Source organism: Allostigmatella hybrida (genome assembly GCF_020103775.1).
Classification (GTDB): domain Bacteria; phylum Myxococcota; class Myxococcia; order Myxococcales; family Myxococcaceae; genus Hyalangium; species Hyalangium aurantiaca.
This window is the reverse complement of sequence record NZ_JAHXBH010000040.1, coordinates 1-57,028: the sequence shown is the minus strand read 5'-3', so window position 1 is coordinate 57,028 and position 57,028 is coordinate 1. Positions and strand designations below refer to the sequence as shown.

46 protein-coding genes, 1 other RNA gene and 1 pseudogene (1 of these 48 cut by a window edge) are annotated in these 57,028 nt (G+C 68.9%); 24 read left to right on the top strand and 24 right to left on the bottom strand.

Translation table 11 applies throughout. The annotated features are described in order from the left end of the window. Nucleotides 1-141 carry the 5' portion of a hypothetical protein gene (locus KY661_RS34370; protein ID WP_225414209.1) on the bottom strand. 147 nt of this gene lie to the left of the window's left edge, so the window shows 141 of its 288 coding nt (coding positions 1-141); the start codon lies at nt 139-141; its stop codon lies off the left edge, out of view. Nucleotides 142-195: 54 nt separating this feature from the next. Next, nucleotides 196-618, bottom strand: coding sequence for a hypothetical protein (locus KY661_RS34365; protein ID WP_075010821.1), 423 nt, complete (start codon nt 616-618; stop codon nt 196-198). A 79-nt stretch (nt 619-697) separates the two neighbouring features. Between KY661_RS34365 and KY661_RS34360 the strand changes: the two genes are divergently transcribed. Continuing rightward, nucleotides 698-1,336 (top strand): RlmE family RNA methyltransferase, encoded by a 639-nt coding sequence (locus KY661_RS34360; protein ID WP_225414208.1) that lies wholly within the window; start codon nt 698-700, stop codon nt 1,334-1,336. A gap of 7 nt (nt 1,337-1,343) precedes the next feature. On the opposite strand, the gene KY661_RS34355 is transcribed toward KY661_RS34360, so the two are convergent. The 5 genes from KY661_RS34355 to ssrS form a co-directional block, all read right to left on the bottom strand. Then, nucleotides 1,344-2,858: a 2OG-Fe(II) oxygenase gene (locus KY661_RS34355; RefSeq protein ID WP_225414207.1), complete on the bottom strand. Its 1,515-nt coding sequence runs from the start codon at nt 2,856-2,858 to the stop codon at nt 1,344-1,346. A 57-nt stretch (nt 2,859-2,915) separates the two neighbouring features. Then, the gene (locus KY661_RS34350) at nt 2,916-3,983 is read right to left on the bottom strand and encodes an EndoU domain-containing protein (protein ID WP_225414206.1); all 1,068 of its coding nucleotides are present in this window, start codon (nt 3,981-3,983) and stop codon (nt 2,916-2,918) included. A gap of 86 nt (nt 3,984-4,069) precedes the next feature. Further along, nucleotides 4,070-5,332 (bottom strand): tyrosine--tRNA ligase, encoded by a 1,263-nt coding sequence (gene tyrS / locus KY661_RS34345; protein ID WP_225414205.1) that lies wholly within the window; start codon nt 5,330-5,332, stop codon nt 4,070-4,072. A 114-nt stretch (nt 5,333-5,446) separates the two neighbouring features. Further along, entirely contained in the window at nt 5,447-6,070 is a 624-nt protein-coding gene (locus tag KY661_RS34340) for a 5-formyltetrahydrofolate cyclo-ligase (protein ID WP_075010806.1), read from the bottom strand. A gap of 20 nt (nt 6,071-6,090) precedes the next feature. After that, nucleotides 6,091-6,287: non-coding RNA, 6S RNA (ssrS, locus tag KY661_RS37930), on the bottom strand. Between the two features lie 167 nt (nt 6,288-6,454). On the opposite strand from ssrS, the gene KY661_RS34335 reads away from it, so the two are divergent. Together KY661_RS34335 and KY661_RS34330 are read left to right on the top strand one after the other, a co-directional pair. Then, nucleotides 6,455-7,387, top strand: a complete 933-nt coding sequence (locus KY661_RS34335; RefSeq protein WP_225414204.1) for a tetratricopeptide repeat protein — start codon at nt 6,455-6,457, stop codon at nt 7,385-7,387. Further along, nucleotides 7,384-8,319 carry a serine/threonine-protein kinase gene (locus KY661_RS34330; protein WP_225414203.1) on the top strand — a complete coding sequence of 312 codons (936 nt, stop codon included), beginning with the start codon at nt 7,384-7,386 and terminating at the stop codon, nt 8,317-8,319. The genes KY661_RS34335 and KY661_RS34330 overlap by 4 nt, the downstream gene beginning before the upstream one ends. Before the next feature lie 15 nt (nt 8,320-8,334). On the opposite strand, the gene KY661_RS34325 is transcribed toward KY661_RS34330, so the two are convergent. The 7 genes from KY661_RS34325 to KY661_RS34295 form a co-directional block, all read right to left on the bottom strand. Next, nucleotides 8,335-9,492 (bottom strand): cysteine desulfurase family protein, encoded by a 1,158-nt coding sequence (locus KY661_RS34325; RefSeq protein WP_225414202.1) that lies wholly within the window; start codon nt 9,490-9,492, stop codon nt 8,335-8,337. Next, nucleotides 9,489-10,604, bottom strand: coding sequence for a DHH family phosphoesterase (locus tag KY661_RS34320; RefSeq protein WP_225414201.1), 1,116 nt, complete (start codon nt 10,602-10,604; stop codon nt 9,489-9,491). Before KY661_RS34320 ends, KY661_RS34325 begins: the two co-directional genes overlap by 4 nt. Nucleotides 10,605-10,616: 12 nt before the next feature. After that, nucleotides 10,617-11,450: a deoxyribonuclease IV gene (locus KY661_RS34315; protein WP_075010801.1), complete on the bottom strand. Its 834-nt coding sequence runs from the start codon at nt 11,448-11,450 to the stop codon at nt 10,617-10,619. A gap of 9 nt (nt 11,451-11,459) precedes the next feature. After that, nucleotides 11,460-12,293, bottom strand: a complete 834-nt coding sequence (locus KY661_RS34310; protein WP_075010800.1) for a Fic family protein — start codon at nt 12,291-12,293, stop codon at nt 11,460-11,462. Nucleotides 12,294-12,415: 122 nt separating this feature from the next. Beyond that, entirely contained in the window at nt 12,416-13,750 is a 1,335-nt protein-coding gene (locus tag KY661_RS34305; RefSeq protein ID WP_225414200.1) for an AAA family ATPase, read from the bottom strand. A gap of 52 nt (nt 13,751-13,802) precedes the next feature. Next, a complete protein-coding gene (locus tag KY661_RS34300; RefSeq protein WP_225414199.1) occupies nt 13,803-14,750 on the bottom strand; it encodes a branched-chain amino acid transaminase in 948 nt (315 codons plus the stop codon). An 84-nt stretch (nt 14,751-14,834) separates the two neighbouring features. Then, a complete protein-coding gene (locus tag KY661_RS34295) occupies nt 14,835-15,776 on the bottom strand; it encodes an AAA family ATPase (RefSeq protein ID WP_225414198.1) in 942 nt (313 codons plus the stop codon). Nucleotides 15,777-15,981: 205 nt separating this feature from the next. Between KY661_RS34295 and KY661_RS34290 the strand changes: the two genes are divergently transcribed. Next, complete coding sequence (locus tag KY661_RS34290; RefSeq protein WP_225414197.1) at nt 15,982-16,194, top strand: hypothetical protein; 213 nt, start codon at nt 15,982-15,984, stop codon at nt 16,192-16,194. Nucleotides 16,195-16,254: 60 nt separating this feature from the next. Here KY661_RS34290 and KY661_RS34285 read toward each other — a convergent pair whose 3' ends face one another. Both KY661_RS34285 and KY661_RS34280 read right to left on the bottom strand, forming a co-directional pair. Further along, a complete protein-coding gene (locus KY661_RS34285) occupies nt 16,255-20,547 on the bottom strand; it encodes a response regulator (protein ID WP_225414196.1) in 4,293 nt (1,430 codons plus the stop codon). A gap of 108 nt (nt 20,548-20,655) precedes the next feature. Further along, nucleotides 20,656-22,971, bottom strand: a complete 2,316-nt coding sequence (locus KY661_RS34280) for a glycosyltransferase (protein WP_450097586.1) — start codon at nt 22,969-22,971, stop codon at nt 20,656-20,658. 223 nt (nt 22,972-23,194) lie between these two features. Here KY661_RS34280 and KY661_RS34275 point away from each other — a divergent pair, with 223 nt between their 5' ends. From KY661_RS34275 to KY661_RS34260, 4 genes are all read left to right on the top strand, one after another. Next, entirely contained in the window at nt 23,195-24,928 is a 1,734-nt protein-coding gene (locus tag KY661_RS34275) for a DUF4912 domain-containing protein (RefSeq protein WP_225414194.1), read from the top strand. A 10-nt stretch (nt 24,929-24,938) separates the two neighbouring features. Then, nucleotides 24,939-26,528, top strand: coding sequence for a glycoside hydrolase family 57 protein (locus KY661_RS34270; protein ID WP_225414193.1), 1,590 nt, complete (start codon nt 24,939-24,941; stop codon nt 26,526-26,528). A 100-nt stretch (nt 26,529-26,628) separates the two neighbouring features. Continuing rightward, nucleotides 26,629-28,080, top strand: coding sequence for a Do family serine endopeptidase (locus KY661_RS34265; protein ID WP_225414192.1), 1,452 nt, complete (start codon nt 26,629-26,631; stop codon nt 28,078-28,080). 10 nt (nt 28,081-28,090) lie between these two features. Next, entirely contained in the window at nt 28,091-28,687 is a 597-nt protein-coding gene (locus KY661_RS34260) for an SGNH/GDSL hydrolase family protein (RefSeq protein ID WP_225414191.1), read from the top strand. A 16-nt stretch (nt 28,688-28,703) separates the two neighbouring features. Here the strand turns inward: KY661_RS34260 and KY661_RS34255 are convergent, their stop codons facing one another. After that, nucleotides 28,704-30,617 carry a GGDEF domain-containing protein gene (locus KY661_RS34255; protein WP_225414190.1) on the bottom strand — a complete coding sequence of 638 codons (1,914 nt, stop codon included), beginning with the start codon at nt 30,615-30,617 and terminating at the stop codon, nt 28,704-28,706. A 168-nt stretch (nt 30,618-30,785) separates the two neighbouring features. Here KY661_RS34255 and pgeF point away from each other — a divergent pair, with 168 nt between their 5' ends. From pgeF to KY661_RS34215, 8 genes are all read left to right on the top strand, one after another. Then, nucleotides 30,786-31,547, top strand: a complete 762-nt coding sequence (pgeF, locus tag KY661_RS34250; protein ID WP_225414189.1) for a peptidoglycan editing factor PgeF — start codon at nt 30,786-30,788, stop codon at nt 31,545-31,547. A 60-nt stretch (nt 31,548-31,607) separates the two neighbouring features. After that, nucleotides 31,608-32,411, top strand: coding sequence for a tetratricopeptide repeat protein (locus KY661_RS34245; RefSeq protein WP_225414188.1), 804 nt, complete (start codon nt 31,608-31,610; stop codon nt 32,409-32,411). Between the two features lie 25 nt (nt 32,412-32,436). Beyond that, nucleotides 32,437-33,630 carry a LysM peptidoglycan-binding domain-containing protein gene (locus tag KY661_RS34240; protein ID WP_225414187.1) on the top strand — a complete coding sequence of 398 codons (1,194 nt, stop codon included), beginning with the start codon at nt 32,437-32,439 and terminating at the stop codon, nt 33,628-33,630. A 114-nt stretch (nt 33,631-33,744) separates the two neighbouring features. Next, complete coding sequence (locus KY661_RS34235; protein ID WP_225414186.1) at nt 33,745-34,866, top strand: DNA-processing protein DprA; 1,122 nt, start codon at nt 33,745-33,747, stop codon at nt 34,864-34,866. Between the two features lie 9 nt (nt 34,867-34,875). Continuing rightward, on the top strand, nt 34,876-37,410 hold the full coding sequence (gene topA / locus KY661_RS34230) for a type I DNA topoisomerase (RefSeq protein WP_225414185.1): 2,535 nt from the start codon (nt 34,876-34,878) through the stop codon (nt 37,408-37,410). A gap of 155 nt (nt 37,411-37,565) precedes the next feature. Beyond that, on the top strand, nt 37,566-38,300 hold the full coding sequence (locus KY661_RS34225; RefSeq protein WP_225414184.1) for a MotA/TolQ/ExbB proton channel family protein: 735 nt from the start codon (nt 37,566-37,568) through the stop codon (nt 38,298-38,300). 17 nt (nt 38,301-38,317) lie between these two features. Then, entirely contained in the window at nt 38,318-38,836 is a 519-nt protein-coding gene (locus KY661_RS34220) for an ExbD/TolR family protein (RefSeq protein ID WP_225414183.1), read from the top strand. Nucleotides 38,837-38,838: 2 nt separating this feature from the next. Continuing rightward, a complete protein-coding gene (locus KY661_RS34215) occupies nt 38,839-39,426 on the top strand; it encodes an ExbD/TolR family protein (RefSeq protein WP_225414182.1) in 588 nt (195 codons plus the stop codon). 45 nt (nt 39,427-39,471) lie between these two features. On the opposite strand, the gene KY661_RS34210 is transcribed toward KY661_RS34215, so the two are convergent. Then, entirely contained in the window at nt 39,472-39,858 is a 387-nt protein-coding gene (locus KY661_RS34210) for a TraR/DksA family transcriptional regulator (protein ID WP_075010781.1), read from the bottom strand. Between the two features lie 264 nt (nt 39,859-40,122). Between KY661_RS34210 and trmFO the strand changes: the two genes are divergently transcribed. From trmFO to KY661_RS34185, 5 genes are all read left to right on the top strand, one after another. Continuing rightward, nucleotides 40,123-41,478 (top strand): methylenetetrahydrofolate--tRNA-(uracil(54)-C(5))-methyltransferase (FADH(2)-oxidizing) TrmFO, encoded by a 1,356-nt coding sequence (trmFO, locus tag KY661_RS34205; protein WP_225414181.1) that lies wholly within the window; start codon nt 40,123-40,125, stop codon nt 41,476-41,478. Continuing rightward, nucleotides 41,478-43,085, top strand: coding sequence for a gliding motility protein (locus KY661_RS34200; RefSeq protein WP_225414180.1), 1,608 nt, complete (start codon nt 41,478-41,480; stop codon nt 43,083-43,085). The genes trmFO and KY661_RS34200 overlap by 1 nt, the downstream gene beginning before the upstream one ends. 132 nt (nt 43,086-43,217) lie before the next feature. Next, complete coding sequence (locus KY661_RS34195; RefSeq protein ID WP_225414179.1) at nt 43,218-43,724, top strand: DUF1795 domain-containing protein; 507 nt, start codon at nt 43,218-43,220, stop codon at nt 43,722-43,724. A gap of 43 nt (nt 43,725-43,767) precedes the next feature. Then, nucleotides 43,768-44,670, top strand: coding sequence for a tyrosine recombinase XerC (locus tag KY661_RS34190; RefSeq protein WP_225414178.1), 903 nt, complete (start codon nt 43,768-43,770; stop codon nt 44,668-44,670). A gap of 51 nt (nt 44,671-44,721) precedes the next feature. Then, a complete protein-coding gene (locus tag KY661_RS34185; protein ID WP_225414177.1) occupies nt 44,722-45,003 on the top strand; it encodes a hypothetical protein in 282 nt (93 codons plus the stop codon). Nucleotides 45,004-45,107: 104 nt separating this feature from the next. Here KY661_RS34185 and KY661_RS34180 read toward each other — a convergent pair whose 3' ends face one another. Further along, nucleotides 45,108-45,590 carry an MOSC domain-containing protein gene (locus tag KY661_RS34180; protein WP_225414176.1) on the bottom strand — a complete coding sequence of 161 codons (483 nt, stop codon included), beginning with the start codon at nt 45,588-45,590 and terminating at the stop codon, nt 45,108-45,110. A 61-nt stretch (nt 45,591-45,651) separates the two neighbouring features. After that, entirely contained in the window at nt 45,652-45,822 is a 171-nt protein-coding gene (locus KY661_RS34175) for a hypothetical protein (protein WP_225414175.1), read from the bottom strand. 225 nt (nt 45,823-46,047) lie between these two features. Between KY661_RS34175 and KY661_RS34170 the strand changes: the two genes are divergently transcribed. After that, nucleotides 46,048-47,118 (top strand): ADYC domain-containing protein, encoded by a 1,071-nt coding sequence (locus tag KY661_RS34170; protein WP_225414174.1) that lies wholly within the window; start codon nt 46,048-46,050, stop codon nt 47,116-47,118. On the opposite strand, the gene KY661_RS34165 is transcribed toward KY661_RS34170, so the two are convergent. Next, nucleotides 47,094-48,038 carry a sigma-70 family RNA polymerase sigma factor gene (locus KY661_RS34165; RefSeq protein ID WP_225414173.1) on the bottom strand — a complete coding sequence of 315 codons (945 nt, stop codon included), beginning with the start codon at nt 48,036-48,038 and terminating at the stop codon, nt 47,094-47,096. The genes KY661_RS34170 and KY661_RS34165 overlap by 25 nt on opposite strands. Nucleotides 48,039-48,135: 97 nt before the next feature. Between KY661_RS34165 and KY661_RS34160 the strand changes: the two genes are divergently transcribed. Both KY661_RS34160 and KY661_RS34155 read left to right on the top strand, forming a co-directional pair. Continuing rightward, nucleotides 48,136-52,053 (top strand): bifunctional serine/threonine-protein kinase/formylglycine-generating enzyme family protein, encoded by a 3,918-nt coding sequence (locus KY661_RS34160; RefSeq protein ID WP_225414172.1) that lies wholly within the window; start codon nt 48,136-48,138, stop codon nt 52,051-52,053. 104 nt (nt 52,054-52,157) lie between these two features. After that, the gene (locus KY661_RS34155; RefSeq protein ID WP_225414171.1) at nt 52,158-53,549 is read left to right on the top strand and encodes a serine/threonine protein kinase; all 1,392 of its coding nucleotides are present in this window, start codon (nt 52,158-52,160) and stop codon (nt 53,547-53,549) included. A 54-nt stretch (nt 53,550-53,603) separates the two neighbouring features. Here KY661_RS34155 and KY661_RS34150 read toward each other — a convergent pair. From KY661_RS34150 to KY661_RS34140, 3 genes and pseudogenes are all read right to left on the bottom strand, one after another. After that, nucleotides 53,604-54,802, bottom strand: a protein-coding gene (locus KY661_RS34150; protein WP_225414212.1) for an ISAzo13 family transposase whose coding sequence is annotated in 2 segments (ribosomal slippage) — nt 53,604-53,968 and nt 53,968-54,802 — 1,200 coding nt in all. Because the reading frame shifts where the segments join, the coding sequence is not laid out codon by codon here. Between the two features lie 245 nt (nt 54,803-55,047). Further along, nucleotides 55,048-55,956: a hypothetical protein gene (locus tag KY661_RS34145; protein WP_225414170.1), complete on the bottom strand. Its 909-nt coding sequence runs from the start codon at nt 55,954-55,956 to the stop codon at nt 55,048-55,050. A gap of 362 nt (nt 55,957-56,318) precedes the next feature. Continuing rightward, nucleotides 56,319-56,813 (bottom strand): annotated as a pseudogene (locus tag KY661_RS34140) (transposase); the annotation flags it as partial. Between the last annotated feature and the right edge of the window lie 215 nt (nt 56,814-57,028).

Genomic DNA, 57,028 nt, shown 5'->3' with positions numbered 1-57,028 from the left:
CTGCTTGGAGGCCGACGGCTCGAAGTGGCGGCAGTTGCGGCACGCGCGCACCTCCTCGCCGCAGTGGGGGCAGGTGTCACGCCGCCCTACCTGGTTTCCAATGATGTCGAGCGGACGTCCGCAGTGGCCGCAGCCGGGCATGGCACCTCCGAGGGGGCACCATCTTGCCAGCGCGGGGCAGGCCCCGGCGAGGGGTCAGCGGTGCGCGCTGGGGACGAACGCCGGGGTGGAGTTCGAGGGAGGAGGCGGGCTGGGCGGCAGGGGCGTCTGGAAGTCGTCACCCGTGGCGTCATCCAACTGCGAGTCCAGGCGCCGCAGCAGGAAGAGCATGTAGGCGGCCAGCAGCGAGAGCGCCGCGCCCATCACCCCGAGCATCTGTCCGCGCTGCCACACGTGCGCCCGCTCCATCACCGAGCGCCGCGAGGAGAACGTCTTCAGCTGCTCGTCGGCCACGGTGCTGTCCAGGCGCTGGGCGTACTCGATGGCCTGGGCATTGCCGCGCTCCAGCAGCCAGCGGGCCTCGGAGTGGAGGGCCTCGGCGCGGCTGTAGCAGTAGACCGCGGCTCCGGCGGACAACAGGGCGACGCTGACTGCCACCACCACGCTACGCGTACCCATGGCCGTCCCTCCCAGCGCGCTGAAGACGTGGGTTCCGAACACCCACCACCGCCTCCATCTTTCCGGGAGACAGTGCCCGATGGTAGGGACCCCTCCAGCCATGGGCAAGCCCTACCGACCGAAGGACCACTATTTCCAGAAAGCCAAGCAAGAAGGGCTCCGCGCCAGGTCTGCCTTCAAGGTGGACGAAATTTTAAGGCGCTTCCCGGTCGTGAAGAAAGGGGGGGTGGTGCTGGACTTGGGCGCTGCCCCCGGCGGGTTCCTGCAGATTCTGGCCGACACGGTGGGCCTGTCCGGCCGGGTGATTGGCGTGGACATCGTCGCCATCCGCCCGTTCACGCAGAAGAACGTGACGACGGCGGTGCTGGACGTGCTGGCGGACGACTTCGATGCGCGGCTGCGGGCGCTGTACGACGGGCCGCTCGACGCGGTCATCTCGGACATGGCGCCCAAGACGAGCGGTATCAAGGCCACGGACGAGGCGCGCAGCCTGCGGCTCGCGGGCAAGGCGCTGGAGGTGGCGGTGACGCGGGGCCGGCCCGGCTCGAGCTTCGTGGCCAAGCTCTTCATGGGCGGCGACTTCGAGGAGTTCCGCGAGCAGGTGCGCGCCAGCTACGGCGAGGTGAAGGTGGTGCGCCCCGAGGCCACGCGCGGGGCCAGCATGGAGGTGTACCTCGTCGGCCTGCGCCTGAAGGCGCCCGCGCCCGCCGCGCCCTGAGCCGCCGCTAAGCGGGGAGGCCCCCAGGGCCTTCGACGGGCCACAGCCGCACGGTGGTGTCATAGGAGGCGCTCACGAGCAGGTCCCCGGGCAGCACGGCCAGGCCCCGGACGAAGTCCTTGTGGGCGTGGCGGGAGAGGAGGGCGAAGTCCGGCAGGCGGGTGAGGTGGATGCCGTCATCCTCGCCGCCGCTGGCCAGCCGCCCGCCGCTCACGGGGGCCAGGGCGCACACCGTCCCCGTGTGGACGCGCTGGGTGTGCAGGGCCTGAAGGGTGGGGTGGGGGGAGAAGGAGGGCTGCCAGAGGGTCAGCTCCCCCGTGGCCTGGCCTGAGACAAGCCTCCCGTCCGGCAGCACGGCGAGGGCCCGGACGGGCGCTCCGGCCGAGACGGAGGAAGGGGCCTCGTGGGGCCGGGAGGTCCGCCACAGGCGCACCGTCCCATCCTCGGAGGCCGAGGCCAGCCACCCGCCCGGCAGGGCCGCCAGGGCCCAGACCCAGCCCGTATGCCCCTGGAGGACGTCTGGGGCACTTCCGTCCGAGGACCACAGCTGGATGCGCCCATCGGCCCCGCCGCTGGCCACGCGCCCGTCGTCCAGGGCGGCCAGGCTCAGCACGGCCCCCTCATGGCGGCCCACGACGTGGGCGGTGCCGGTCTCCCAGCGGCGGACCGTCCGGTCCCGCGAGGCGCTCCAGAGCCGGCCCTGGGTGTCCTCCGCCAGGGCGACGGCCGAGGCGGTGTGGCCCGTTAGCACGGCATCGCAGTCCCAGCGGCCCGCCGAGGCGCGCCACAGCCGCACGGTGCCGTCGCGCGAAGCGGTGGCCAGGCGTCCATCCCGGCGCGCCAGCACGCTCCAGACGTAGCCCTGGTGGCCCGTGAGCACGCCGTCCAGGTCCGTGTGCGCGGGGGCCTCGCGCTCATAGAGGACATCGGTCCGCAGGACATACTTGGTGCCCGCGGAGACCGCTTCGCCGTCGTGCCAGAGCGCGTGGTCGAAGACGATCAGCGTGCCCGCCTCGGGACGGACGGCGCCCAGCAGCTCGGCCTCCTCGGAGCGATCGGCGTAGTAGCGGGTGGCCCCGCCCGAGAACTCCTGGGCATCATTGAGGTAGAGCATGCACGTCAGGTGAGAGCGCACCCGGGGGCTCGGTGCATAGGCGCCATCCCGGTGGATGGAGAAGCGCTGGCCTCCCCGGTAGCGGCAGAAGCGGAAGCGCGGGTTGAGGCCCCGGAGGTGCCACGTGGCCCCGGCGGCATCCACGAGCCGCTCGGGCAGAAACGGCTTCAAGCGCGCGAAGACCGTGTCCGCGAGCGCCGCGTCGTCGTGCACCTGACGGTCGTTGTCCCGGTAGGACGGGGGGTAGTCCCGGCCCGTGGCCTGGAAGCCCACGCGCTCCGCCTCCTGGATGAGGCCCAGGCACTCGCTCCGGGAAAACACCCCCCGGAGCAGGAAGCAGGGCAGGGGCGTCCGGACGTCCGCCGCCTCCCGGACGATGTCAGCGGCACCCGGGTAAATTGGTCGCATGACCAAATTATGGCGCTGGCGAGGGCCCAAGGCAAGCCCATCGGTGTTGAGCGGGGTTTAGCGGGAGGCCTGCGGCTGGGCGCAGGTGGGGCTTTCGCTGGTGGGATAGAGCGAGGAGATGCCGTAGGTGCCGTTGCGTGTGCCGCAGCGGATCTTCCAGGTGGCGCCGTCCAGCTCGGGCACCGCGTAGACGCCGCCCTCGGTCTTGGCCCCATCGCGTGCGCAGCAGTTCGCGAAGGCCTGCGCGCCAATGGCCGCGATGCTCAGCGCGCCTTGCGAGCGGGAGAACCCGCCCAGCTTCTTCTCCCCACAGGACCAGGGCGCCACGCCGCGGAACTGGATGAGGTAGTTGTCGCCCTTCAACGCCTCCTCACCGCGGGCGGGGCCGGTGAAGCAGATCTTCCCCTCGGCCTCGAGCTGCGCGTAGCGAGGCAGGAAGTGGAGCCCGCCGATGAGCCCCCGCGTCCAGTCATCTCCACAGAAGACATAGGTGAAGGCGTTGCGCGGGCCGGTGCCCGTCCAGAGGCCCGTGAGCCACGCGAGGTTGGCCTGCCGGGCCTCGGCGCCCTCCAACGTCCGGCCCGCCGCGGCCAGCGCCTGCTGGATCGCCTTGGCCTCATAGTGCTTGGCGAAGAACTGCTGAATGGCCTCCGCGCTCACCGAGCCATCGGGCCGCGAGGGGCACAGGGCGAGCACCTCCCGGTCCACCTCCGACACGGCGGGAGGCTCCGGGAAGAGGCGGGCCTGCTCACACGTCGCCGCGCAGCCGGAGGCCTCGGGGGCCGCCGTGGAGAGAACGCCCAGCTCTGGGGTCTTGTCCGCCTCGGCGAGCGCGACCGCGCCGGGCGCCGCGGCGACCGCGGTCTCCTCGGCCGCATCGCAGAGCACCCAACCCTCGGCCGTGGCGCCGCGCAGCTTGCACCACTTGCGCCCGGGCCCGCCCTTCTTGAGCAGGGGGTAGGAGGTGTCCGGCTCGACCGTGAAGAGGGCCTGGGCCGACTCCGGCTCGGCCACCGCCTCCACGCGGACCGAGGTGATGAAGGCTCCGGGCCCCCCGGCCAGGACGGCGGAGGGGAGAGACACCAGCAGCAGGACGAAGAAGCGGGGCATGGCGCTCGGCAGCATACCTGGGACATCCCTTGCCCCTCACCTGTCCGGGGGGCTTGCCAGCTTGGACCGCTCGCCTGCTGGCTTATTCATCCCACCCCCGGTCAGCTCAGCTTGAGCCGGGCCGCCTTCAGCTTGCCCACCTGGACGAGGTATTCGCCGGCCCCCAGCTCCGCCTTCGGATCCGTCACCTTCTCGCCCGCGATGCGCACCCCGCCCTGGGCCATCAGCTTGCGGGCCTCGGTGGCGGAGGCCACGAGCTTCGTCTCCGGAAGAACCTTGGTCACCAGCACCTTGGTGGCCCCCTCCAGGGAGACCTCCACGAGCGGGAGGCTGTCGGTGTCCAGCTGCTTGTTCTTGAAGCGCGCCTCGAAGTCCTCCGCGGCGCGGCGGCCCGCCTCATCGCCCTGGAACCGGGAGGCGATCTCCTGCGCGAACGCCACCTTCGCGGCCTTCGGGTGGGACTGGCCCGACTCCACGGAGGCCTTCAGCGCCTGGATCTCCTTGAGCGACCGGGACGAGAGCAGCTCGTAGTAGCGCCACATCAGGTCGTCCGTGATGCTCATCAGCTTGCCGAAGATCTGCTCCGCCGGCTCGTCGATGCCCACGTAGTTGTCCAGGCTCTTGGACATCTTGTCGCCGGTGATCTTCCCGTCCACCAGCTTCGCGTCCAGACCCTCCAGGATGGGGCCGGTCATGATGACCTGAGGCTCCAGCCCCTGGTCCTTCATGAGCTGGCGGCCCACGAGCAGGTTGAAGAGCTGGTCTGTCGCGCCCAGCTCCACATCCGCCTTCAGCTCCACCGAGTCGTAGCCCTGCAGCAGCGGGTACAGGAACTCGTGCAGCGCGATGGAGCGGTTGTCGCGGAAGCGCTTCTTGAAGTCGTCCCGCTCCAGCATGCGCTGGACGGAGTAGGCCGAGGCCAGGCGGATCATCCCCTCGGTGCCCAGGGCGTTGATCCACTCGGAGTTGAAGCGCACCACCGTGCGCTGTGCGTCCAGCACCTTGAAGACCTGCTGCTTGTACGTCTCCGCGTTCGCCTTGACTTCGTCGCGCGACAGGGGAGGACGCGTGGAGTTCTTGCCGGACGGGTCTCCAATCAGCGCCGTGAAGTCGCCGATGAGGAACACCACCGTGTGGCCGAACTCCTGGAAGCGCCGCATGCGCGTGAGCAGCAGCGAGTGCCCCAGGTGAAGGTCCGGCCGCGTCGGGTCGAAGCCCACCTTGATGGTGAGCGGCTTGCCCTCGCGGTACGAGCGCTCGAGCTTCTTCTTGAGCTCCTCGGGCACCTGGATGTCCACGGTGCCACGGGTCACTTCCTCGAACTGCTCTTCTGGGGTCGCCTTGCGCAGCAGATCCTGGGTCATCGCGCGCGGGACCTTAGCCGAAACGGCCCCCGCAACGAGACCCTTCTCTTCCGGAGGGAGGAGGGGACGTGGCCGGAAGCCCCGCCATCCCTCCTCCTCGTGTCCCTGACTGCGCTACGTGTCCAGGAAGTCCCAGTCGCGGTAGAGCCCGCGCAGCGACTCGCTCTCGGTGACGATGAGGTCCATGTCCACATCGTCGCCGTTCACGGGCAGCCACGAGACGACCTGGTCATTGAAGCCCAGGCCCACCCGGCGGCTGCGCGCGGAAGCCGCCCGGAGCGTGGCGTCATAGTAGCCACCGCCCCGGCCGAGCCGCTTGCCATCCCGGGTGAACCCCAGGCCCGGAACCACGAACAAGTCGATCTGGTCCACTGGAATCAGATCCGAGGAGTTGGTGGGCTCGCGCACCCCCAACCGTCCCGGTTCCAGCTCGCTTTCCGACTTGATGGCCCGGAAGGAGAGAATGCGCCCATGCACGTGGGACAGCGGGTAGCAGACGATCTTCTCGTCTTGCAACGCCGCGATCAGAATGTCCCGCGTCGGCACCTCTCCTCGGATCGGCGCGTACAACGCCACCGTCCTGGCCTTTTGATAGTACGGCGATGCCAGGAACCGAGACTGCACCTTCAACCCACGCCCGTCGATGAGGTCTGGCGTCATCGCCTTGCGCCGTGCCGTCAACTCCTCGCGCAAGGACTGCTTCTTCGCCGCCTCTTCTGCCGCCACCGTCTCGCTCACCGCCTGCCGCTCCGCAGAAAAAGTCCCCCGCCGTATGGCCGTGTGCCCAGCGTCCATTGAACCCTCTAGAAGCCAGGTGGGGTCCGAAGTCATGGCTCCGTAGGCTTCCCTCATCCCCCGTGAGGAGGGAGGGCTTGCTCATGGAACCCGAAACGGCCCCCGTGATGGACGTATCGGTTCGAATTTCTGCTGGGCATCACGCGCCCCGCAGGGGACAGTCTTGGTACAACCCTGGAAATAGGTCTCTTAAGCCCTCGAAATTGCTGGAGTTTCCTCGAAAGGTCCGAACAAATGATAAGGACGGCACCCGGCCAGGTCAAGGTGTCCCGCGTCCGTTTACAACGCTGTTTCGCCCCCCCTATGATGCCCCGGTCCGCCCTCTCCATGGCCCCCGTGTCTTCTATAACCGGCCTCGCCGTGGCCTTCTTGTTGCTGGTGCCTGGGCTGGCCGCGGCCGCCCCCTTGGCCTCGGGCCTCTTCCGGGCAGACCCCTATGGCCAGTTCGAGCTGGTGGCCGAGGGGGAGCACGTCTCGGGGGTGCAGACGCAGAGTGGTGGCACCTGCTCCCAGGTGGGCAAGGGCCCCGTGCTGGAGGGCACCTTCCAGGACCGGGTGCTCGTGGGGTGGCTCAAGGTCTGTCAGACGGGCAACGGATGTGCGCCCGAGCAGGCCTACCCCATCCTGGCCTTCTATAATGAGCAGGACCAGACCCTGGTGGCCCACGTGCGGCTGCGCAGCGGGTGCGAGTCGCCCGTGCTCAAGGACAAGCGCTTCATCCTTCAAGCCATTCCCCCGGAGCGGGGGGCCCTGGGAGGGGCCGGCTCGACGCTCGCCGCCGAGCTGGCAGGCAAGCGAGGCTCCCCGAAGTTCGAGCAGGCCCGGGCCGAGCGGGAGAAGGGGGAGCGGCTCTACCTGAACAAGCAATATAAGGAGGCGGCCGAGGCCTTCCGGCGCAGCGTGGAGAGCGAGCCGAGCTGGCCTGCGTACCTGGGGCTGGGCTCCAGCCAGTTCAAGCAGGGGCAGATGCCCGCGGCGCTCAAGTCCCTGGAGCGGGCGCTCCAGCTTCAGCCGAAGAACCCGGATGTCCTCTACATGCTGGGCTGTGTCCACGCCCAGATGGGCAACAAGAAGCGGGCGCTGGGCCTGCTGCGGCAGACGGTCGACCTGGGCTACGCGCTGCACACCGTCATCGAGGGGGATCCCGACCTGCTCTCGCAGCTGGGCGGGGACCGGGAGTTCCAGGAGCTGGTGAAGCGGTCGAGTGAGAAGGCCGCGTCCTCCCGCACAACGTCTGGCCCCGGAACGCCCAACCCGTGACTCCTCCCGCCACGCCCCGCCCGGCCCAGGTGTTCGGCAACTTCGAGCTGCTCGCGCAGCTCGGCAAGGGGGGCATGGCCGAGGTGTACCGGGCGAAGGTGCTCTCCGGCCGCTACGAGGGGTGGCAGGTGGCCCTCAAGCGGCTGCTCCCGTCGCTCGTGAAGGATCCCGCCTCGGTCGAGCTCTTCATCCGCGAGGCGGACCTGTCCACGCAGCTGGACCACCCCAACATCGTCAAGGTGCTGGATGTGGGGATCGCCGAGAACACCTATTACATCGTGATGGAGCTGGTGGACGGCAGGGACCTGGGCCAGGTGCTGCGCCGCTGCAAGCACCGGGGCATTCCCCTGCCGGTGGACTTCGCGGTGTACCTGGGCAAGGTGCTGCTGGATGCGCTCGCGTACGCGCACACCGCCACCGGCCCCCGGGGGGATGCGCTGGGCATCGTCCACTGTGATGTCTCCCCGTCCAACCTGTTCATCTCCCGGGTGGGGGAGATCAAGCTGGGGGACTTCGGCGTGGCCCGGGTGTTCGTCGACGGCTCCCGCGATGGCGAGGAAGTCCTCGGCAAGCCCTATTACCTGTCGCCCGAGTCGCTGCAGGGCCACGTCACGCCGGAGGCGGACCTGTGGGCCGCCACCGTGGTGCTCTACGAGCTGCTGACCCTGGAGCGCCCCTTCACGGGCAACACCCCCGAAGAGGTCTTCTTCAACATCCGCCACCGGCGCTACCGGCCCCTGCACACGCTGCGGCCCGAGATTCCCGAGTCCCTGGAGGAGGTCATCTCCCGGGGGTTCGCCGAGCGCGCCGAGGACCGCTTCCCCACGGCGGAGGCGTACGCGCAGGCCCTCACGCCCCACTATGACGAGCGCGTGGGCACGCCCCTGGCCATCGCCGCGCTCGTCCGCGGCCTGTTCGGCACCAGCGACTGAGGCCCTCCGGGAAGGTCAGGCCAGGTCCCGGGCGGCGATGTCGCGCGCCCGGGGCACGTGCGTTTCGAGCGCCTTCACGACCCGCTGCACGTCCTCCTGGGTGGTGCCCGGGCCCAGGGAGAAGCGCAGGCTGCCGTGGGCCTGCGCGGGCGTGAGCCCCATGGCGAGCAGGACGTGGGAAGGGGAGAGGGTCCCCGACGCACAGGCCGAGCCCGAGGAGGCGCAGATGCCCTCCAGGTCCAGCGCGATGAGCAGGGCCTCGCCGTCCGCGCCGTGGAAGAACAGGTTGCTGGTGTTGGGCACGCGCGGCGCGCCGCCGCCGTTGATGGTGACGCCGGGCAGGCGGGCCTGGACTTCGCGCTCGAAGAAGTCCCTCAGCGCGCCGACCTGGGCGCTGGAAGCCTCCTGCCGGGCCTGGGACAGCTCCAGCGCCAGGGCCAGGGCCTCCGCGTAGGGCACGTTCTGCGTGCCGCCCCGGTGGCTTCCTTCCTGGTGCCCGGGAACGAGCGCCTGAAGGTCCACGTCCTTGCGCACCACCAGCACCCCTGCGCCGACGGGGCCGCCGAACTTGTGGGCGGAGAGCGCGAGCAGGTCCGCGTCCACCTCGCGCAGGCTCACCGGGAGCTTGCCCGCGGCCTGGACCGCGTCCGTGTGGAAGACGATGCCGCGCTGGCGGCAGGCGAGGGCGGCCTCCCGCACGGGCTGCACCACGCCCGTCTCGTTGTTGGCCCACATCAAGGAGCACAGCGCCGTCTGGGGCGTGAGTGCCTCCAGCAGCGCCCCGGCCGGGACACGGCCGTCCGCGCCCGGCCGCAGCCGCACCACCTCCGCGCCCTGCTTCTCCAGCTGCGTCAGCGCGGCGAGCACCGCCGGGTGCTCGATGGCGGAGGTGACGATGCGGCGGCGCAGCGGCTCCTTCCGCGACACGAAGGCGCCCTTGAGCGCCAGCGCGTCCGCCTCCGAGCCCGAGCCCGTGAAGCAGACCTCCTTGGGCTCGCACCCCAGCACCTTCGCCACCCGGGCCCGCGCGCCATCCAGCCGCCGCCGGGCGTCGCGGCCCGCCTGGTGAATGCTGGAGGCGTTGCCGGAGCCCCCCTCCAGGAAGGCCCGGGCGAGCGCCTGGGACACCTCGGGGAGCAGCGGCGTGGCCGCGTTGTGGTCCCAGTAGATCAAGCGTCCTGGGCGGCCAGCAGCGACACGGGCCGCTGCTCGGCGACACCGAAGGCCTTGAGGAACCGGTTCACCAGCTCGCGCTTGAGCGCCTTGCGCTGGCTCGCCTTGCCCGACAGGGGCAGGCGCGCGCCCGCCATGCTGCCGTGGCCTCCCGAGGAGCCGCCGAAGCTCTCACAGGCCTCGCGGATGAGCCGCCCCGCGTTCATGCGCCGGTCCTTCACCCGCAGGGAGACGAAGAGCTGGTTGCGGAAGGTGCCGTACGCCAGCGACCACTTCATGCCGTCCAGGAACATCATCCGCTCGGCGATCTCGGCCACCATGTCCGGGGAGTAGACTTCCTCCAGGTCCGTGATGATGGCGGTGCCGTACACCTTCGCCCGCTCGATGGAGGTGTGGAAGAGCTGGAAGTACCGCGCCGGCAGCTCGGGGTGTTCGATCTGCCCCAGCAGGTGCTTGTCGCAGCGCGGGAAGAGCCACAGGTAGCTGTCGATGTCCGTCTGGGTCGTCTCGCGGCCCAAATCCCGCGTGTCCGCCTTGATTCCGTAGAAGAGCGCGGTGGCCACGTCCACCGAGGGCTCCAGGCGGGCCGCGCGCAGGTACTCCACCAGCATCGTCGCGGTGGCGCCGAAGTCGCCGCCCACGTCCGCGAAGGGCGCCTGCAGGCTCTCGTCCCGGAGCGGGTGGTGGTCAATCACCACGTCCGCGCGCAGCCGGGCGGGCAGCGAGTGGTTGCCCACGGGCGGCTGCGTGTCCACCAGGCCAAAGAAGTCGTAGGCGTCGAAGTCGAGCTGCGAGACGTGCGAGACGGGCAGCCGCAGCACCCGCACGAAGGCCACGTTCTCCGCGCGGCCGATGATGCCCCCGTAGCCGACGCGGGCCTCCATGCCTGCCCGGCGCTCCAGGATGTGGGCGAGCGTGACGGCGGCCGCCAGCGAGTCGGGGTCCGGGTTGTCGTGGGTGAGGATGAGGGCCTTCTTCTTCCCTCGGGCCACTTTCAGCAGCCGTTCCAGCTTGTCCCGGGCGGGCAGGTGGGCGAGCCGTGGGGGCAGGGGGTCTTCCGGCTCTGCTGTGACCGCGGTTCGGCGGGGGTGGACGGACGGTGTCGCAGGCATGGGTTCTCTTCTTTACTGCCTTCGGCGGAGGGATTCGAGAAGCCGGATGGCTTCCGGGTACCGTTCCGGGAAGGGGGTCTCCAAGACCCCAATGGTGTTGACGAACCGGGAATCATTCACGAGGCAGCGGAAAGCCGTCCGCCCGATCGTTCCCTTGCCCACCTCTTCGTGCCGGTCGACCCGGCACCCCAGCGGCTTCTTGCTGTCGTTGAGGTGGAAGCAGCGGACGCGGTCCAGGCCGACGGCGGCATCGCACTCGGCCATCACTGTGTCGTAACCCTCCTCGGAGGACAGATCATACCCTGCGGCGAACAGGTGGCAGGTGTCCAGGCAGATGCCCAGGCGGTCCTCCCGCGCCACGCGCGAGAGAATCTCCGTGAGGTGCCAGAAGCGCCAGCCGAGGCAGTGGCCCTGGCCGGCGGTGATTTCCAGGCACACGCGGGAGCGGAAGCGGGGGGTGCGCCGGTGGACTTCGTCCAGCCCCTCGGCCACCAGCGCCAGGCCGCGCTTCTCGTCCGGGTGGGTGCCCGGGTGGATGACGAGGCAGGAGATGCCCAGCTGCTCGCAGCGCGTCAGCTCCTCCGTCACGCACGCGATGGACTTTTCGCGGAGCACGGGGTCCTCCGTGCCCAGGTTCACCAGGTAGCTGCCGTGGGCGATGGCGGGCAGCCCGCTGCGGCGGGCCTCGGCGCGGAAGGCGCGGCGCTCCTCCTGCGTGAGCGGGGGGGCGTTCCAGCCGCGCGCGTTCTTCGTGAAAATCTGGAGGCTGCGCGCGCCGTGTTCCTCGGCCCGCGCGAACGCCTGGCTCACGCCTCCTGCGATGGACTCGTGAGCGCCGAGGAGCACGGGGCGGGCCTAGTTGATGGCCTTGTACCGGCGGTTGAGGTCCTTGAAGTACTTGATGCCGTTGTCGAGCGAGTTCTCGATGGCATCCATCAGCAGCGTGCGGAAGCCGGCCACGTTGCCGCGGAACGACTCGTAGTACTTCTGCCGGTCGATGGAGTGGATGATGACCGGCATGTAGTTGTTGCGCAGCATCAAGAGGTTCGTGCACATCCGGCCCACCTTCCCGCTGTGCTCGGTGAAGGGGAAGATCTGCAGGAACATGTGCTGCACCGTGGCCGCCTGCTTGATGGGGTGGAACTCCCGGAACTCGGCGCTCGCGGTGTAGTCCACCAGCTTCTCCAGCGCGGGCTGGATCTTCGCGGGCTGGGCGATGTCGTGGAAGTACGTGCGGTGCAGCGGCATGTCCTTGCGCAGGCCCGCCCGCTCGCGCTCCTTGGACAGCTCCTTCTCGGTGCGCTCCCGCCGCTCGGTCGCCGCGCGCGCCGCCATCGCCTCGGGCGTGTTGCCGATGAGCAGGTCGTGCATGCGCTTGATCTGAGTGAGGGTGATCTGAGCGGTCTTCTTGCTCGTGGCGGCCTCCTCGCGGATGTAGTCGCACACGGCCTTGTGGTTGCGCACCTCCAGCACCACCGGCATCAGCGAGGCCTCGGCGGCCACCTTTCCGGGGAACAGCGCCGCGAGCAGCTCCTGCTGCGTGTACACGACGCCTTCGAGCGCCGCGTCGTGGTAGATCCACGACATCTCGAACTTCTCGAGAAAGTCGCGGGACTTGTCCTTGAAGATGTCGAGGTAGTCGCGCAGCGTCTCGTTCTTCTCATCGATCTCTTGGTAGCGTTCCTTCACGGACCTGCGGCTCCTTCGTGCCCGCTTCCCGTCACGTCAGCTGGACCGAGCGGTCGACCGGGAATTGAAACCAGAGGCTGATTCTAGAAATTCCGCGTGGTTAGGACAAATAAAAGGCGATTTCAGAGATCGACCAGGAAAACTTCACACGCCTGGTCGAGCAAATCCTTCGAAAGTGCGGGGGGGATTTGCCGGTATCTCGCGGCGTCCTTGATCAAGGACACCAGGTCCCTGGGGTGGCAGGCACGCATCTGCATGTTGCGCGGCTTGTAGTAGGCCTCGATGAGGTAGGTGACGGCCTGGTCCACGTAGGGGATGCCCACGGCCTCGCACACCCGCTGGAAGATGTCCCGGAAGGTCTCCTCGTCCGGGTTCTTCACCTCGATTTTGTACTTGATGCGGCGCAGGAACGCCTCGTCCACCAGCTCCTTGGGGTCCAGGTTGGTGGAGAAGACGAGCAGCTGCTCGAAGGGAATCTCGAACTTCTTGCCCGTGTGCAGGGTGAGGAAGTCGATGCGCTTCTCCAGCGGGACGATCCACCGGTTGAGCAGGTCCGTGGGGTGGACCTTCTGCCGGCCGAAGTCGTCGATGAGGAGCATGCCGCCGTTGGCCTTCACCTGGAAGGGCGCCTCGTAGAAGCGCGCCGTCTCCGAGTAGATGAGGTCCAACGTCTCCAGCGTCAGCTCGCCGCCCACCACCACCGCCGGGCGGCGGCACAGCTGCCAGCGGTGGTCCATCTCGAAGGTCTGCCGCCTGCCCGCGCCATCCCGGCCCACCTCCAGCGGGACGGGGGAGTGGTTGAGGCTGTCGAAGACCTTGATGATCTGGTTGTCGATCTCCAGGCAGTAGGGGACGAAGGCCTCGCCGCCGAACATGCGGGAGATGGCCTCGGCGAGGCTCGTCTTGCCGTTGCCCGGGGGCCCGTAGAGAAACAGCGAGCGGCTGGAGTTGACCGCGGGGCCCAGCTTGTCGAGCAGCTCCTCGGTGACGGTGAGGTGGGAGAGCCCCATCAGCAGGTCCTCCCGGCTGACGACGGGGTTCTCCTCGGTCTGGCTGGTGATGAGCGCGTTGTACTGCTCGATGGGGACCGGGGCGGGCCCCACATAGGTGGTGCGCGTGAGCGCGTCGCGCGCGTACTCGCGCCCCTTCTCGGTGAGGACGAACTCCACCGAGGCGCGGCCGAAGCCCTTGCCACCCCGCAGGTCCACGAGCTTCTCGGTGGCCACGAAGTCCACCACGCGCTCGATGACGCCGGGCCAGGGCAGGCACAGCTCCTCGGCGATGGCCATGCCGGTGCCAGTGCCGGAGTAGTAGAGGAACTTCAGGGCGATGTCGGACAGCAGCCCCATCTTCAAGCCGGTCTCCTCCAGAGACTTCGGCTCGGGAGGAGCAATGTCGAGAATCGAGGGATTCTCGAGGTTGAAGGGGTTGTCGTCCGAGTGGCCAGCCGGAGGCATGGTGGGGTGTTTTAGCCCAACCCGGGGCCCGCCGGCAGGCCGGTGATGCGGGTCAGATGTAGGTCAACCAGTCGGCGTAGCGGGGTTCCTGGCCGCGGACGACCCGGAAGTAGGTGTCCTGGACGAACTGGACGAGGGGGCCGGGCTTGCCGTCACCCACCATGCGGTTGTCCACCTCGCGCACCGGCGTAATCTCCGCGGCCGTGCCGGTGAAGAAGATCTCGTTGCAGATGTAGAGCGCATCGCGCGTGAAGGTGACTTCCTCCACCGTGCGGCCGCTGTCGCGGATGAGCTTGAGCACCGTGTCGCGGGTGATGCCGTCGAGGATGGGCGAGGAGAGGGGCGGGGTCTTGATGATGCCCTTCTTGTTCACCATGAAGATGTTCTCGCCGGAGGCCTCGGCCACGAAGCCGCTGATGTCCAGCAGGATCGCCTCGTCATAGCCCCCGAGCACCGCCTCGCGCTTGGCGAGGATGGAGTTGACGTACTGGCCGGAGATCTTGCCGCGCACCATGTTCACGTTCACGTGCATGCGGGTGAAGGAGCTGACCTTGGCGCGGATGCCCTCGCGGATGCCCTTCTCGCCCAGGTATGCGCCCCAGTCCCAAGCGGTGACGACGACGCGGGTGGGGTTGACCGCGCCCAGGCCCATGGCGCCATCGCCCATGAAGGCGATGGGGCGCAGGTAGGCACCGTTGGCGAACAGGTCCTTCTGCTTGCGCAGCAGCTCCACGCACGCCTCCATGATCTCATCGATCGTGAAGGGCATCTGCAGCATGCAGATGTGCGCCGAATCCATCAGCCGCTGGATGTGCTCGCGCAGGCGGAACACGGCCAGGCGCCCGTCGTGCGTGCGGTAGGCGCGGATGCCCTCGAAGACGCCCAGGCCGTAATGCAGCGCGTGCGTCATCACGTGCATGTGGCCCTCGTCCCATTTCACGAATTTGCCGTCGATCCAGATTTGATCCGCGCGCAGGACGGAGGAGGACGTAGAACTCATCAAGCGATCCTTGGGTAGGAGAGGGCCGTCTGGCCTTGTTTCACATGCCATCCGGCCCGTCAAAGCCGGAATGTGTGCCGCGCTTCAGGCCTGGGCAATCTGCGACAGGTGGGCCTTGGCCTTCTCGATATCGCCCTCGTACTTGAGGACGAGGTTGAGCGTGGAGACCACCACATCCGCGCTGAGCGCCTCGGCGTTCAGCAGCGCCAGGCTCTGGGCCCAGTCCAGCGTCTCGCTGATCGACGGGGCCTTCTTCAGGTCCAGCGTGCGCAGGGCCGCCACCGCCTCCACCACCTGCTCGGCGAGCGCCTGGGCCACCTCGGGCAGCCGGGCCCGGACGATGCGCAGCTCGCGCTCCCGGTCCGGGAAGTCGATGTGCAGGTGCAGGCACCGGCGCTTGAGCGCATCCGACAGCTCGCGCGCGTTGTTGGAGGTGAGGATGACGCGCGGAATGTGCTTGGCCCGGAAGGTGCCCAGCTCCGGAATCGTCACCGCGTTGTCCGAGAGCACCTCCAGGAGGAACGCCTCGAACTCCGGATCCGCCTTGTCGATTTCATCCACCAGCAGCAGGGCGGGGCGCTCGGACAGCAGCGCCTGGAGCACCGGCCGCGGCAGCAGGAAGCGCTCGGAGAAGAAGACCGCGTCGCTGGAGGCCAGCCGGTCCGCTGCCTCCGCCAGCGTGGCGGTGCCCGCCACCGTCTCGCCGATCTTGTCCTTCAACAGCTGCGTGTAGAGCAGCTGCTTGGCGTACTCCCACTCGTAGAGCGCCTTGGCCTCGTCCAGCCCCTCGTAGCACTGGAGCCGGAGGAACCCGCGGCCCAGCGCCTGGGCGAGCGCCTTGGACAGCTCCGTCTTGCCCACCCCCGCGGGGCCCTCGACGAGGATGGGCTTGCCCATCCGGTCCGCGAGAAAACAGGCGGTGGCGATCTCGGGGGAGGTCAGGTACCCCACTTGCTCCAGGGAGGCTGCCGCGTCCTCCACGCTGGAGAAGAAGCGGACCGGGGAGGGCGTCGAGGGAGGGCTCACGGCAGGGGGCTCACGGTGGAGAATTTATCCAAGGGGGGGAGGGGCACTGTGGCAAAAATGCCAGGGTTTTGAAGGGCCCTTCGTGGGGCCTTCACCGCACCTCACCTACAACCCCTTGGAACGACTCACGGAAATTTTTTGCGCAACGTGGGCACGAAGCGTGCATCCAAACGGGCGTATTCCGGCTTTTCCGAGGTGCGGTGTCATGTGGGTGTGGCTGCGGATGGTGTTGGCGGTGGTGGTGGCGCTCCTGCCGGGCGGGTTTCCCCTGCTGCTCGCCTATGTGACGAGCCGGACCCTGTGGTCGCGGTGGCGGATGGCCCAGGAGCAGGCGCAGGGCCGCGAGGTGACCCTGCGGGACGTGGTGGCCACGCTGCACTTCAAGGATCTGGTGCGCGAGGCCCGCGCCGCCCTGTAGTCCGACCGCCGTCGAGCGCGCCCCCCTTGAGAAGGGCGCGCTCCGGGGTTCCCACTCCCCTTACGACTTGTCCAGATCGTCCACGATGGACGACCAGTCTTCGTCCTCGCTCTTCATCGAGGCCAGCGGCACCATGACGGTGCGGTCCCCCGAGCCGAAGTCCTCCGGCAGGCCGTCCGTCTCCGGAGCCGTGGCCGCCGCGGGCTTCTTGGCGGCCGGGGCTCCGGCAGGGCGGGCCGCGGGGGCCGCGGCCTTGGCAGCCGGACGGGCCGGGGCGGCGGCGGCGGCGCCATCGTCCTCGGCGGGCTTTGCCCCCGGCTTGGCGGCGGCAGGAGCCCCCGCGGGCGCAGGGGACTTGCTCTTGTAGCGGGCCAGCTCCAGCTCGGCGACCTTGAGCGCCTTGCTCTTCTCCTGCACGGACTGCTGCAGGCGGGCGACTTCCTGGGTCTTGATGGCGTCGCGGCGCTCCAGCTCCGCCTTCTGCTTGGCGTTGAGGTCCTCGAGCTCCTTGAGCTGCTTGGCCTCGAGCTCCTTGCGCTCGCGCTGCAGGGTGGCGAGCTTGGCGGACGCCTCGTTGGCCTTGGCCTCGGCGGCGGTGGCCTTGGTGGTGAGCTCTTTCTCCAGGCGGGCCTTGGTGCTGACGGAGTTCTCCACCGCCAGCTCCAGCTCCTGGATCTTCCGGGCGCGGGTGGTGAGCTGCGTCTGCGCCTCCTTGAGCTTGGTGTCCGCCTCGGCGGCGCGCTGCTGGCCCTCCTGGGTGAGCTGGGCGACGCGGGCCTCGGCGGCGGCGAGCTTCCGGGCGAGCTCGTCCGTGGCCCGCTTGGCCTCGGCGCGCTCGTTGGCCTGCGCCTGGTTCTGCTGCTGGAGCCGGCCCTCGGACTGCTGCAGCTGGCCGGCCAGGGTGTCACGCTCGGAGGTGAGCTTCGTCTGGGCGTTGCCCGCCTGGCGCAGCTGCTCGGCGCTCTCCTTGCGGACCCCGTCCAGCTCGCCGCTGAGCTGGGCCACCTGCTGCTGGAGCGCGTCCGCCTGGCGCTTGGCCTCGGCGGTCTGCTGCTCCAGCTTGGCGTCGAGCTGTTTGAGCTGCTCGGTCTTGGCCGTCACCTCGCGGGTGAGAACCTCGGTCTGGCGCTGCTTCTCCTGGGTGACGGAGGACAGCTTGCGCAGCGTGTCCGACAGCTCCTGGCTCTTGCCGGTGAGGTCGTTCTGCAGCATCTCCTCGCGGCGCTGCGACTCCTCGGTGAGCGTGTGCAGCCGCGTCTCGAGGTCGTGCCGCGCGTCCTCGGAGTGCGCGAGCTGGGAGGTGAGCTGCGTCACCTCGGCCACGCGCGTGCCGAGCTCCTGCTTCGTGTGGGCGAGGTGGGACTCCAGCTCCTGGCCGTGGTCCTTCGCGTCGGCGAGCTGCGACTCCAGGTCCGCCTGCACCTGGGCCGCGCGCTTCTGGGTGGCCTCGTGTGCCGTCTGCTCGTCGTCGAGCGTGTCCCGCGTCTGGGCGAGCTGATCCTGGGTGGAGGACAGCGTCTCCTGGGTGGTGCTGAGCTGCTGGCTCAGCCCCTCCCGCTCGGAGGTGAGCGCCTGGATCTGCGCCGTGGTCTCCTCGGCGAGCTTCTGGTGCGCGGAGCGCTCGGCCTCGTAGTTGCCCTGCGTCTCGGACAGCTCGGCGCGCAGCTGGCCAATCTGGCCGGTGAGGTCCTCCTCCAGGGCTGCCTTGGCCTGCTCGGTGGCGCTGAGCACGCCGCTGAGCCGGTCGATCTCCCCGCGCGCCGTCTTCAGCTCGCCATCGCGGGCGAAGAGTGACTGGGAGGTGAGGGCCAGCTCGTTGCGCGTGTACTCCAGCGTGGAGCGGGTGTCGTCCAGCTCGACGGACAGCTCGTCCCGGACGGTGGTGGTCTGCGCCAGCTCCGCGAGCGTCTGCTGCAGGGTGGCCTGGGTCTCCGTGAGCGTCTGGGAGGTGGCCTCCAGCTCGCCGCGCGTGCTGGAGAGGGTCTCCTCCGTGGAGGCCAGGGTGGTCTGCGTCTCGGAGAGCGTCTGAGAGGTGGCCTCCAGCTCGCCGCGCGTGGTGGAAAGCGTCTCCTCCGTGGTGGCCAGCGTGGCCTGGGTCTTCGCCAGCGTCTCGGAGGTGGCCTCCAGCTCGCCGCGCGTGCTGGTGAGGGTCTCCTCGGTCCGGGCCAGGGTGGCCTGGGTCTCCGTGAGCGTCTGGGAGGTGGCCTCCAGCTCGCCGCGCGTGCTGGAGAGGGTCTCCTCCGTGGAGGCCAGGGTGGTCTGCGTCTCGGAGAGCGTCTGGGAGGTGGCCTCCAGCTCGCCGCGGGTGGAAGAGAGCGTCTCCTCGGTCCGGGTGAGGGTGGTCTGCGTCTCGGAGAGCGTCTGGGAGGTGGCCTCCAGCTCGCCGCGGGTGGCGGAGAGCGTCTCCTCCGTGGTGGCCAGGGTGGCCTGGGTCTCCGTGAGCGTCTGGGAGGTGGCCTCCAGGTTGCCCGTCAGGTCCGCGATCTTCGCGTCGCGGTCGGAGACGTCCGTCTGCAGCCCTTCGATGGTGGTGTCGCGCTGGGCGACCGTCTCGTCCAGGGAGACGATGCGCGCCTGGAGCTGCTCGCCGGTGCGCTGCGAGGCCTCGAGCTGGCCCGTGAGGTCCGCTTCCAGCGCGTTCTTGGCCTGAGTCAGGGCCTCCAACTCGCCGGTCAGCTCGGCTTCGCGGTCGGCCAGGTGGGCCTTGAGCGCTTCGACTTCGCCCTCCAGCTCACCGATGCGCTCCAGGTGCTGCTGGATGGTGGAGTTGAGCTCCGCCTCGTGGTGCTCGTTGCGGGCGATGGTGTCGGCCAGCTCGCGCTCGAGCGTGGCGAGCTTCGCGTCGCGCTCGTTGAGCTGCTGGGTGAGCTCTTCTTCCTGCGCGTCCTTGTCGAGCTTGAGCTGATCCCGTTCCCCGGTGGTGCGGGCGATGTCGGCTTCCAGCTCGGAGATCTGCTGGTTGAGCCGGGCCTCCAGCGCGGCGCGCTCGGCCTTGAGCCGTTCGATCTCCGCGTCGGACTGGGCGCCATGGTCCTCGGCGGACAGGGCGCGCTGCTCCAGGGCGCGCACGGTGGTGTCGCGCTCCTGCTCGGTCTGCTGCAGCCGCTCCTGGAGCGCCTGGATTTCACCTTCCAGCTCGGCGTAGCGCTGGTCGCGCTCGCTGACGGTCTGGGCGAGGGTGCTGTCCAGCTCCTCGCCGCGCTTGCGCAGCTGGGCGATGTCCGCCTCGTGGCCGCGGAGGGTCTCGTCGAGCTTCTGCTCGCGGACCTCGAACTCCAGCGTGGCCACCCCGTACTGCTTCTCCAGCTTGTCGTACTCGGCGCGCGCGGTGTCCAGCTCCGTGGCGCGGCGCGACAGCTCCTCGTCGCGGTTGTTGACCTCGCGCTTGAGGACGTTGATGTCCTTTTCCTTGGACGCGACGACCTCGATGAGGTCCTTCTCGGCCGAGAACTTCTGCAGGAGCAGGTCATCCACGGTGGCGCCGTGCTCACGCTCCTTCTGGAGCATGGCCGACTGCGCCTCGTTGAAGCGGCGCAGCAGGTCGTCCACCTGCATCTTCAGGCCCTGCAGCTCCACGTCCTTCTCGTGGAGGCGGTCCTCGACGGAGACCAGCTCGCGCTCGCGCACGCTCCAGATCTCCGACAGGCGCGCCAGCTGCGCCTCGCGCACCTTCAGCTCGTCGCGCAGGACCTGGATCTTGCCCTCGGGCGTGCCCATCAGCTCGCGCTTGGGCGGGGTGCGCTTGAGCTGGCGGGACTCGGCGAGCAGCTCCGCCTTGCGGTCCGCGATGGACTGGAAGGCCCGGTCCAGGAAGCCCCGGTCCTCGTCCGTGATGGCGCTGCGGCGCTCGCGCTTGGGCAGCTTGGGAGGCGCCCCGGCCGGCGGGGACTTCAGGGGCGGAGGCATGGGCGGAGGGGCCTCGCGCGAGCCGTTGCCGGACAGCGCGGAGTCCAGCGAGGCATCCTCGGAGTCCTCCGTGCCGGGCGGCATGATGTCGGAGCTGAGCGAGGCCAGCTCTCCCATCTCGAAGGGGATGATGAGGTAGCCGTCCGCGGCGCCCGGCGTCTGGCGGTGCTGGTTGAGCCCGTCCTGGCCGGTGTCGGAGGACAGCAGCAACACCTTCAGATTCTGGCCCCACTTCCCCTTTTTGATCTGGCCACAGAGGGTGAAGCCGGACTGATCCGGGAGCTCGGCGCGGAGCACCACGAGATCCGGCCGGCGTTTCTCCATCTCCCGCTGGGCTTCCGCCGCGGTGGTGGCCATGGCCGTTTGGTAACCCGCGCTCTTGAGCACGGTGGCCATGCTGAGGGCAAAGTCATTCTGGCTTTCGATGATGAGGACCCGACGCTCCATGAAGTCCTTCGATTCGCGACGGATCGCGAAGAGTGCAGTGAAAACCGGGACAGCCTACCTAGCGTTGGCAACGCAGGGAAGTTTCCGCGGCGTGCTCGGTTGGCTGGTTCACGAGGACTTGCCCCGCGCGGCCCCCTGAAAGCGGGGGGCGGGCGGCTCCCGGGACGGATCTGTTGGCTCCTCATCACGTCCGGGGAAGGTGGTGGGCGGGGTGTGCCGGGCGAACTGCGCGCCTTCTGGGGGGCAGTAGCCGTGGGCCAACTGGGCAAACCAGGGATCCAGCGCCGAGACGGGGGGCTCCGGAGCGGGCGGCTCGGCAGGAGGGGCGGGCTCCCCGGCCAGGGCGGGGCTGCCCGGGGTGGAGACCTCCAGCATGTCGTCCGCGACGGCGATGGGGGCCTCCTCCTTGGGATCCACCCCTTCGGCGAGTTCGACTCCCTCCACCACCTCGGGCGTCTCCTGGATCTCCTCGTTGCTGATCTCCTCGGGCTCCTCGGTCCGGGCGGCCGCCGGGACCGGCTGCGCCTCGGCTTCGGGAATCTCCTGGGCCTCGTCGTCCGAGATCTCCTCGGCCTCCCCCTCCGGAAGTGCCTCGGCCTTGGGGGGCGGCTCCGCTGGGGGCTGCTTCGGGGGGATGGCGGGCCAGCTCCCTGACATCCGCGCGCCGCGGGGGGGCAGGGCGGGAGGGGTGGACGGGGGCCGGGCCTTGTCGGAGGAGGCGTCCGGTACCGGCAGGGGCTCGGCGCCCGGCTTCGCCTCCCGCGCCCCGACGGAGGGCAGGGAGGTGGAGGGCCGCAGCGGCGGGGGCTCCGCCCGGAAGGTTCCCGACGGACGGTTCCGCTCCAGCGTCTTGATGGGGACGATGGGGGTGGGCGGCTCCTGAGCCGCGACGGTGGGCACCGAACGGGAGGGCAGCGCCGGGGGCTCCTCCTTGCGGAGGGAGGAGGAAGAGGGGCGAAGGGGCGGGGGCGTCGCGGGCAGCCCTTCGCGCGTGGGGGACTTCCGCTCCTCGGCGGCCTTGTCCCGCAGGGGCAGCCCCATCACCACCGGCGGCGGCTCATTGGGCCGCACGTCGGGCTCGGTCTTGATCAGGCGGGTATCGAGGCCCTCCTCCAGCACCTGGCCCCGGACGAGGGGCAGCTCCTCGCGCCCCGAGCCCTTCTTCCAGGGGATGGGCGGGAGCGTGGGGGGCTTGCTGGGCTCGGCGGGGGCCTCCGCGGCCGTGGGCTTGGCCCCGGCGGGCGCGGGCTTGGTCTCGGGGGGGCCCATCAGGGCCAGACGCCCCGTGGGGGTGCCCACCATCGTGGGCAGGGGTTCATCCACCGGGGCGGACACGGACAGCGGGGCCTGGCCGAGCAGATCATCATAGATGTCCAGAAGCTGCCCTCGGATGAGGCCCGCGTCGAACTCTTGCTCGGCGAACTCGCGCGCCCGCCGTCCCAGCTCCACCCGGCGTGGAACGTCCTGCGCCAGCTCGAGGATGCGCTCGGCCAGCTCCCGGGCATTGCCCGGGGCGTGGAAGACCGCCGCATCCCCGGGGATCAGCTCGCGCGTCACCGGGAGATCCGAGGTGATGACCGGCCGGCCCGCGGCGAAGTACTCGGAGACCTTGGCCAGGGGGCCGCCCTGGAGGCGGTTGCGGTCCACGTCATCCAGAGGCAGCACGCCCACGTCCGCGAGCGCCAGCACCTTGGCCACATCGTCGTGCAGGACCGGGGGCTGGAACTCCACGTGCTCGTGGATCCCCAGCTCCTTGGCCAGGTCCTCCAGATGGGGCTGCCAGTCGGGGTGGCGCGCGCCCACCAGCGTCAGCCGCACCTGGGCCTGCTGCTCCACCGCCAGGGCCATGGCCCGCAGGAGCACGGGCAGCCCCTGCCACCCGGCCTGGCTGCCCAGGTACATGAGCCGCATGGGGGTGCCATCCGGCTTGCCGAGCACCTCCGGCCGGTAGGGGGCCAAGTCCACCGGCGCGCGCAGGACCCGGGTCTGCTCCGTGCTGGCGCCCAGGGACTGGATGTAGGCGCGGGTGGTTTGCGAGCCGGTGATGACCCGGTCGGCGTTCATCAGGCAGAAGAGCTCCTGGCGGCGGACCTTGGCCAGGAAGCGCTTGTCGCCCTCGGTCTGAGGGTGGGTGTAGGGCAGCTCCTGGGAGGAGAAGGTCTGCGCCTCATAGATGAGGCGGTAGCCGTAGTCCCCCTTCCGCTCGCACAGGGCGTAGCCACCGAACGGATCCATGAAGTGGGCGAGGGTGTACTCCTCGCTCTCGAGCTGGCGCCGCACGGCGCGCTCGAAGGCCTGGATGCGCGAGGCGAGATCGCCCGAGCCCACCGGTACGCGCAGCAGGCGCGCGCCCTGGTACTTCTCGATGTGGGAGTGGTCCGGCGTCTTGGCGGAGAGGACCACGACCGAGAAGCGATCCGGCAACGCCTTGAGGTACTCGGTCAATCGGCGCGACGAGCCCGACGGTCCGGGGATGACGTCGAAGCTGCACAGCAGGAGTCTGGGCAGGTCGCTCAAGCGAGCTCAGGATACTCGGTCCTTTTCCAAGGTGTCATCGGCCGTGACGGGGAAGGGCGGTCGTGCGACGAACAGAAAAAAACACAGCCACGTTGACCCCTTGTGGACGGCGGCCTAAGCCCGGGGGCCTATGGACGACTTCAAGCGCGTCACCGTGAAGCACCTGCGGGAGCTGGCCCGGAGGTACCTGGGCCGCGGCTACAGCAAGCTCACCAAGAACGAGCTTCTCGTGGCCCTGGCTGGTCGCGTCCCCGGCCTGAAGACCCTGGCCCGCCTCTCCCGGAACAAGCTGGAGGCGTGGTTTCCCAGCAAGCGCTCGCAAGCCCCTTTGCCCCCTCGGGAACCGGCCCGCCCCATGCCGCCCCGGCCTGCGCCCGAGAAGGCGCCCGAGCGGGCGGCCAGGACGCCCACCCCCGCGCCCCTCCCGGACGGGGCCCACAAGCCTGCCCAGGTGGTGAACTTTCCGCGCAGGGTGAAATCTCTCCGGACGGTGGAAGAGGAAGCCGGGGGGATGGAAGGCGGCGAGGCCCCGCATGCCGCGGAGCCAGTCGGCGAGGGCTTCTTCGTGGCGAGGGTGCAGGGGGAGGCCGAGGCACGCCGCCACCACCTCACCGAGGAGCAGGCCCCTCACGCAATGGGGGGGAACCTGGGGTACGAGGAGAACCTGGGGGAGCTGCCGGTGGACTATGGGGATGATCTCGCCGTGGTGCTGGCGAGGGATCCGTCCACGCTCTTCGTGACCTGGAACTTCAGTGCCATCACCCGGAGCCGGGTGCTCGAAGGGCTGGATCAGCCCCGGGCCATCCTGCGCGTCTTCGACGGCGACAAGCTGGTGCGCGAGGAGGAGTTCGCGCTCGAATCCCGCAGCTTCTACCTCTATGGGCTGCCGCCCGGGCATTCCTTCCGGGTGGAGGTGCACTTCGTCGGCCGGGATGGCCGCTCGCGCCGGCTGTCCCAGGGCAGCCCGCGCATTGCACTGCCGCCGGAGGGCCCCTCGCCGGACACCTCGGTGCGCTTCATGCACATGCCGCCGCCGCCCCAGCACCCCGTGCTGGGCAGTGCCACCGGTCCGCTCCGGCCCACGGCCGCGGAGGGGGCTTCCTCCGGGGAGCGCGAGTACATCACCTGGCGCCGCGTGCCGCTGCCCGGCAGCCAGGAGGCGGCGCTCGTCCCCGAGGTGCGGCGGGAGCGCGTTCCCGCCGGGGCGCCCGCGCCGGGGGAGGCTTCCTCTGGGCCCTACGCCGGACCCTATCTGGACGTGTCCCGGCCGCCCCTCGGCTCGTCCGAGCAGAACCTGGAGCTGGCCCGGTACCTGGAGGGCTCTCGCCCCACGGGCTCCTCCGAGCAGCCCCTGAAGCAGGCCCCGCAGCAGGCGGTTCCCCCTCCACCGGCAGGGGCCCCTGGGCAGAGCACGGAGCTGGCCCGGTACCTGGAGGGCTTCCGCCCCACGGGCTCCTCCGAGCAGCCCCTGGAGCGGGCCTGGTCCCTGGAGACCGCTCGTCCCAAGGCGTCCTTCGGGCAGAGCCAGGAGCTGGCCCAATACCTGGAGTCCTTCCGGCCGGTAGGCTCCTCCGAGCAGCGCCAGGAGCTGGCCCGGTACCTGGCCTCCTTCCGGTCGGTGGGTTCCTCCGAGCAGAACCTGGAGCTGGCGCAGTACCTGGAGTCCTTGCGTCCGGCGGGCTCCTCCGAGCAGAACCTGGACTTCTCGCGGCACCCGGACGGGGCTGCCGCGCAGCGGGCGGATCTCGAGAAGTACCTGGCGGCGTTCTCCCGCCGCCACGAGGGCTCCTCCGAGCATCTTTCGGGGGGCGCCGCGCCGGGCAGCAGTGACTGGAGGCCGTCCCAGTCGGGGCGGGGGAGATAGGAACGCTCACATGAGTCAGGGCTCCCTGGCGCTGGTTCTCCACGCGCACCTGCCGTTCGTCCGCCACCCGGAGCACGAGGACTTCCTCGAGGAGGATTGGCTCTACGAGGCCATCTCCGAGACCTACCTTCCGCTGCTGCTCGTCTTCGACGAGCTGGTGGAGGAGGGGGTGCCGTTCCGGCTCACCCTGTCGCTCACCCCCACGCTCGTGAGCATGCTGCGGGATGAGCTGCTGATGAAGCGCTATGCGCGCAAGCTGGACCGGCTCTGCGAGCTGGGCGCGCTCGAGGCCCACCGCACCCGCGATGACGCCACCTTCGGCCCCATTGCCCGCTTCTACCAGGACCACTTCGAGGCGCTCCGGGTGGCCTGGCATGAGCGCTACGGAGGAGATCTCGTCAGTGCGTTCCGGCGGCTCCAGGACGCGGGGCACCTGGAGATCGTCACCTGCTGCGCCACCCATGGCTTCCTGCCGCTCATGCAGGACACGCCCGAGGCGGTGCGCGCGCAGATCACCGTGGCGGCCAGCCATTACCGGCAGACGTTCGGAAGGGATCCGCCGGGCATCTGGCTGGCCGAGTGCGGCTACTTCCCCGGGGTGGAGCGGTTCCTGGCCGCCGAGCGCATCCGCTATTTCTTCGTGGACACGCACGGGCTGACGGATGCGTCGCCCCGTCCGCTGTATGGCCCCTTCGCGCCCATCTATACGGAGGCGGGCGTGGCGGCGTACGCGAGGGATCCGGAGAGCTCCCAGCAGGTGTGGAGCGCCGAGAGCGGCTACCCGGGGGACCCGCTCTACCGCGAGTTCTACCGGGACATCGGCTGGGACCTGGATCTGAACTACATTCGGCCCTTCATCCAGCCCACGGGCGACCGGAAGAACACCGGCTTCAAGTACTACCGCATTACGGGCAAGACGCCCGACAAGCTCCCGTACTCACCCCAGGAGGCCCACGCGCGCGCGGCGGAGCACGCCGCCGACTTCTTGCGCAACCGCGAGCGGCAGGTGGACTTCCTGGCCCCGCGCATGAACGGCCGCCGCCCGGTGATTGTGGCCCCGTATGACGCGGAGCTGTTCGGCCACTGGTGGTTCGAGGGCCCCCAGTTCCTGGGCAGCCTCATCCGCCAGGTGGCCCGGGACTCCCGGAAGCTCCGGCTCATCACCCCCTCGGATGACCTGCGCGAGTGCCCGGAGAACCAGGTGGCCACGCCCCCGCTGTCCTCCTGGGGCTCGGGGGGCTATGCCTCCATGTGGCTGGACGGCTCCAACGATTGGATCTACCGGCACCTGCTCCAGTGTGCGCGGCAGATGGTGGCCCTGACGCGGGAGCACCCCGATGCCTCGGCCTTGAAGCGCCGGGCCCTCAACCAGGCGGCGCGCGAGCTGTTGCTCGCCCAGTCCTCGGATTGGGCCTTCATCATGAAGACGGGCACCATGGTGGATTACGCCGTCCACCGGACCCGGGAACACATCCTGCGCTTCCTGCGGCTGAGCGGGCAGATTCGGGACGGGAATATCGACGAGGGGTGGCTCTCCCAGCTCGAGGCCCGGAACAACATCTTTCCGGAAATCGACTATCGGGTGTACCGCCCCCTCTGACGCAAGCTCGGGAAGAGGGGAGGCGGTCCATTGTTCTCTGCGTGCCTCCGGAGGCGGATTCGCTTGCCGAGGGCGGATACCGCTTTAGCTTGGGAGAGCCATGAATCCCCGAACGCTTCGATTCCGAAACACCGCGGTCGTCACGATCGCCTTCGTCCTCTCCTCGGGAGCCCTGGCCCAGCCAGCGCCCACCCAGCCCACGCCTGCCGGCAACGTGCAGCCCGCGACGCGCGAGGCCCAGGCCCTTCCCTCCCTGGCACCGCTGATTGACTCGGTGAAGGCCGCCGTCGTCAACGTGGATGTGGCCGCCCGCGTGGGGAGCCGCTCCCGGTCCATGGAGCAAAACCCGCTGTTCGACCGCTTCTTTGGCGGCGGCCAGCCCGGCGGGGAGTCCGTCCGCCAGGGGGCAGGCTCTGGCTTCATCGTGGACGCCAAGGGCTTCGTGCTCACCAACAACCACGTCGTCGAGGACGCGGTCTCCATCACGGTCCGCCTCAATGACGGGCGCTCGTTCCCGGCCGAGGTGGTGGGGCGGGACCCGCTGACGGACGTGGCCGTCATCAAGCTCAAGGGCAAGCTCGACGCGCTGCCCACCGTGTCCCTGGGCGACTCGGAGGCCCTGCGCGTGGGCGACTGGCTGGTGGCCATCGGCAACCCCTTCGGCCTGGCCTCCAGCGTCAGCCTGGGCATCCTCTCCGCCAAGGCGCGAGACATCCAGGCGGGCCCCTTCGATGACTTCCTCCAGACGGACGCGGCCATCAACCCGGGCAACTCCGGCGGCCCGCTCTTCAACATGAAGGGCGAAGTCATCGGCATCAACACCGCCATCGTGGGCGGCGGCACGGGCATCGGCTTCGCGGTGCCCAGCAACCTGGTGAAGGCGCTGCTGCCCCAGCTGGAGAAGGAGGGCACCGTCACGCGCGGCTTCCTCGGGCTGGGCATCCAGGACCTGAACGCCGGCATCGCCGGGGCGCTCAAGCTGCCGGTGGAGCAGGGCGCCATCGTCAACAGCGTGAGTCCGGGCTCGCCGGCCGCCAAGGCGGGCGTGAAGCTGGATGACGTCATCGTGGCCTTGGACGGGCAGAAGATCGCCTCCGGGGGCGCCCTGACGCGCACGGTGGCGCTCAAGCGCCCGGGCACCGTCACCACGCTGACGCTCTACCGCAACGGCAACAAGCAGGACGTGAAGGTGACGCTGGGCACGCGGCCGGACCTGGAGAAGGTCGGCTCGCGCCCCACGGGCGAGTCCGAGGAGAGCTCCAAGGCGCGCGTGGGCCTGTCGCTGGACAACCTGGATGCGCGCACCGCGCAGCAGGCGGGCTTCGCCAACACGCAGGGCGCGCTCATCACCGATGTGGTGCCCGGCTCGCCGGCGGACCGCGCGGAGCTGGCCCCGGGGATGCTCGTCGTCGAGGCCAACCAGAAGCCCGTGCGCAGCGCGCAGGACCTGGCGAAGATCATCCGCTCCACGTCCTCCGGCGGCACGCTGCTGCTGCGCGTGATGGGGCCCGGCGGGGAGAACCGCTTCCTGCGCGCCCTCCAGGTGCCCTGAGGAGGCCCGGGTGAGCATCAACTACGTCGCGCTGGGGGACAGCTCGGCGGTGGGGGTGGGGGCGAGCCGCGGCGGGGGATACCCCGAGCGCCTCGCCTCCCGCCTGCGCCAAGCGGGGCTGTCCGTGGGGCTCACCAACCTGGGCATGAGCGGCGCGGTCGTCCGGGACGTCATCGCCTCCCAGCTCAAGCGGGCGGTGGCGAGCCAGCCCACGCTGGTGACCCTCGGCATTGGCATCAATGACTTGTGGCGTGGCACCGCGGTGGAGGATTTCCAGGCGGACCTGGACCGCATCGCCCAGCGCTTGAAGCCAGTGGGCGCCACCCTGGTGGTGGTGAACCTCCCGGACATGGCGCTGGCCCCGGTGGCGCGCCTGGTGCCCAGCCACCTCTACGAGGGCCGCATCGAGCCCTTCAACGAGGCGCTCCACGCCGTCGCCCGCGCGCACGGGATGCACGTGGTGGACCTCTACACCGCGAGCAAGGCGTTCCTCCCGGGGCGGCCCGAGTTCTTCTGCCACGATGGCTTCCACCCCTCGGACGCGGGCTACGAGCAGTGGGCGGACCTGATGCTGCCCACGGTGCGCCCGCTGGTGACGCCGCGCTGAGCGGCGTCCACGGGCCTCAGGCCTTGGCGCCGCCCGGAGGCATCCGCCCGCGGGCCGCCTCGGGGGCGGGGCGGCTGACGTGGGGGCCGCGCTCCCGGCCCGGGTGGATCTCCATGCCGGGCTCGTACGCGGACACCTGGTTCCGGCCCCCGCGCTTGCTGGCGTAGAGCGCGGAGTCCGAGCAGTCGATCAGCGTGTCCTGCTCGGCCGCGTCCACGGGGTAGCACGCCACGCCGACGGAGATGGTGACCTGGCCGGTGGAGGCGAGCCCCTGGGCCTCGGCCACCGCGCGCCGCAGCTTCTCGGCGACCTCCATCGCGTCGGCCTTGGAGGTCTGCGGCAGGAGGATCATGAACTCCTCGCCGCCGTAGCGCGCCAGGGTATCCACCTTGCGCACGCGGGTGCGAAGCACATCGCACACCTTGCGCAGCGTCTCGTCGCCCGCGCGATGGCCCGCCGCGTCATTGAGGCGCTTGAAGTGGTCCACATCCACCATGAGGATGGACAGGGGCGACTGATAGCGCTCGGCGCGGGCCAGCTCCTGCTCCATCCGGGCGAAGAGGTGGCGCCGGTTGGGCACCCCGGTGAGCGGATCCGTCATGGTCAGCTGCACCGTCTCCTCGTGCAGCCGGGCATTCTTCACCGCCGTGGCGGCCTGGTCGGCCACCGCCGTGAGCAGCTCCAGCTCCTCGGGGGAGAAGCTGGCCACCAGGGGGCGCTGGAAGTTGATCACCCCCAGCAGGGCGTCCATGTGCACCATGGGCACCGACAGCAACGCTCCCCTGTCTGCCTCACCCACCAGGTTACGCCGGGCGAACACGCTGGAGTGGTCCGACACATCGGTCAGGTACACCGCCCGGAGCGTCGCCGCGGCGCGGCCACAGGCCCCTTCGCCCACCTGGAACGTGAGCCCCTCGACGCCCTGGTTCTTCGGCCAGGCGCACCGGACCTCCAGGAGGCCGTCCGCGTTGACCAACATGATGGAGAAGTCGGGGATCTTCAGCCGCTCCACGATGAGCCGGGTGATGCGCTCGAGCATCTCCTCCAACTCCAGCGTGGAGTTGAGCGAGTGGGCCACGTCGAACAGCAGCGACAGCTCGGTGATGCGCTCCTCGAGCTTCTCCTTGAGGGCGAGTTTGTCCTTGGTCACCACCAGGTCGCGCTGGGTGTCGATCTCCTCCACCTTCATGGAGGTGAGGCGCCCCAGCATCTGGTTGAAGGCCGCGCCGAGCAGGGAGATCTCATCCGAGCCCTTCACTTCCGCGCGCACCAGCAGATCCCCTTCCTCCGCGCGGCGCATGACCGCCGCCAGCCGGCGCAGGGGTTGGGTGATGAAGAAGCGGAGGGACAGGGTGTTGACCAGGGCGAGCAGGGCGACGAACAGCACCGCCCCCACCGCGGCGGCCAGGAACCCCTGGTTGAGCGGGCGGCTGATCTCCGGCTCCGGCAGCCGCAGCTGGAGCATCCCCAGCGAGGCCTCGCCCGTCCGGTGGCAGCTCTCGCACTCGGCGCCGCCCAGTTGCCGGACGATCTCCGTGCCCTGGAACGCGGACGGACGCTTCCCGGATGGGGCGGCGCTCAGCCGCGAGAACTCCGCGTAGGGCTGACCTTCCTCCGCCCGCTGGCGCGACCAGCGGATCTGCCCGGTGGGCGTCAGGACGCGAAGCTCCTGGACGGAGCGCAGCAGGAGCGTGTTGGAGGTGATGACCTCCGGCACCGCGCCGTGCGGGTGTTCGCGGTCCGCCTGGGGCAGGGTGAAGGTGGAGGTGACGAACTCCGCCAGGGCCTGCGCCTCGTGCTGAGACGTTTCTTCGAGGGCCTGCTGCGTCTCGCGCCAGAAATAGCCCGCGCCAAGCAACGCGACGAGGAAGCCCGGCAAGGCGATGCTCCACAGGAGCTTCCGGCCGATGGTGTGCGAGCCCAAGTTCATATTCTCGGGATGAGCCCCCGGAGCCAGCTCCAGCAGACCCACAGGGTTGGAAGTCTCCGGTGGACGGCTTGAGGCTGTCAAACGTTCCTGGAGGAATTTTCTTTCGACAACGTGATTTCCCTGAGAACGATGTCCTCTCGGAACGGGTGGGTTACCGTGGAGTCCTCAATGGAGCCGCTGTTCATCACATCGCCGCTTTTGCCCGTGCCCCACGGCTTCGCCACGCGCCACGGAGGCGTGTCCGTGGGCCCCTACGCCTCGCTCAACCTGGGGTTCTCGGTGGGAGACGAGCGCGAGCACGTGGAGGAGAACTACCAGCGCCTGGCCCAGGCGGTGAGCGCGCTGCTCGGCATGCTGGCCACGGTGAAGCAAATCCACGGGGACCGGGTGGTGCACGCCGTGGCGGGGGAGGGCACCGGGCCGCTCCGGCCGCAGCAGACCGAGGCGGATGCGCTCTGGACGGATCAGCCCGGGCAGTGGGTGGGCGTGTCCACCGCGGACTGCGTGCCGGTGCTCCTGGTGGACCCGGAGGGCCAGCACGTGGCGGCGGTGCACTCGGGCTGGCGGGGCACGGACGCGGACATCTCCGCCCGGGCGGTGGACTCCCTGGTGGCGCGCGGCGCGAAGCCGGAGAAGCTGCTCGTGGCCGTGGGGCCCGCCATCCAGCAGTGCTGCTACGTGGTGTCCGGGGATCTCGCGCGGCGCTTCGCCACGCGCTTCGGCGCGGACGTGGTGGTGGCGCGGGGCGACGAGTTCCGGTTGGACTTGCCGCGCGCGGTGGTGCTGACGCTGCGGCGCATGGGGGTGAAGGTTCCCCACATGGACGTGCTACAGGAGTGTACCTCGTGTGACGCGGCGCAGTTCTTCTCGCACCGGCGGGACGCGGGCCGGACGGGGCGCCACCTCAATTTCGTGCTTCATCGCTTCTGATCCCGGCCGATTTCTTGACCGTCTCCGAGGCCCCTCTCTATCCTCGCTCCCCGGAGAACCGTGCTGAAGCGTCCTTCCATGCCCTGGCGGCTGATCGCCGCCGTCCCGTTGTGCTCGCTCCTGGCGTGCGCCACCCCTTCCGCGTCCCAGACGGAAGTGGCGGCGCTGCGCTCGGAGCTGCGCGCCCTTCGGGAGCAGCAGGCCCGCATGGGCGAGAAGCTGGAGCGCATCGAGCGCAGCGCCTCCGTGCTCAGCGCGCGTCCCGCGGCCACGAAGGCGCCCTCGGAGAAGGCGCCCTCGGAGCAGGCCCCGCCCTCCCGGGCGCCCGAGGTGCCGTCGCTCACGGTGGTGAAGCTCAAGCCGAAGAACGAGCCTGCCCCCTCGCTGCCCGTCCAGGTGGACGTGGTGGAGCCGGACACCGGCCAGGTGGAGCTGTTCGTCAGCTCCTCGCCCGGGGACACGGAGGCCGCGGAGCCCGCGAACACGGCGCTCCTGGACGCGGAGTTCGACCAGGCCGTGTCGGCGCTGCGCACCGGCAACGTGGAAGGGGGGGCCGCGCGGTTGCAGGCCTTCGCCGACCAGAACCCGCGCCATCCTCGCGCCGACAACGCGCTCTACTTTGGCGGGCTGGGCCTGATGGGCCTGAAGGATCTCGACGGTGCCTCCCGCCTCTTCGAGCGCCTCATCAACACCTATCCCGCAGGGGATGCCGTGCTCGACGGCATGCTCCGGCTCGCCGAGTGCAGGCTGAAGCTCAAGCAGCCCGAGGACGCTCGCGCGCTCTACACCCGCGTCATCACCCAGTTCCCAGGGACGGCCGCCGCCACCCAAGCCGAGCAGCGGCTCGCGTCCCTCTCGCCCTAGCTGCAGTCCGAAAGGAAGTCGTCCGATGCGCTCCCGGATCCTGACATCGCTCCTCCTGGCCGTGGTCCTCGCGCCGCCAGGCCTGGCCCGCGCCCAGGACGCGGAAGCCGAGGACCCCGAAGGCAGTGAGACGGAGGGCTCGGACGTCGCCGACGAGGCCGAGCCGGGCACCGCGCGGGTGCCCAACGTCGCGGGGGCCCGTGAGACGGCCCCGGGCGAGGTGCACACCGTGGTGGGCGGCGACACGCTGTGGGACTTGTCGCAGCAGTACCTGGGCAGCCCCTGGTACTGGCCCAAGGTCTGGTCCTACAACCCGGAGATCGCCAACCCGCACTGGATCTACCCGGGCAACCGGGTGCGTTTCTTCCCCGGAGGCGAGGAGGTGCCCTCGCGCGTGGAGACGGGCGTGGGCCCCGTGGAGGAGGACGAGCCCATCCAGGCCGCCACGGAGATGAGCGGCGAGGACCTGGTGTCCGTGTCCGGAAAGATTTCCTACCAGCCCCAGGGCACCACGCTCGCCGTCACGCAGGCGTTCGTGACCCAGAAGGAAGTGGATGAGGCGGGGCGGATCGAGAACTCCTTCTCCGACGCGGAGATGCTCTCCTTCCCGGACAAGGTCTACGTGCGCTTCAAGCGCAAGGCCGACGCGAAGGTGGGCGACCGCTACCTCGTCTTCCGCACCGTGCAGCAGATCGACCACCCGGTGACCAAGAAGAAGAAGGTGGGCTACCTCACGGAGCTCAACGGCACGCTCAAGGTGCTGTCGGTGGGGGACAAGTTCGTCACCGCGCAGGTCCAGGACACCTGGAACCCCATCATGCGCACGGACCTCGTGGGCCCGTACGGCGAGAAGCTCACCGACCGCATCGCCGTCAAACCCAACAGCAAGGCGCTCAAGGGCTACATCGTCACGGCCCTGGTGCCGTACCTGACCTTCACCGGCGAGCACAGCGTGATGGTGGTGGACAAGGGCAGCGCCGACGGCGTGGAGGTGGGCAACGTCTTCACCATCGTCCGCCAGGAGGACACGGTGGGCGGGACGATGCTGAGGCCCACGGAGAAGGACAAGGCCCTGCCGGCGGAGGCCATTGGCCAGTGCCTCGTCACCGAGGTGAAGGAGCGCGCCTCCAACTGCCTGCTGACGGCGTCCCTGCGCGAAATCGTCCCCGGCGACCGCGCGGAGCTTCGTGTAGGCAAGGCACCTACCGCGAGCCGTTAACGGCATCCTCCGGTCCGGCCTGCTTGACCGCTGCCGGTCCGGTGTTTATGTGTCGCGCCGCCTTCCGTCGGTCCCATCATCTATATAGGTGGAAACCGAGCGGGGGGGGACTCTATGGCGCGTACCTTGTCGTACATTCTGTCGGCGGACCAGGGTGCCACGCTGGCGTTCTGGTCAGTCCCGGGCCTGGGCCCGAAGACCTTGGAGGCGCTGCGCGCCTTCGCCGGTGGAAGCCTGGAGACGCTGGTGTCCCGGCCGGTGCGCGAGTGGCTGGCGCAGGCGCCCGTCTCCGCCCCCGTGCGCGGGCGGCTGGCGGCCGGTGAGCCCCTGCCGGTGTTGGCCGAGCGCACCCTGGAGCGGTGTGCCGCCGGTGGGATGGAGGTGGCCTTCTCCGGACAGCCGGCCTACCCCGAGCGCCTCGTGGGCACGCCGGACGCGCCCCCGCTGCTCTTCTACAAGGGCCAGGTGGGGCCCCCGCGCCGCCGCGTGGCCCTGGTGGGCAGCCGGCACCCGGAGCAGGGGTTTCTCCCCTTCGCCCGGGACTTCGCGCGGCAGGTGGCCGAAGGCGGCGTGGGTGTGGTGTCCGGGGCCGCCATGGGGGTGGACCGGGCCTGCCACTGGGGCGCCCTGGATGCCGGGGGAGAGACCTGGGCCTTCCTCGGCTCGGCGCTGGACGAGCTGGACCCGCCCCAGGCCCGCCTGCTTCCTCACCTCCTGGAGCGGGGGGGCGTGTTCTTCAGCGAGCTGCCCCCGGGCGTCCGGGCAAGCAGGTCCACCTTTCCCCGGCGCAACCGGCTCATCGCTGGCGCGTCGGATGCGGTGGTGGTGTTGCGGGCGGGCCGGGAATCCGGGGCCCTGTACACCGCGGTGGCGGGGGAGGCGCTGGGGCGCCCCGTCCTGGCGCTGCCCGGGGATGTGCGCAACGCGGCCGCCGAAGGGTGCAACGGGTGGATCCGGGCGGGGCGGGCGCGGGCGTGCCTCTCGGTGAAGGATGTCTGGGATTTCGTGGGGGCGCGCCCGGTGGTGGCGGTGCCTCCGGGGGCGGGGGAGGGGTGGGAAGGGCTCTCGGCGGAAGCCAAGGGCACCTATGGGGTGTTGGATCGGGTCCCCCGTACCTTTGAGGAAGTACTGGCTGCGGTCCGGCTCTCACCCGCGGCGCTCACGAGCGCGCTGGTGGAGTTGGAGCTGTCGGGGTTGCTGATCCAGCACCCGGGCAGGGTGTTCGAGCGGATTTGAGGAGAAGTCATGGCCACGCGGAAGAAGAAGGCGGACGAGACAGGCACCGAGGCCGAGGAGACGACGGCTGCCAAGAAGAAGGCAAAGCGTCCAGCGGCCAAGAAGGCGGCCGCCAAGAAGAAGACGGCCTCCAAGAAGCCCAAGGACGCGGGCTCGCTGGCCACGGTGGAAGTGTCGGCCGGCGAGGAAGAGGAGGCCACGCCGCGTGGCAAGGGCCCGCACTACCTGGTGGTCGTGGAGTCGCCCGCCAAGGCGAAGACCATCAAGAAGTACCTGGGCACGGGCTACACGGTGAAGGCCTCCGTGGGCCACGTGAAGGACTTGCCCAAGAGCAAGATCGGCGTGGACGTGGAGCACGACTTCCAGCCCGAGTACCAGGTCATCAAGGGCAAGGAGAAGGTGCTCAACGAGCTGAAGAAGGCCGCCAAGTCCGTGGACAAGGTGTTCCTGGCCACGGACCCCGACCGCGAGGGCGAGGCCATCGCCTGGCACATCTTCGAGGAGCTGGGCCACAAGGACTCCTACCGGGTGCTCTTCAACGAGATCACCAAGAAGGCCATCCAGGAGGCCATCGCCCAGCCCCGCCAGCTCAACCAGGAGAGCTACGACTCGCAGCAGACGCGGCGCATCCTGGACCGGCTGGTCGGCTATCAAATCTCGCCGCTGCTCTGGAAGAAGATCCGCCGGGGGCTGTCTGCGGGCCGCGTGCAGTCGGTGGCCGTGCGGCTCATCTGCGAGCGCGAGGATGAGATCAAGGCCTTCCAGCCCCAGGAGTACTGGACGCTGGATGCGCTGCTGGAGGGCGCCTCGGGCCCGCCGCCCTTCAAGGCCAAGCTCTCCAAGATCGACGGCAAGAAGGTGGAGCTGAAGGACCGCCAGACGACCGACGGGCTGGTGGCGGAGCTGCAGGGCGCGGACTTCTCCGTCGCCAAGGTGGACCGCCGCGAGCGCCGCCGCAACGCGCCCGCGCCGTTCATCACCTCCAAGCTCCAGCAGGAGGCGGCCAACCGGCTGCACTTCACCGCCAAGAAGACGATGACGCTCGCCCAGCGCCTCTACGAGGGCATTCCCATGGGCGAGGAGGGTCAGACGGCGCTCATCACGTACATGCGTACGGACTCCACGCGCCTGTCGGACGACGCGGTGAAGCAGGTGCGCGAGTACATCGGCGGCCACTACGGCGGGGACTACCTGCCCGAGGAGCCCGTGGCGTACCGCAGCAAGAAGAGCGCCCAGGACGCGCACGAGGCCATCCGGCCCGTGTCCCTGGAGTACCCGCCCGAGCGGGTGCGTCCCTTCTTCGACCAGATGGGCGAGGAGGACATGTTCCGGCTCTACGAGCTCATCTGGAACCGGTTCGTGGCCTGCCAGATGAAGCCCGCCGTGTATGACCAGACGAGCGCGGACATCGCCGCGGGGCGGGCCACGTTCCGTGCCTCGGGCTCCACGCTGAAGTTCCCCGGCTACCTCAAGGTGTATGGCGCCGGGCTGACGCCCGAGGAAGAGGCGGCCAACGAGAAGGCCAAGGCCGCGGGCGACGAGGGCGCCGAATCGGCGGAGGCCACCGGCGAGCTGCCCCCGCTCAACGAGGGGGACATGTTGCGCCTGCAGAAGCTCCTCAACGAGCAGCACTTCACCCAGCCGCCGCCGCGCTTCTCCGAGGCCACGCTGGTGAAGGAGCTGGAGGAGCAGGGCATCGGCCGTCCCTCCACCTACGCGGCCATTCTGTCCACCATCCAGGACAAGAAGTACGTGGAGAAGCTGGAGGGCCGCTTCCGGCCCACGGACCTGGGGGTGATGACCAACGAGATGCTGGTCAAGCACTTCCCCAAGGAGATGGCCGTCGCCTTCACCGCGGACCTCGAGGAGAAGCTGGATCAGATCTCCGAGGGCGGCACGAGCTGGAAGGCCGTGCTCCACGACTTCTACGGGCCCTTCAAGGAGACGCTCGAGAAGGCCGAGGCGGAGATGCGCGACGTCAAGCGCGAGGAGATCAAGACCGACATTCCTTGCGAGAAGTGCGGCAACCCGCTGGTCATCAAGTTCGGGAAGATGGGCCACTTCCTGGCCTGCTCCAACTACCCGGACTGCAAGAACACCAAGGACTTCAAGCGGGACGCGGAGGGCAAGATCGTCATCGTGGAGGAGGAGACCACGGACGAGAAGTGCGAGAACTGCGGCAAGCCCATGGTGATCAAACGGGGCCGCTTCGGGCGCTTCCTCGCTTGCTCGGGCTACCCGGATTGCAAGACTTCCAAGCCCATCTCCATCGGCGTGAATTGCCCGGACTGCAAGCAGGGCTACCTCACCGAGCGCCGCAGCGGGCGGGGGAAGATCTTCTTCGGCTGCAACCGCTACCCGGACTGCAAGTTCGCCGCGTGGGACCGGCCCCTGGCGGAGAGCTGCCCCCAGTGCCAGTCGCCCTACCTGCTGCAGAAGTTCTCCAAGCGGGACGGCGTCTACGTGGCCTGTCCCAACAAGGAATGCGACTACCGGCGCGAGGTTCAGCAGCCGGCCGAGGCAAGCGCTCCCTCTGCTGCCTGAAACACCAAGCATTCCCGGCAGGTAGCCAGAGGGCGCCTTGACACCCTCGTCAGGCGCCCTCTAAAAGTGGAGCCCGATTCCTGCCGGGGTGTCCACCCTCCGTGAATGCGCGGAGGGCGTTGGACCCGGGGGGCATCGAAAGGATTCGCAGCGCGATGATCCCCCTGATGAGCGAACTGCTGGACGGACTGCTGCTGGCTGCGGCTCCGGAGGGCGGCAAGCTGGGCGTGGTGGACTCCGTCGTGAAGTTCTTCAAGGACGGCGGCCCTTTCATGTTCGTGAACCTCTTCTGGTTCGCGTGCTCCCTGGCGGTGGCCGCTGAGCGCTTCTTCACGCTCATGTTCCGCTACAACCTCCATGCGCCGCCCTTCATGGAGCAGATCTCCAAGCTCGTCATGACGGGCAACGTGGACCGCGCGGTGAAGCTGTGCAGCGCGGCGCCCAACGCCCCCCTGGCCAAGGTGATCCGCGCCGGGCTCACCCGCGCCAACCGGGGCGAAATCGAGGTGGCCAAGGCCGTGGAGGAGGCCCTCGTGGAGCACACCCCTCACGTGGGGGCGCGCATCCCCTGGCTCTGGTCCCTGGCGAACATCGCCACCCTGGTGGGGCTGGTGGGCACCATCTTCGGCCTCATCGGCACCTTCCAGGCGCTCGGCAACGTGCCGGCGGAGCAGAAGCAGCAGCTGCTCTCGGACGGCATCTCCAAGGCCATGAACAACACGGCCTTCGCGCTGTCCATCGCGGTGCTGTGCATCGTCTTCCACCTCATCCTCACCTCGTACTCGAAGGGCATGGTGGAGAGCGTGGAGCTCAACGCGCTGCGGCTGGAGAACCTGCTGTCGCGCCGCAACGCCGGCGAGCCGGGCGACACGGACACGCGGGCCGCCTGAGCGGGGGAGAGCACCGCATGGCGTTCTACTTCTCGCGGCGGAAGCTGAAGCCTCGTGAGGACGAGGAGACAGGGGAGCTGAACATCGTCCCCTACCTCGACATCCTCATGAACCTCATCATCTTCATGCTGCTGTCGATTACCGGTCTGGCCTCGTTCGGCATCCTGAACGTGAGCGCGCCCAGCTATGGCGGCCCGTCCGCGGGCGTCCAGCAGGATCCGGGCGATCAGCCCAAGCTGACGCTCAGCGTGCTCATCTCCCGCAAGGGCTACTTCGTCAACAGCGAGAACACCATCCTGGGCGATGGCACCGCGCCCACCATCCCCCTCAAGGCGGATGGGGGCTACGACTTCGAGGCGCTGGGGGCCAACATGCTGGAGATCAAGAAGGCCTTCCCCACGGAGACCAAGGTCATCATCGCCGCGGACGCGGACGTGCCCTACGACACGCTCATCCAGACGATGGACACCTGCCGGGAGACACCGGGCTCGCCCCGGCGGCTCCTGTTCCCGGACGTCACGCTGGCGGGGTTCTGAGCATGGCTGGCGCGCCCGTCTCCCCCGTGAAGACCCCCGCCCAGGAGGAGCAGCTCCTGCGGATGCGCTACCGCAAGGCGATGGCGCGCAAGAAGCGCAAGGAGCGCGACGCCGCGGGCGAAATCAAGGAGCTGAACATCACCGCGATGATGGACATGATGACCATCCTCCTGGTGTTCCTGCTCAAGTCCTTCGCCTCGTCGTCCGCGTCGGTGACGGCCTCGGAGGATGTGCGGCCCCCCATCTCCACCACCCGCGCCACGCCCCGCGACACGGTGGCCGTCACCATCACCCCCAAGAACATCCTGGTGGGGGACAAGGAAGTGGTGCGGCTGGTGAATGGGCAGGTGCCCGCGGATCAGCTCCAGGGGCGGCTCGTGCTGGGGCTGGATGCCCAGCTCAAGAAGGAAGTGGAGAAGCTGAAGTACATCGCCGATCGCAACCCGGCGGCCCCCTTCAGCCGGGAGCTGTCCATCATCGGGGACAAGAAGGTCCCCTATGACATGCTGCTCACCATCCTCTACACCGCCGGCCAGAACGAGCTGGAGAACTACCGGTTCGTGGTCCTCATGCAAGAGGGCGCGGAGTAGCCGGTGGGGCCCGGGGCACGTGTGCCCCGGCCCCGCATGCCGCCGCTACAGGGACGACGTGGCCATGCGCCCGCCGCGCGTCTCCAGCTCGTGGCTGGTGGCATCCTCCTCGCAGCGGATGGCGAAGGGCATGGCCTCCAGGCGCTCCATGGGAATCTCGGTGCCGCAGTCCACGCACTCCCCGAAGACGTTCTCATCCATGCGCCGCAGCGCGGCGTCGATGAGCATGATCTCCCGGCGCTGGGCCTCGACCAGGCTGGACAGCGTGTAGTCGGCCAGCTCGGACTGGGCCCCCTCCTCGTACTCGGGGTCCTTCTCCTGTTGCTTGAGCGCGTCCAGCTCCCGGTGGGTCCCCAGGCTCACCGTGAGGATTTCCCGGCGGCGGCGCTGCAGGAGTTCTCGGATTCTCAGCAGTTCATTGACTCGAGTCATGGCCAAAGTGGCTCCCTCACGAGGTGAAATGGGCTCACCGGGTCCTGCTTCCCGATGGGTGAACGCGAGAAACGTAGGGGTGCTGAGCAGGTAGGGAAACCGGCTCCCCCTCGGGAGCGAGGTGCTGGGACGGTGAGCGGCTAGGCAGGCGGGGGCCGCCTGCGTCACGGGGTGTACGGGGGTGTTTTCCCTGCTGGGAAAGGGCAGGGCAGTCCTGCTAACAGCGTCCCGGACGGGCGCCGATGGGCCCTGGAGGAGTCAGAGATGCCGGAAGCGAAGCCGCGCGTGACAGTGATTGGTGGAGGGCTGGCGGGCAGTGAGTGTGCCTGGCAGCTCGCCCGGCGAGGGGTGGCGGTGACGCTGCGGGAGATGAAGCCGCACAAGCGCTCACCAGCCCACAAGACGGATCAGTTCGCCGAGCTGGTGTGCTCCAACTCCTTCCGCTCGGACAACCCGGAGAGCGCCATCGGGCTGCTGCACGCGGAGCTGCGCGCGGTGGGCTCGCTCATCCTGGGGCGGGCGGACACGCACCGGGTGCCGGCCGGCGATGCGCTCGCGGTGGACCGGGAGCAGTTCTCGGACGCGGTGACGCAGGCGGTGCGCGAGCACCCGCTGGTGGAGGTGGTGGGCGGCGAGGTGGAGACGCTGCCGGACGGGCTGGTGGTGGTGGCCACCGGGCCGCTCACCTCGGACGCGCTCACGCGGGAGCTGGAGCGGTACGTGGGGCAGAAGCTCTACTTCTATGACTCCATCGCGCCCATCGTCTCCGGGGACTCCATCGACCTGGACATCGCCTTCCGCCAGAGCCGCTACGGCAAGGGCGATGGGGACGACTACCTCAACCTGCCGATGAACCAGGAGGAGTACTACCGCTTCATCGCCGAGGTGAAGGCGGGCCAGAAGCTCACCCCGCACAGCTTCGAGGAACCCAAGTACTTCGAAGGGTGTCTGCCCATCGAGGTGATGGCGGAGCGGGGCGATGAGACGCTGGCCTTCGGGCCGATGAAGCCCGTGGGGCTGATGGATCCGCGCACGGGCCAGGCGCCCTACGCGGTGGTGCAGCTGCGCATGGAGGACCGGGCCGGCACGGCGTGGAACATGGTGGGCTTCCAGACGCGGCTGACCTGGGGCGAGCAGAAGCGCATCTTCACCACCTGCATCCCGGGGCTGAAGGACGCGGAGTTCCTGCGCATGGGGCAGATCCACCGCAACACGTTCATCGACTCGCCGCGGCTGCTGGACAGGGACTTGTCGCTGAAGGCGGAGCGGCGGCTGTTCTTCGCGGGACAGATTACCGGGGTGGAGGGCTACGTGGAGTCCTCGGCGTGCGGCTACCTGGCGGCGCTGGCGGTGCATGCGCGGCTGACGGGGCAGGAGCTCGTCCCACCCCCGGCCACCACGGCGCTGGGCTCGCTGTACCGGCACGTGACGGGCGAGGCGCACCCGCCGGACTACCCGCACCAGCCCTCGAACATCATCTTCGGCCTGTTCCCGCCGCTGCCCGGGCGGGTGAAGAAGGCGGAGAAGCGGGCGCGGTACGCGGCGCGGGCGCAGGAAGACCTGCTCACGTGGCTGCCTACCGTGGCCGTGGGAGAGACCCTGCAGCAGAGGAGCGCGTGATGCGGTTTCGTCGTCTCGTCATGGTGGGAGCGCTCGCGGCGCTCTGCGGCGTGGGGTGCAAGCGCGAGGAGTCCAAGTCCAGCGGCGCGGGCGGCGGTGCGGCCCCCAGCCGGAGCAAGGGCGCGCTGGTGGGCGGCATGGGGACGCTGCTGGCCCCGGGCAAGGCGGTGGACCTGCGGGTGACGCCGGATGGCCAGTTCCTCACCTACCTGCTGGAGGCGAAGAAGCCCCGGCTCGACGGGATTCCCCCGCAGATGGTGCTGGGCGAGCTGTACCTCGTCCCGGCGGCGGGCGGCACGCCGCGCAAGCTGGGCGAGGGCGTCACCAACGTGCCGGGCGGCCTGCTCTTCACCGCGAAGCCGGGGTACGTGCTGTTCCTGGGCGGCTACAACCCGGCGAGCCAGTCCGGGGCGCTGTACGCGCAGCCGCTGGCGGACCCCACCGCCGAGCCGGTGAAGCTGGGCACGAACGTGACGTACATGCTGCCGAGCCCGGACGGGCAGCGGGTGGCCTTCGTGGACGGCGGGGTGCTGAAGCTGGGCCCGCTGCCGCAGGGGCCCTTCCAGGACGTGGGCGGCGAGGTGTCCACGGCCCAGTTCACCCCGGACGGCAAGGTGCTGTTCTTCAAGCGCAAGCTGGTGGCCGCGGGCGGGCTGGCGGCGGTGCGGGTGGAGCAGCCCGCGGAGGCCCCGCGCAAGCTGGGCGACTACGTGGGCGACTACGAGGTGTCCAAGGACGGCCGCCACGTAGCGTGGCAGGTGCGCAGCGAGGCCGTGCGTGGCATGTACGACTTGTTCATCGCGGACCTGGCGGACCTGAAGCCCCGGCAGGTGGCCACGGGGACGAAGGCGTTCGGGTTCTCGCCGGACAGCCAGTGGCTGGCGCGCACGGAGAACGGCAAGCCCGAGGAGCTGGGCGAGTTGACGGTGGGCCCCGCCAACGGGAGCGCCGGGCGCAAGGTGGGCGAGCGCGTGGAGGAGTTCTCCTTCGCGCCGGACTCTGGGGCGCTGGGCTTCCTGGAGCGGTATGACCCCTCGGCGCGCGCGGGGCTGATGAGCGTGGTGAAGCTGCCGGATGGGACGACGAAGCAGGTGGGCAACCGCGTGCCCAACTTCACCTGGGGCTCGGAGGGCAAGTACGTGGCGTTCCTCTCGCGCTTCCTCAAGCCCATCTACTCGGTGGACTTGATGATCTACGAGGTGGGGGCGGAGGCCTCGGAGAAGGTGCACCCGGGCGTCTTCGGCTACGGCTTCACGCCGGGAGACAAGGAGGTCGTCTTCCGCACCAACTGCATTCGCGAGGGCCGGGCGTGTGACTTCAAGGCGCTGGCCCTGCCGAAGACGCAGGCCGAGCCGGTCACGTGGCTCCAGAGCATCTTCAGCTACAAGCTCTCCTCGGATGGCCAGCGCGTCCTCGTCTCCTACGCGCGCATGGACTCGGACTCCTACGACGTGGCCGTCTACGACGTGAAGACGCAGGCCCGGAAGACGCTGGAGCAGCGGGTGAAGATCCCCGCCTACTTCGCGGGCGAGGGGGACTCGCTCGTCGCTTTCCTCATCAGCGAGGGCGCCGCGCCCGGCGTGTACACCGCCCCGGCCCAGCCCTAGGTTTCTTGCCTTCTAAGGTGAAGGCAAAGGTAGGTGTAGCGGAAACAACGGAGCACATGGTGAGATAATGTGGATAAAAGGCCGCCACGGAGCACCGGGGCGGCTTTCCCGGCCCAGAAGGACACCCCGCCCATGAGTTCGCGAACGATGCAGCACGGCAACCTGAGGATGTCCTTGCCGGAGGGCTGGTCGGACGCGACGCAGATCGTCGCGGTGGGGCCGATGGAGAAGGGCTTCCGCAGCAGCCTGGCGGTGTCGTCCGAGCCGGCGGCGCCGCGGGAGGGGCTGGTGCAGCACGCGGCGCGGGTGCTGCCGATGCTGCGCAAGGTGACGGAGCAGTTCGAGCTGGTGGCCGAGGGCCCCGCCACCTTCGGCACGCAGAACGGCTTCCTGCGCGAGTACCGGCACGTGGCCCGGGGTGTGAAGCTGGCGCAGCTCCAGTTCTACGTGCTGAGCGGCGGGCTGGTGCACACGTTCACGTATACGCAGCTGGCCGAACGGATGACGGTCAGCCGGGCCACGGCGGAGCGGCTCTTCGCCTCGGTGTTCCTGGGCGATGCGCCGGTGGCAACGCCGATGTCGCCGCGCATCCGTCCCAAGGGCGTGCACTTCCGGTTCCTGCGCAGCATCGCCGCCTGAGGGGAAGCTTGCGGGCGGCCCGAAGCCGTCTACGCTTCACGCCATGGAGCCGCTGTCGCCACTGCTGGAGAAGTTCCGGGTCCACCTCGAGCACGAGAAGGGGGCCTCGCCGCACACGGTGCGCAACTACCTCATCGATCTCACCGACTTCGAGAAGTACCTGGTGGGGACGATGAAGCTCACGCTGCTGGCGGGCACGCACGCGGCGATCCGCGGGTACCTGGGCACGCTGGCGGTGGACCACGCCGCGTCGAGCCGGGGACGGCGGCTGGCGAGCATCAAGTCCTTCTACCGGTACCTGGTGCGGCAGAAGCTGCTCCCGGCGAGCCCCGCCAAGCTGGTGAAGAGCCCGAAGCTGCCCAAGAGCCTGCCCAAGGTGCTGCCGGTGGACGAGGTGTTCGCCATCCTGGAGATGCCGTCGCTCAAGACGGTGCTGGGGCTGAGGGACCGGGCCATCCTGGAGATTCTCTACGGCGGCGGCCTGCGCATCAGCGAGCTGTGCGGCCTGAACCTGCTGGACGTGGACCGGAGCGGGCGCATCGTCCGGGTGATGGGCAAGGGCAGCAAGGAGCGCCTGTGCCCGGTGAACGAGCCCTCCATCCGGGCGTTGGAGGCCTATCTGGCGCGCCGGGGGGAGCTGCTGGCCACGGTGCACGCGGGCCAAGACCCGGAGGCCATGTTCCTCAACTACCGGGGCGGGCGCCTGACGCCGCGAAGCATCGCCCGGCACCTGGACACGTACGTGGTGAAGTGCGCCTTGACGCGCAAGGTGAGCCCTCACGCGCTGCGCCACTCGTTTGCCACACACCTGCTGGGCGGAGGCGCGGACGTGCGCAGCATCCAGGAGCTGTTGGGGCACGCAAGCCTGTCCACGACGCAACGCTATACCCACGTCACGGTGGAGCAGCTCCAGCAGGTCTACGACGCCGCGCACCCGCGCGCCTGAAGCGTATCGTGTAAACTGGGATAAACCCGGAAGGGATTCCAGGAGAGACGCATGGCTTTCAAGACCTTGATGCAGGGCGTGGTGTTGGCGGCGGGATTGCTGTCTTTGGGATGTGGTGGCGCGACGGAGGAAGAGGCCGCCGAGAACCTTCCGCAGGCTGAGCAGGCCGCGGTGAGCTGTCCTGCGGGCTATTCGGGGTTCGTGGAGTGGACATGCGAGCGGGGCTGCACCTGGACGGTGAACGTCGGACACCTGATCTGCACGTCCACCACCGCGCCGTATGACAGCTTCGACGCGGGTATCACCGCGCGAAGCTGTGGCGAGTGTTTCTGAATGGTTTCGGCAATCTGACACTGCTCACGCAGTCCCTCAGCTCATCGGTAAGTAATGGCCTCGCGGCACTGAAAATCAGCCGTTACTGACTGCTTGTTTGTGTTTCAGGGAAGCTTGGGACGAATGGGGCGGGGGGCGTCTGGGTTGACGTCGAGCAGCCGCACGCCGTCGCCTTCCCGCACGGTGCCTCCGTGGAGCACCTTGGCGAGCTGGCCCCGCTGGCCCCAGGACTCCTTGAGCAGGCCTGGGCGGATGCGCTCCAGCTTTGAGCAGGGCACGCATGGCTCCGTCAGCTCCACCACCACGTGCGCTCCCAGCGCCAGGCGCTGGCCTGCGGGCAGTGCTTCGAGCGGCAGCCCCGCGAGCACCACGTTTTCCTTCAGCTCTCCCGGCGTCAGCCTCAAGGTCTGGAGGGAGGCCTCATCGAGCAGCAGCAGTTGCCGTTTGCCGTGGGGTTTCTTCTTGGCATGACGGTCGCCGGCGAAGCCCTGGCCTTCCACGGCCTCGGCTTCGAGGACGCGCTTCATGGGCGTGCCTCGCTCCTGGGCGAGCATCAGGGCGCGAATGGTTCCGGAGGGACTGTCCACCTCGCGGATCCTGTGCCGGGCCCGCGTTCGCCGCAACGGGCCACGGGCCGGGCGCCCCTCCCTACAACGTGCACGAGCAGAAGTCGCACGCCGCCTCGCCCTCGGCGGGCAGGGGCAGGGAGCTCAGCGTCTGCTCATCCTGCAGAAGCTTGAGGGCGGCCAGGAAGGCCCTGTGGGCCACCTCGGAATCGAACTCGAGCTCCACGGTCTGCGTCGCGGCAAGGTTCTCCACGTGCTTCTCCTTTGAAGGGACGGGCCCGCCCCCTCTTGGAGGAGGCAAGGAGCAGCCAAATGATGCAGAAAAAGTGTGGGCCACTGAACAGCCAGGAAGAACAAGCACTTGGCCGTGGGGGGAGGCCCGCCGCCGAATTTCCCTGCATGAATGTTCCGGTCTCCGGCTCTCTTCCGGCGGCGGACCCGCGAGCGGTCCCCATCGGCCTGAAGGTGGAGGAGCGCGATGATCGCGATGAAGAAGTGGCTGCTGGCCTGGGCGTGTGTCTCATTCTCCCTGCTGGCGCACGCAGGGAGTCCCCGGCCAGCCGGAGGGAGCCCGCCCGCGCCCGGCGCGGAGCGCTACGACCGGAGGTGCCAGTCGCGGGCGCCCCAGCGGACCGTCAAACCCCAGGGGACCCTGCTGTGGGGCACCCGGCGGGACTGGGATGCCGGCAAGGCGGCCGATGAGCGCAGCAGCGTGCTCGTCTCCGCCAGCCTGGAGCCCCTGCGGCAGGCGGATGATCAGGTGAAGGCCCTGAAGCTCGACGGTGGGCGCCTGGTGGCCGTCTCCACCTCCGGGTCTGGGCTCCCCGTGGGCAGGGGGGTGGTCGGCACCGTGCTCCAGGGAAAGGCGGGCGACGGCAAGCCGGTGGAGGTGGCCATCTGCGGGGCCGAGCCCTCCGCCGAGGACCCCGGGATGGTCTGGTACCGCATCGAGACCTGGAACGCGCTGGCCCAGGAGTGGGAGAACCCCTGCGTCGCCCTGGACCGCGTGCCGGACCCCCGGGCGCTGGCGATTCAAGGCGTCTGGGATGCGAGCGGCGCCCGTCAGGACGTGCCCGGCCAGCTCACCTTCGCCTGCGAGAATGGCGCCCTCACCAAGTGCATTCGCTGGGGCTACAAGCCCTGGGAGCACCGCGAGGGGCAGTCGTTGGCGGCCCTCCACCAGGCGTGTACGCGCATGGCCCGCGCGGACTACTGCGGCAATGGCCGCAGCCACACGCGCCAGGAAACCGCCATCGACATGTACGACCGGCTCGGGGTGCTGGCCCGGACGACGGAGTCCTCGGCGGAATGGGATGTCGCGCGGGCCTCGTTCGAGGCCGCCTGGGCGCCGGATGGCGCCACCTGCCTGGCGCGGACCCGCGATGGCCGTGCCCTGGAGACAGTGCTTCAGGAGTGTCCCGGCCGCTTCAGCGCGGACGCGGTGCTCGACCTGGGAGAGGGGGACCGCTGCGCGGTGCGGCGCGTGGACCTGAGCCCGGCGGCGGCGCTGCTGCGCAACCAGTCCTATGGGGGGCAATCTGGCTTCTGAGCCCGGGGCGCCTCGTCCTCGGCGCGCAGGAGCTGGCTGATGCCCAGCTCGAGCTGGCTGTCGAGCACGGCCAGGTAACTCTTGAAGTCGCGGGGGGAGAGGCCCAGCCGTGCCTGCAAGCGGCGCTGCGTCTCCTCATAAATCCGCTGCCGCGCGGTCTTCAGCCAGCGGGAGACCGTGGATTGATTGACGCGAAAGAGCGCGGCCAGCTCGTACATCGACAGCTGATCGACGAAGTACAGGCGGAACAGATGGCGCTCGTCATTCGAGAGCCCGGAGAAGGCTTCGCTCACGGCCTGGCGGAAATCGGTGTGGTGGCGCCGCTTGATGAGATCCAGCTCCGCATCGGCCCCAGGCGCCGGCAGCGCCGCGAAGAGGGTGTCCGTGTCTTCATGCGCCGTGGGCTTCTCGACGGCCTGCAGCTTGATGGCGATGCGCACGGCGGTGACGCGCACCCAGCTCAGCAAGGCGCCACGTCCGGTGTACTCCGCGATCTTGGGGCCGCTTTCGCCCGTGGGAACCAGGATCTTCACCCGCACCAACTGGCACACGTCATCGATCATCGCATCGGGCTGCTTGGGGCTCCGGAGCAACGCGGGCAGCCTCGCGAGGTAATGGCGCTCGAAGAGTTCCAGGGCGGAGGGAATCCCTCGTACGCAAGCACAGGCGAGGAAGAGCTCCGCCAGGGACATCTGCGCGAGGAGCGGTTCGAGGGGACTCTGAGGGGGTGTCTCGGGAAGCCGCTCGGCGAGGTACGCCACGAAGGATTCGGCGGGGAGCGCCACGGCGGGCCACTGCGCGCGTGCGGTCTCCCAGGCATGGACGAGCAGGCTCTCGAAAGCAGCGCCATGCTCGGGAGGAACGAAGCGCGCCTTCGCGTGCATGAGAAACGCCGTGGCCAACGAGGGCACCTGCTCCATGGGCGTTCCTGTATCATGTGCTGCGCGAGGCCTTCAACGCCTCGACCCCATGCGTCCGTCCTCCTCCCTCGACAATGGATTGAGCGCATCCGAGTGCTTGACCGACGATGTTTTGATCGACCTGCTGGATGGCCGGTTGCCGGACGAGGCATTGGCCTTGGTTCACCAGCACGCCGCGGGGTGTGAGGCCTGCCGGACCCTCCTCGCCTCGGTGTCGCGCGGGGGCCTGGAGGGGGGGCCGGTCAACCCACTACGGTCCGGCGCCGCCAGTGCCCCCTCGGCGCCACCGGGGCATGTCTGGGAGCCGCCCCTCGTGTTCGACGAGTTCCGCCTCGAGCGTGAGCTTGGCCGCGGCGGCATGGGCATTGTCTACCTGGCGCACGACACGTCGCTGGATCGGCACGTCGCGGTGAAATTCATTGCCTCCGGTCAGCCCGACCCCTGGGTCCGTTCCTACTTCGACACCGAGGCCCGCGCGATTGCCCGGTTGCAGCATCCAAACGTTGTCACTGTGTTTCGCGTAGGGGAGGTGAGCGGGCATCCGTACATCGTTTCGGAGTACGTGATTGGCCAGAGCCTCGCGGAGCTGCCCCTGCCGGTGCCCTGGCGCCGGGTGTTGACGCTCGGCGTCGGACTGGCCCGGGGGCTCGCGGCGGCCCATCGCCAGGGCGTGCTCCACCGTGACCTCAAGCCCTCCAATGCCTTCGTCACCCGGGACGGCGAGGTGAAGCTGCTGGACTTCGGTCTGGCCGAGCGCTTTGGGCCTGGGGTGTCCGGCCCGTCTTCCCACCCGCAGCTTGTCGTGGGGACGCGGCCCTACATGGCGCCCGAGCTGCTGGAGCGGGCTCCCGCGACCCCTCGAAGTGACCTCTATGCCCTGGGCGTCTTGCTCCACGAGCTGTGCACGGGAGCGCTTCCCCGCGCCGCGCCCCCCGGACCGGAGGAGGCGGCTCCGCGGGAGGGAGGCGGACCGGAGCTGGATCCGGACTTCTCCGCGATCATCGCCCGGTGCCTCGCCCATGACCCGCTCGAGCGCTTCGCCTCGGCCGAGGCGCTCTGTGAGGCGCTTGAACGCCTCGAACGGATCTGCGCCCCGGTTCCCCTGGGGGACAGCAATCCCTACCGGGGCCTGGCGCCCTTCGAGGCCGAGCACCGGGCCCTCTTTTTCGGACGCGATGCCGACATTCACGCGGTGCTCGAACGCCTTCGCCACCGGCCGCTGGTGCTCGTCGCCGGAGACTCGGGGACGGGCAAGTCCTCGCTGTGCCGCGCGGGCGTGCTGCCCCGGGTGGACGCTGGGATGCTGGGAGGGGCCCGTGAGCGAATCATCCTCACGATGTGGCCCGGCCGCCGCCCGCTCGATGCCCTGGCCGCCGAGCTCGCGCCGGTCCTGGGCCTCGGGGAGGCAGAGCTCGCCACCACGTTCGCGGACGCGCCCGCGTGGTTGGGACGGACGTTGCGCGAGGCCCACCAGGAAGGGCGGGGCCTGGTCCTCTTCGTCGATCAGCTCGAGGAGCTCATCACCCTCTCCGAGCCCGCCCAGGCGGCCCATTTCGCCCGGCTCCTCGGGGAGCTGGCCCTGCCCTCGCGGGGGGTGCGCGTCCTGCTGACGGTGCGCGGCGACTTCCTGACGCGCCTGTGCGCGTTGCCGGGCCTGGGGGAAGAGGCCGAACGGGCGCTCTACATTCTCCGGCCCATGCCGCCCGAAGCGGTGCGCGAGGCCATCGTCGGTCCCGCGCGCAGCCGGGGGGTGGCCTTCGAGTCCGGTGAGTTCGTCCAGATGCTCGTCGAGTCCACGGCGCACGGGGTGGGAAGCCTGCCCCCGCTCCAATTCGCGCTCGCCGAGCTGTGGGAGCGGCGCAACCCGGCGCAAGGCCGCATCACCCGGGAGGCGCTCGACGCGATGGGGGGCGTGGCGGGTGCGCTGTCCCGGCATGCGGACGAGGTGCTCGCGCGCCTGAGTGTTCCTGAGCGCGAGGCGGCGCGGCGCCTGCTCCTCCAACTCGTCACGGAGGAGGGCACGCGCATCGAGCGGAGCGAGGCGGAGCTCACCCGCGCCGGGGATGAGGCGTCCCAGGCCGCCCTCCGGGCACTCATCGAAGGCCGTCTCCTGCACACGCGCATGGCCGGGGGGCAGCCGCGCTGCGAGCTGGCCCATGACTCCCTCATCGCAAGCTGGGGCACGCTCCGGGGCTGGCTGGACGACGGGATTGGACACCGCGCGGTGCGCAAGCGGCTCGAGGTGGCAAGCGCGGAGTGGGAACGCCTGCGGCACGCCCGGGAGGCGCTCTGGGGACAGCGTCAGCTCGATGAGGCGTCCCTGCTCGAGCTTGCCTCCCTGGGGCCGCGCGAGCAGACCTTCCTGGCGGCCTCCCGGGGCGCCGTGACACGCCAGCGGTGGGGCCGCCGGCTGGCCGTGCTCGCGGTTCCCCTGGCCGTCGTCGCCTCTTATGGCAGCCTTCGCCTGCAGACGTACCTGGAGGACACGCGTTTCGTCGACGCCCAGGTACGGCAGGTGGGGGAAGGGCTCGCGGTGGGCCGTTCCCTCGCGCAGCAGGCCCGGGCGCGCCGCGAGGAGGCGCTGGCGCTGTTCGACGGCCGGCCTTCTCCGTCCTCGGGGACCGAGACCTTGCCGGGCCCTCATGGCCGCAGGGCCGCCGCCGAGCGGCGATGGGCCGAGGCCCTCTCGCTGCGGGAGCAGGCCGAGGGGGCCTTTTCCCACGCGGGCCAACTTCTCCAGAAGGCGCTCGATCGCGATCGCGGGGATGGGGCCACGCGCGGGCTCATCGCGGAGGTCGTCTATGAGCAGGTGCTCCTCGCCGAGCGCTTCCACCAGCGGCGTGAGCACAGCGAATGGCTCCGGCGCCTGGAGCAGGTGACCGGCGCTGGGCAGATCGGAGAGGCGTGGCTGAAGCGGCTCCAGGCCCCCGCGGAGCTCATGCTCGTGACGGAGCCTCCCGGGGCCCACGTGGAAATCGAGCGGTATACCCAGGTGCAGGGGACGCTGCACCGCGAGCCCGTGCCGGGGATCCGCCGCTGGGGCCAGACGCCCCTCTCGGGACTGCTCCTGCCCGAGGGCTCCTATCTGCTGCAAGTCACGGCGCCGGGCCGCGTGCCGGTGCGGCTGCCGCTGCGCCTGGAGCATGGCGCCCGTGAGCAGGTCCGCCTCACGCTCCCCACCGAGGTCCCCGCGGGCCATGTCTACATCCCGCCGGGCTGTTTCCTGATGGGCAGCGCCGAGCCCGAGGAGGTGCGGGTCTTCATGCTCAGCCCTCCGTTGCACCGGTTCTGTCTCACCGAGGGGTATGTGATTGGGCAGCGGGAGGTGACGTTCGGGGACTGGCTGGCCTATCTCAATGCCCTGCCCGCGGATGCCCCCGTGCGGCGGCTGCTCGAACAGCCCCGCTTCAGCTCCACGGGGGCCGTGACCTTGAGGCATCAACCCGGGGTGGGGTGGGTCTTCTCCTTCTACCGGTCGCCCGAGGATGTCTTCTCGGCGAAGGAGGGAGAGACGTTCCGGTATCCGGGACGGACGGTGCGAAACACGGCGGACTGGCGCCAGTTCCCCCTGTCCGGCGTCTCCGCGGAGGACCTGGTGGGCTACTTCTACTGGCTGGACCGCTCGGGGCGTCTGCCCGGCGCGCGCCTGTGCAGCCAGAACGAATGGGAGTACGCGGCCCGGGGCGCCGATGGCCGCCGCTATCCCCATGGGGACCAGCTGCAGCCCGATGACGCCAACATCGACACGACCTATGACCGGCAGCCCACGGCCTTCGGGCCCGACGCCGTGGGCTCCTATCCGGCCACGGTGAGCCCGTTCGGGTTGGAGGACGTGGCGGGCAATGCCTTTGAAATCACCCGGTCGACCACGCCGGAGTTCGGGCGCGTCGTGCTCCGGGGCGGCGCCTGGTACTACGACTCGTTTGGCGCACACATCGCGAACATCTCCGTGGGAGACCCGACGGCGCGCGACGCCGCGATTGGCGTGCGGGTCTGTGCCTCGTTCTCCCCCTGAGGACTCAGGGGGCCCGGGAGCACTACCCAAGAGGGGGTGCTGACACAGAGGGACTCAAGGCGTAGGGTGCGGGCAGATGAGCGGCCCGCGCCTGGAGACATGCCATGGAAGAAGAGTCCCCCGATGCCCTCGGCCCCGGCACGTTGCTAGGGCCCTGGCGCCTGACAGGCCGGGGCGGCCGGGGCACCTATGGGGTGGTGTACCGGGCGGTGCGGGCGGGCCCGGAGGAGGGAGAGGAGGTGGCGCTGAAGCTGGCGCTGCACCCTCGGGATGAGCGCTTCGAGCGCGAGGCGCAGCTGCTGTCGCGCATCCGCCACCCGGGCGTCCCGAGGCTGCTGGATCAGGGCGAGTGGTGCGGGGGGATGTGGAACCTGCCGTACCCGTACCTGGTGATGGAGTGGGTGGAGGGGATGCCGCTGTACGAGTGGGGCCGGCTGAGCAGCCCCAACTCGCGGCAGGTGCTTCAGGTGCTGGCGAGGCTGGCCGGGGCGCTGGAGGCCACGCACGGGGCGCAGGGGCTGCACCGGGACGTGAAGGGGGACAACGTGCTGGTGGGGCCTGGGGGGCAGGTGTGGTTGATGGACTTCGGGTGCGGGACGTACGCGGGGGCGAAGGCGCTGACGGAGGGGCCGCTGGCGCCGGGAACGAGGCCCTACCGGAGCCCGCAGGCGCTGAGACACCTGTGGGCGCAGCGCAAGGAGGGCCGGGCGTACGAGGCAGACACCGGTGACGACATCTACGCGCTGGGGGTGACGGCGTACCGGCTGGTGACGGGAGAGTATCCCCCGCCGGGAACGGACCTGGAGGCGAAGCAAGCCAGGAGGCACGCTGCCCGGTGGGTGAGAGCCCCCGCGCATGCCCTGAACCGGCGGGTGAGCGCGGAGCTGTCGGGGTTCATCGAAAGGATGCTGGCGGACGCGCCCGGGAAACGAGGGGATGCGCACGTATGGGCCAAAGTATTGGAGCAGGCCGCGGCGGGGGCGGGGATGGCCGCAGACCTTCCCTTGAACGGCCCGGTGGAGCACTCGGCGCCGACCGTCCCTGTCTTATCCCCATTCGGTACAACGCCCCCCTGGCGGGGGCTGGCCCTGGTCGTTCCGGCGGGGGTGGTGCTGCTGGCTTACCTCTTGGTGGCTCTTTCGGCGCGATACATTCCCGATGAGGCATTGAAGCCCGTGGCTGATGCAGGCCAGGAAGACGCAGGAAGAGTCGGGCTGGCGGATGCGGCCGTAGAAATGGTGCCCATCGCAAGACTGGAGCACGTTGAGGAGAGAAACTCCTGGCAGAGCGTGGCACTCGATATGCCCAAGGAGCCGCTCAAAGGGCAGAAGCGGGCGCCCTGCCGTCCGAAGGGGGAGGTGGAAATCAGTCGAGCCTGCTGGGTGCAAGTCGGAACGGTCTCTCCCCCTTGTGGAAACGATTGGTTCGAGTGGAAGGGCTTCTGTTATGTGCCAGTAATTGCACGTGAACGACCCAATACCTCGGATGAGCCATAACACCTCACAATTACAGCGGAACACCTTCTAATGGAGCCGCGCAGAAATAAAGTTTCAGTTTGGCCGGAGGGTGTAGTTCCACTCGCCGTGGAAGTTGGAGCGCTCGAGGTGAAGGGCGGCCATTTGCTGGCGGCTGACGTCGACGCCTATTGGATAGGAGCGCTTGTCGAGCGCGGCGCGCACGCGCAGTCCTTGGTGTGTCGCGGTGGAGGCGATGAGGTTGACGACCACCTCGTAGCTGACGAGCGGGTGCCCACGCCAGTTTTCCGCGATGTGGCAAAACATACGGTGCTCGATCTTGTTCCACTTGCTCGTGCCCGGTGGGAAATGACAGACGAAAATGGAGAGGCCGGTATCGCTTGCCAGCTTTTGCAATTCAACTTTCCACAGCCGAGCGCGCGCGCTGTTGCTGCCCCCGCGTCCGCCGTCACGAGCACCTCCCGGGCTTTCGGATAGCGTCGGTGCCCCATGTGCTGCCACCAAGCGCGGATGCTGGCAACGGCGAAGGCAGGTGTGTCGTGGTCCATCCCCACATTCACCCAGCCTGAGTTGGCACCCACGTCATAGACTCCATAGGGGATGGCCTTGCCCGCCGCTTCGTCAGGGAAGTCGTAGACGCCAACCTCCTTGGGCTTCTCCTTCCGCTCCCACTCCCTTCCTCCTTGCCAGAACAGGCCCACCAACTCCTTCTTCTTGGTGTCCACAGAAATGACCGGCTGCCCCCTCGATTGGAAATGCTGCACCTCTTCGGCGATGTGGCCAAATTGCGCGTCCCTGTCCGGGTGCTGTGCGCCCTCATGGACCTTGCGGTTGGACTGCAGGTTGTACCCCATGCCGTGGAGCAGGGCGGCCACAGTGCGTGCACTCACCGGGTGCCCCTGCTGCTGGAGTTCCTCCGCCAGGTGGTACGTGGACTTGCACGTCCAGCGCAGCGGCGAGGTGGGGCTACCGCGCGTCACAGGTGAAACAAGACGGCGCAGATCCTTCGTGAGACTCCTATCCCCCTTCGTGAGAGGCTTTCGGCCACCGCCAGGACGGCGCTGCCGGTCGGGTGATAACTTGAGCCCCTTGCCTATTTCACGGATGCCCTTGCGGATAGTCGGCAAGGAAACCCCTGTCGCACGCGAGACGCGCGTCGCTCCGCCTCGACCGATCGCTCGCGCCTCCGCGGCCGCCCACCTCCGCCGGACGGACTCGGTGAGTCCGCCCTCAAGCGCTTGGTACTTCGTCGCGATGACTTCCTCTATGTCCATGCCTACATTGATGGGCACGGCATTGGGCACCCGCAAACTGAAACTTTATTCCTGCGCGGCCCCGGCCTGCATTATGCAGGCCTCGTGTCTCAGGCCATTGCGGCCTCCATGGAGTTCATCGATGCCTTCAAGCGTTGGCTGACGGATTCAGGGTTCGACGATACCTACGCGTACCGCCGATCGGCGCTCACCATCTGGTGCCCGCACCTGAAAAGGATCTTCCTGAATCCAAAGCACAGCAGTGTTTACGCACCTGCGCGGATTCCCAATTCGGCGAGGAACCCCGTTACAGACTGGGTCAGGCGCTCGAGCGCCTCGGCCTGCTCCCGGGTATAGGGATCCTTGCCGACGAGCGAGCGAAGTTTCTGTTTCGCCGCGCTGAAGATCCCATACGGCCGGATGTCTCCCGAGTATTTGATCACGTCGGTAATAAAGTCTTTGCAGAGCTTGGAGGTCTGGCGTTTCTTGTCCTTCGCGTCCGCGAGGATGTCAGGGAACGCAACGATCTGCTCACGGATTCGTACGATGGTCTCCTCAAGTTCCGTTTTTGCCTCCTCGAGTTCCTTGGCCCTTTTGTGGGATCCTTTGGCTGCAAAATAAACGAGGGGGATCGCGAAGAGTCCACCGAGCACCGCGGCGCCGCCGGCCATGCCGGCCCCGCCAGCGGCCAAAGCACCGCCGCCGAACCAAGCCAAGGTCGCGTTGGTCGCGGCCACACCCGACAGCCCGGAAATGGCGGCCCCGGTGGAGGCGGAACCCAGTGCCGTAACCAATGCCCAGGATCCGACCGCCATGCTTCCCCCGGCTATCGATCCCGCTCCGACGTTTATCGCCGAGTTAAATCCGGAATTGAACCGGCCGACTTTGTCCAGGGCCTGCATCCTGTAACCGACGTTCAGCCCGCCTTTGTCTCGTACGCTCGGCTCGATGAGCTTTTCCGATTTTTCGAGGTAGGCCTTCGCCTCGGTCAGCGCGAGCCCGATGGCCTTCACATTCTCTTCGACTTCTCTCTTGTACCCTTCCGCCTTTTTGTACAGGCCGAGGTATCCATCGTACGTTTCCTGGTAGGCCCGTTTCGACTCTTCCAGCCTGCTTGCCCCGCCCAGGGTGACAATTTCGTTCACCACCTTCAGCGAATCTTTGAGTATTCCCATGCGTGTCCCGAAATACGTTTCGCATGGACTTTCGATAACGGATGGAAGCCCTCCGTTCCATCTCGGCTCCCGCCAGACCATGCCAAATGCCTATCGTACGATTTTTTTCCGGACTCGGTGAGGACTTTTCCGACATTTTCCGGGAATTGAACCTCGCGCCGCCCGCACTGCCGGACTTTGGCGGGAACCGATCCGATGCTGCGGTAGTAATGGAGGAGAGCAAAAATGCGGTGGATGTGGGGAAACCCCTTGGCATACCGGCGCAATTGCCATTTCTCCGGCGGAAGAACGGGCAAAACGTTCCGGCATTCTTTGCTATGTCATTTGGGCGCCGCAGGCGAAAGCCTAGAACACCGACCGGTTTAGGAGCCCGTCACCGACCCACCCTTCTGCTGAATGGGCGCTGAGAGCCGTTGCCACGACTTGATGTTCTGAAGGGCGGCAGCGCGACGCAAATCAAAGACGTTCTTGCGAATGCCTCGATACCGGGCGCGAGGCCCCTGCCTTCGCGACAGATGAGCCAATCGGTGTTCGACGCTGACGCGCTGGCGCAAGCGCGCTCGCCCCGCAGGGCTCTTCGTCAGCTTGCGCAACTGGTGCTGAAGAGGCTCGTTCTCAGCGATGGACACCGTCCTGCCTTGGCCGGGGGCCGCGCTCGTGCACTTCTCTCGAAGCGGACAGCCCGCGCACTTCTGGGCCTCAAACTCCACCACGCTGCCCAATGTGAAGGGCTGGCTCTGCCCACCAGGACACGTCACCATCCGTCGGCTCATGTTCAGAGGGAAAGCGGACTTGGCGAATAGCTCTCCGTTCTGGCTGCCCCAGGGCTTGCAGATGACCTCGCCGCCTTTCTGCTGTCAGACGGAACTGCGCAAGAATAAGTTTTCAGGATAGGGATTGCCTCCCGGGCTGGGTGTTCTCTCCCAGAGCAAAATCTGTTCCTGCGCGGCTCCTTATTACGGGTGCCTACCCGTTCTGCAAATTGGGTCCTCACGGCCACCCCTTTCAAGGTGATGGAGGGGGTAGTCCCCGGACGAGCGAGTCAAAGAGCCGTCCGGGCATGGAGAGTGGG

Excerpts from the sequence above, each read along its gene's own strand:
- KY661_RS34360 (WP_225414208.1), top strand. The coding sequence starts at position 698 with ATGGTAGGGACCCCTCCAGCCATGGGCAAGCCCTACCGACCGAAGGAC.
- KY661_RS34300 (WP_225414199.1), bottom strand. The coding sequence starts at position 14,750 with ATGAGTTCTACGTCCTCCTCCGTCCTGCGCGCGGATCAAATCTGGATC.
- KY661_RS34155 (WP_225414171.1), top strand. The coding sequence starts at position 52,158 with ATGGAAGAAGAGTCCCCCGATGCCCTCGGCCCCGGCACGTTGCTAGGG.
- KY661_RS34335 (WP_225414204.1), top strand. The coding sequence starts at position 6,455 with ATGGCCCCCGTGTCTTCTATAACCGGCCTCGCCGTGGCCTTCTTGTTG.
- KY661_RS34220 (WP_225414183.1), top strand. The coding sequence starts at position 38,318 with ATGGCGTTCTACTTCTCGCGGCGGAAGCTGAAGCCTCGTGAGGACGAG.
- KY661_RS34170 (WP_225414174.1), top strand. The coding sequence starts at position 46,048 with ATGATCGCGATGAAGAAGTGGCTGCTGGCCTGGGCGTGTGTCTCATTC.
- topA (WP_225414185.1), top strand. The coding sequence starts at position 34,876 with ATGGCCACGCGGAAGAAGAAGGCGGACGAGACAGGCACCGAGGCCGAG.
- KY661_RS34210 (WP_075010781.1), bottom strand. The coding sequence starts at position 39,858 with ATGACTCGAGTCAATGAACTGCTGAGAATCCGAGAACTCCTGCAGCGC.
- KY661_RS34185 (WP_225414177.1), top strand. The coding sequence starts at position 44,722 with ATGGCTTTCAAGACCTTGATGCAGGGCGTGGTGTTGGCGGCGGGATTG.
- KY661_RS34200 (WP_225414180.1), top strand. The coding sequence starts at position 41,478 with ATGCGGTTTCGTCGTCTCGTCATGGTGGGAGCGCTCGCGGCGCTCTGC.
- tyrS (WP_225414205.1), bottom strand. The coding sequence starts at position 5,332 with ATGACCCAGGATCTGCTGCGCAAGGCGACCCCAGAAGAGCAGTTCGAG.
- KY661_RS34305 (WP_225414200.1), bottom strand. The coding sequence starts at position 13,750 with ATGCCTCCGGCTGGCCACTCGGACGACAACCCCTTCAACCTCGAGAAT.
- KY661_RS34225 (WP_225414184.1), top strand. The coding sequence starts at position 37,566 with ATGATCCCCCTGATGAGCGAACTGCTGGACGGACTGCTGCTGGCTGCG.
- KY661_RS34145 (WP_225414170.1), bottom strand. The coding sequence starts at position 55,956 with ATGGGAATACTCAAAGATTCGCTGAAGGTGGTGAACGAAATTGTCACC.
- KY661_RS34270 (WP_225414193.1), top strand. The coding sequence starts at position 24,939 with ATGAGTCAGGGCTCCCTGGCGCTGGTTCTCCACGCGCACCTGCCGTTC.
- KY661_RS34195 (WP_225414179.1), top strand. The coding sequence starts at position 43,218 with ATGAGTTCGCGAACGATGCAGCACGGCAACCTGAGGATGTCCTTGCCG.
- KY661_RS34240 (WP_225414187.1), top strand. The coding sequence starts at position 32,437 with ATGCGCTCCCGGATCCTGACATCGCTCCTCCTGGCCGTGGTCCTCGCG.
- KY661_RS34190 (WP_225414178.1), top strand. The coding sequence starts at position 43,768 with ATGGAGCCGCTGTCGCCACTGCTGGAGAAGTTCCGGGTCCACCTCGAG.
- KY661_RS34350 (WP_225414206.1), bottom strand. The coding sequence starts at position 3,983 with ATGCTGCCGAGCGCCATGCCCCGCTTCTTCGTCCTGCTGCTGGTGTCT.
- KY661_RS34215 (WP_225414182.1), top strand. The coding sequence starts at position 38,839 with ATGGCTGGCGCGCCCGTCTCCCCCGTGAAGACCCCCGCCCAGGAGGAG.
- KY661_RS34320 (WP_225414201.1), bottom strand. The coding sequence starts at position 10,604 with ATGCCTGCGACACCGTCCGTCCACCCCCGCCGAACCGCGGTCACAGCA.
- KY661_RS34285 (WP_225414196.1), bottom strand. The coding sequence starts at position 20,547 with ATGGAGCGTCGGGTCCTCATCATCGAAAGCCAGAATGACTTTGCCCTC.
- KY661_RS34355 (WP_225414207.1), bottom strand. The coding sequence starts at position 2,858 with ATGCGACCAATTTACCCGGGTGCCGCTGACATCGTCCGGGAGGCGGCG.
- KY661_RS34365 (WP_075010821.1), bottom strand. The coding sequence starts at position 618 with ATGGGTACGCGTAGCGTGGTGGTGGCAGTCAGCGTCGCCCTGTTGTCC.
- KY661_RS34265 (WP_225414192.1), top strand. The coding sequence starts at position 26,629 with ATGAATCCCCGAACGCTTCGATTCCGAAACACCGCGGTCGTCACGATC.
- pgeF (WP_225414189.1), top strand. The coding sequence starts at position 30,786 with ATGGAGCCGCTGTTCATCACATCGCCGCTTTTGCCCGTGCCCCACGGC.
- KY661_RS34165 (WP_225414173.1), bottom strand. The coding sequence starts at position 48,038 with ATGGAGCAGGTGCCCTCGTTGGCCACGGCGTTTCTCATGCACGCGAAG.
- KY661_RS34275 (WP_225414194.1), top strand. The coding sequence starts at position 23,195 with ATGGACGACTTCAAGCGCGTCACCGTGAAGCACCTGCGGGAGCTGGCC.
- KY661_RS34255 (WP_225414190.1), bottom strand. The coding sequence starts at position 30,617 with ATGAACTTGGGCTCGCACACCATCGGCCGGAAGCTCCTGTGGAGCATC.
- KY661_RS34235 (WP_225414186.1), top strand. The coding sequence starts at position 33,745 with ATGGCGCGTACCTTGTCGTACATTCTGTCGGCGGACCAGGGTGCCACG.
- KY661_RS34290 (WP_225414197.1), top strand. The coding sequence starts at position 15,982 with ATGTGGGTGTGGCTGCGGATGGTGTTGGCGGTGGTGGTGGCGCTCCTG.
- trmFO (WP_225414181.1), top strand. The coding sequence starts at position 40,123 with ATGCCGGAAGCGAAGCCGCGCGTGACAGTGATTGGTGGAGGGCTGGCG.